This window comes from Aeromonas bestiarum (assembly GCF_000819745.1).
Lineage (GTDB): Bacteria > Pseudomonadota > Gammaproteobacteria > Enterobacterales > Aeromonadaceae > Aeromonas > Aeromonas bestiarum.
Genome location: NZ_CDDA01000032.1, coordinates 225,068 through 266,391 on the forward strand (window position 1 = coordinate 225,068; position 41,324 = coordinate 266,391).

Below are 41,324 nucleotides of genomic sequence, written 5' to 3' on the forward strand. Positions count from 1 at the left end.
GCTGGCTTTTTTATTGACCGCAATCCGGACAAGAAGGGACAGGGTCTCCCCTGCCCTCTGCTTGTCAGGCCTCGGCCTTGCCCCAGACGTCACGCAGGGCCACGGTGCGGTTGAACACCAGGTGCTCGGCGCTGGAGAGCTTGTTGTCGGCGCAGAAGTAGCCTTCACGCTCGAACTGGTAGGCAAACTCCGGCTTGGCGTTCTGCAGGGAGGCTTCCACGCGGGCGCCTTCGATGATCACCAGGGAGTCCGGGTTGAGCGCCGCCTCGAAGTCAGCCTCGGCACCCGGGTTCGGCATCTTGAACAGACGGTCATAGAGACGGATCTCGGCCGGCAGGGAGTGAGTGGCAGAGACCCAGTGGATCACGCCCTTCACCTTGCGGCCATCGGCCGGATCCTTGCCCAGGGTCTCGGGATCGTAGGAGCAGTAGATGCAAGTCACCTTGCCATCCGCATCCTTCTCGACCCGCTCGGCCTTGATCACATAGGCATTGCGCAGGCGCACTTCCTTGCCCAGCACCAGTCGCTTGAACTGCTTGTTCGCTTCTTCTTTGAAGTCCGCTTCATCGATGAAGATCTCGCGGGTAAAGTTCAACTCGCGGGTGCCCATCTCGGCGTTGTTCGGGTGCGCCGGTGCGGTCAGCACCTCATCGGCCGCCAGGTTCTCGATGACCACCTTCACCGGATGCAGCACGGCCATGGCGCGCGGTGCATTCTCGTTGAGATCGTCACGGATGCAGGCTTCCAGCATGCTCATCTCGACTATGTTGTCCTGTTTGGTCACGCCGATGCGCTTGCAGAACTCGCGGATGGAGGCAGAGGTGTAGCCACGGCGACGCAGACCGGAAACGGTCAGCATGCGCGGATCGTCCCAGCCATCCACGTGCTTCTCGGTCACCAGCAGGTTCAGCTTGCGCTTGGACATGACGGTGTATTCGAGGTTCAGACGAGAGAACTCGTACTGACGCGGGTGGCAGTCGATGGTGATGTTGTCCAGCACCCAGTCATACAGACGACGGTTGTCCTGGAATTCCAGGGTACAGATGGAGTGGGTGATCCCTTCCAGCGCGTCCGAGATGCAGTGGGTGAAGTCGTACATCGGATAGATGCACCACTTGTCACCTGTCTGATGGTGGTGGGCAAACTTGATGCGATAGATGACCGGATCGCGCATCACCATGAAGGGGGACGCCATGTCGATCTTGGCGCGCAGGCAGGCGCTGCCTTCGGCGAACTCGCCGTTCTTCATCTTGGCAAACAGCGCCAGGTTCTCTTCCACGCTGCGATCGCGGAACGGGCTGTTCTTGCCGGCTTCGGTCAGGGTGCCGCGGTATTCGCGCATCTGCTCGGCAGACAACTCGTCCACATAGGCCAGACCCTTTTCGATAAGCTCGATGGCGTAGCCGTGCAGCTTGTCGAAATAGTCGGAGGAGTAGCAGATCTCGCCGTTCCACTGGAAGCCGAGCCACTGCACGTCCTGTTTGATGGACTCCACGTATTCGATGTCTTCTTTCACCGGGTTGGTGTCATCGAAACGCAGGTTGCACTGACCCTGATAATCACGGGCGATGCCGAAGTTCAGGCAGATGGACTTGGCGTGGCCGATATGGAGATAACCGTTCGGCTCGGGCGGAAAACGGGTATGCACGCTCTTGTGCTTACCGCTGGCCAGATCTTCATCAATGATCTGACGAATAAAGTTAGTTGGGCTGTTCGCCTGACTCATGGCTCACCTCAAAAATGCGTCACTGGCGGAAGTTGTGCCGGCTGGCACCCTCATCCCCCCGCCGTCAAGCCGGTTATGATCCCTCATTACGCGCCCTGTCTCAACCTGAATTTACCCAATTCGGGGCGCGGGCAGGCCAAAACGGCACGCGCCCGCCGGCTGAATGTCATGGCGGATAAAAAAAGACCCCGCACTGGGCGGGGTTCAAGGTGATGAAAAAACAAAAACAGACAATACACACACACAACAAAGGCTCACACGCACAGTCAACCTTTCCCAAGGCCGATGCATTATCGGGCTTGGGAAAGGCGGGTCTTGCGACCCACCTTGCGTTATGGATTGAGGGCTATCAGTTCAGCTCGGTGACACGGCTGGTGCGCTTGCCATCGAAGCTGGTGGTACGCAGGTAGACCTTGCCGGTCACGCTTGGCTTGGCCGCGGCGTCGTAGGCACTCCAGCTCTTGCCGTCCAGGCTGTACTGGATGGGCAGGCCCGGCAGGTCCACGTTCGCTTCCAGCTTGCCGTCGATGACCTTGGCGCCCGGCACCGAGAGACGATACTCGACGCCCTGGACATCCAGCTTCGGCAGGATGCGCTGACCCAGCAGGTTGGCGAACTGGTTCCACTCCTTGTTCAGGGTGGCCTTGTTGACATGCTTGGTCTCACCGGAGAACTCGCGACCCTTCACATAGTTCAGCTCGAAGCCACCCTTGTGCCAGGCACGCTCGGCCATGGAGAAGATGCGCGGGTAGACCATGTACTCGTATTGAGCATCGGTACGCACGGTTTCACTCCACTGCTGACCGGAGATCCCGCGGAACTTGACCGGATCCTGGTCACCCTTGGCCACGAAGGCGTTGCCGTCGCGGTCAACCGAGGTCTCGGCGTTCTGCGGCAGGTTTTCCGGGGCGAAGGCGAACACCTTGCGGGTGTCATTGAAACGGGTTGCCCAGTAGTAGCCACGCTCGGCCGGGTGCACCTCGTTCGGGAAGTCGAAGTAGAGGTAGTCCGGGTTGGAGAGCACGACGTCATAGCCCTTGTGCGCCCACTTCATCGCCTCGTTGAAACCACCCCAGTAGAGGGTTTCCCAGAAGTTGACCACTGTCTTGTCGGTGGCAAAATCCTTGGCGCTATTGGCGTACTTGAGGCCATCTTCCCATGCCTGCAGGGTGGAGAAGCCACGGCTCTTGGCCAGCTCGCTCACTTCCTTGGCGAAATAGACAGGCAGCTCGGCCACGTCCTTGATCTTGCCATCGTCGATCATCTTCTGGCAGACCGGCGACTTGCCGAACGGCTTGTCCTGCTTGCTGGAGTCGACGTTGCCCTTCCAGGCGACCAGCTCTTCTTTCTTGGTGACGGCCGGATCCTGATAGCCACCGCCCTGCATGATGTTCTTCGCCTCGTCACCACCGTAGTGCCAGGCAGTCAGCGGCTGGCCGGCGGCCTGGTGCATCTGGGCCACTTCATCCATCACCTTGCTCACGAAGGTGGCAGCACCCGGCTGGCAAGGGTTGATGAAGGACATCTTGTCGTAGAACTGCACCGAGGTGACGTTGGAGGTATCCGCCGGGTCGGTCAGACGGAACTGGTTGGCTTCCGCTTCTTTGCCCTCGGCCATCAGACGCTGGTAGCGCGCCTCCATGGAGACCACCGCGGCACGGGCGTGAGCCGGCATGTTGATCTCGGGGATCACGGTCACGCCGCGGGCCTTGGCATAACGCACCAGGTCGATGTAGTCGGACTTGCTGTAGAAACCGGAGCCCTGGTTGTCGCTGGTCGGGCCGGAACCCAGCTGCGGCATCAGACACTTGGTCTCGGAAAGATCGTGGCAACGCTGGCTGCCCACTTCGGTCAGCTCCGGCAGCCCCGGGATCTCCAGACGCCAGCCTTCATCGTTGGTCAGTCCCAGGTGCAACTTGTTGAGCTTCATGGCCGACATCTGGTCGATCAGCTTGTGCAAGGTTTCCGGGCTTCTGAAGTGGCGGGCCACGTCGGTCTGCATGCCGCGGTATTCGAAGCGCGGCGCATCCTCGACGCTCATCTGGCTGACCAACTTGTCGTTGACACCCAGCAAGGAGATCAGGGATTGCGCGCCCCAGAAGGCGCCTTCGATGTCATGACCCTGGATCACAGTGCCCTGCTTGCCTACGGTCATGTCATAGCCTTCGGCCTGCTTGAGCTTGCTGCCGAGCTTGACGGTCACTGGATAGCCGGTGTCGGAGAGGGTAACACCCAGCTTGGTCAGTTGAGCCTTCAGGGCGTCGGCGCGATCGCTCGGCAGATCCAGCGCATTGAGCTTGATGCTGGAGAAGTCAACCTGCGGGCCCGCCTTGATGACTTGCTTGAGCGGGGTCGGCAGTATCTGGTCATCGATCTTGCTGGCCGGCAGCAGGCTGCTGGTCAGGTTGGCGGCGAAACGGGTTTCGCTGTTCATCAGGATGTTGTTGTCATCCTTGGTGCGCTTCCAGCCATCGGCTGGCATCGGCTTCTCGTAGGTGCTGGCGTCGTCGATGTTGCTCATGCTGGCCAGCACTTTCGGCTCGGCACCTTCGCTGGCGACATACCAGTTCGGCATGATGTCAGATTCGAACAGTACCCAGTATTCCACCACCAACGGCACTTCGACCGTGGCATCCTTGGCAAAGCCCTTAAACTGCTCGGTTGGCGTCAAACGATAGAGGTCGCCGGTCAGATGGGTGATGGTGAACTGGTCGTTGTCGACCCGCTGGATGCGGCGGATGGAGGAGACATAGATGCTCCAGTCCTTGGAGGTGACGTCAGCACCTGTATTGGTCAGGTGCAGCTTGGCAACGCCACAGCTCGCCCACTCGGAACCCAGCGCCTGACAGTCGAGGCCGGCGCCGGCACCGTCGTTGGTGACGACTTCGTACTTGACGACGAGGTTGCTGGCGAGGGAATCGACCACGGCTTGCTTGGCGGCATCGGCTGCCTGTACCTGGCTGACGAAAACGGTAGACATGGCAATGGCTAACAGAGAATGTTTCAAGTTCATAACTGCTGCTCTCATTTGAAGTAAAGGTTGGAATTTCTTGGCTTTTTTTATATTGGGCCCCGAGGCGGGGCCCTAGTTATGTCAACAATGGACTTAGACTTGAGGCGAGCTTGCGCTCTATTAACGCAGGGCCTTCATCTCACCGGCGATGATTTCGGCCAAGGGGCCCAGAATCACCTGCAGGTTCTGTTCACCGAGCTTGACCACACCGGCCGCGCCCAGGGCTTTCAGCTTGCGCTCATCCACTATGCTGCGGTCTTTCAGGGTCAGGCGCAGACGGGTGATGCAGGCATCTATAGTGACCAGGTTCTCTTGACCACCCAGCACTTCCAGATACTGGCGAGCCAGTTCGGTGCGGTCTGTGGTCTGAGCCTGTACCGGTACGGCTTCGTCATCTTCACGACCCGGGGTTTTCAGGTTGAACTTGACGATGACGGCACGGAATATGACGTAGTAGAGACCGAAGAACACCAGACCCTGTGCCAGCAGCATGTACCAGTGAGTCGCCAGCGGGTTGCGGCTGGAGAGCACCATATCCACCAGACCGGCACTGAAGCCGAAACCGGCAATCCACTGCATGCTGGCGGCTATGAACACGGACAGACCGGTCAGCAGGGCGTGGATGACATAGAGCACAGGTGCCACGAACATGAAGGAGAATTCGAGCGGCTCGGTCACACCGGTGAAGAAGGCGGCGAAGGCGGCGGCGATCATGATGGATGCAACCTTGTCCTTGTTCTCTTTCTTGGCGGAGTGGTAGATGGCCAGCGCGGCGCCCGGCAGACCGAACATCATGATGGGGAAGAAGCCAGCCTGGTACATACCAGTGACACCCACAACCGCTTTACCGGCGTCGATGGAGGATTGGCCACCCAGGAAGTTCGGGATGTCGTTGATGCCGGCCACGTCGAACCAGAACACTGAGTTCAGGGCGTGGTGCAGACCGACGGGGATCAGCAGACGGTTGAAGAAGGCGTAGATACCGGCACCGGTAGAGCCCAGGTTGACGATGGATTCACCAAAGCTCACCAGACCACCGTAAATGACCGGCCAGACGGCCATCAGGATGAAGGCGACGACGATCATCACCACTGAGGTCACGATCGGCACCAGACGACGGCCAGAGAAGAAGGCCAGCGCCTTGTGCAGTTCGACGCTGCTGAAGCGGTTGTAAAGCTCGGCGGCGATCACACCGGTCAAGATACCGATGAACTGGTTCTCAATCTTGCCGAATGCGGCAGGCACTTGATCCAGCGGGATCTGCTGGATTTGCGACACGGCGCCCGGGCTCAGCAAGGTGGTCACCACCAGGTAGCCGACCAGACCGGCCAGCGCGGCGGAACCGTCTTTATCCTTGGACATGCCATAGGCGACACCGACAGCAAACAGTATGGCCATCTTGTCGATAATGGCGGCACCCGCCTTGATCAGGAAGGCAGCCAGCGCGCTGTCACCACCCCAACCGTTCGGATCGATCCAGTAGCCAACCCCCATCAGGATCGCTGCGGCAGGCAATACCGCTACCGGCACCATCAGGGCACGGCCGATCTTTTGCAAATAACCGAGAATGTTCACGGTTCCTCTCCTTAGTTAATGTTTTTCTAGAAATTAAGTGCTTATCACGTTTGACGCATAAGCCATCAAGGCTTGTTTGGCAGTCTAGGGCTTTTATTTCGCTGCGCAAATTAATAAACGTATATTCGTGATCATTATCACCCAAACGAGATAAAGGTAGCGGATACATGTGGCTTAGTTCGCAATCTTTATTTACGCTATAAAACAACTTGAATCCGTCTCAGCCTATTTGCCGCCGACACCCCGGCAGCAACCCGTACAGAGGTATCTACAATGCGCCTGATCCCGTTGAAATCTGCCAGCCAAGTGGGCCTGTGGTCTGCCCGTTACATCGTTGACCGTATCAATGCGTTCAAACCCACTGCCGATCGCCCCTTCGTACTGGGCCTGCCCACCGGCGGCACCCCGCTCAACACCTACAAGCGCCTGATCGAGCTGCATAAAGCGGGCGAGGTGAGCTTCGAGCACGTGGTCAGCTTCAACATGGACGAATACGTCGGCCTGCCGGAAGATCACCCCGAGAGCTACCACAGCTTCATGCACAACAACTTCTTCTGTCACATCGACATCCGCCCCGAGAACATCAACATCCTCAACGGCAACGCCCCGGATCTGGTGGCCGAGTGCAAGCGCTACGAGGAGAAGATCAAGTCCTACGGCAAGATCAACCTCTTCATGGGCGGCGTCGGCAATGACGGCCACATAGCGTTCAACGAACCGGCCTCTTCCCTCTCCTCTCGTACCCGGGTCAAGACCCTGACCGAAGACACCCGCATCGCCAACTCCCGCTTCTTCGGCGGCGACATGGAGCAGGTGCCCAAGCTGGCGCTGACCGTGGGTGTCGGCACCCTGATGGACGCCGAAGAGATCATGATCCTGGTGACCGGTCACGGCAAGGCCCAGGCCCTGCAAGCCGCGGTGGAAGGCAGCGTCAACCACATGTGGACCATCTCCACCCTGCAACTGCATCCGAAGGGAATGATGGTGTGCGACGAGCCCTCCACCATGGAGCTCAAGGTCAAGACGGTGCGTTACTTCCAGCAGCTGGAAGCCGCCAACATCGGCCGTCTGTAAGGAGCCACCATGTACGCATTGACCAACTGCACCCTCTACACCGGCAGCTGTGTGCTGACCGGTTACGGGGTGGTGATCGAGGGCGACAAGATTATCGCCATCTCCCGCCGGGCCGAACTGCCCGCCGGCATAGAACAACATGATCTGCACGGCGCCAACCTCTGCGCCGGCTTCATCGACGTGCAGCTCAACGGCTGCGGCGGCGTCATGTTCAACGGCCACATCACCACCCAGACTCTGGCGACCATGCAGGCCGCCAACCTGAAATCCGGTACCACCAGCTTCCTGCCGACCCTGATCACCAGCCCGGATGCGGACATGAAGCAGGCCGTCGCCGTCACCCGCGATTACATGGCCGCCCACCCCAACGAGGTGCTGGGCGTGCATCTGGAGGGGCCCTACACCAACCTCAAGCGCAAGGGCATTCACCCGGCCGAGCAGATCCGCCAGCCCGCCGACGAGATGATCGACTTCTTCTGTGCCAACAGCGACGCCATCGCCAAGATCACCCTGGCGCCGGAGCGCAACAAGCCGGAGCACATACGCCAGCTGGTGGAAGCGGGCATCCTGGTCTCTGCCGGCCATACCGCCGCCAACTACGATCAGGCCATGGCCGGCTTTGACAACGGCATCCGCTTTGCCACCCACCTCTACAACGCCATGACCCCGACCGTGAACGGCCGCGAGCCGGGCGTGGTGGGCGCCATCTACGATCGCAAGGATGTCTATGCCGGCGTCATCGTCGATGGGCATCACGTGCACTGGGCCAATGTGCGGCTGGCCCACAAGATGCTGGGGGATCGGCTGGTGCTGGTCACCGACGCCACCGCCGCAGCCGGGGCGCCGGAAGGCTTTGAGAAGTTTGATTTTTGTGGCGCAACCGTCTATTTCCGCGATGGTCAGTGCGTTGACGAGAATGGTACACTCGGCGGTTCTGCCCTCACCATGATTGAAGGGGTGGAAAATCTGGTCAAACAGGTCGGATTACCGCTCGATGAAGCACTGAGAATGGCCACCCTATATCCCGCTCGCGCCATTGGATGGGACTCACGTCTCGGTAGTATCCAGGTCGGAAAAATAGCCAACCTGACTGTCTTTGATCAGGCCTTCACGGTCTGCGGGACCGTGGTTAACGGACACTACACAACACAGTGACACTATGACTGGCGGACAAATAGCAAACGTAGATCTTATCAAGCAGGTCAACAGTGCGGCCGTATATCGGCTCATCGACCTGCAAGGCCCCATCTCGCGGGTCAAAATTGCCGAGTTGAGTCAGCTGGCCCCGGCCAGCGTGACCAAAATAACCCGGCAACTGATCGAACATGGCCTGATCAAGGAGACCTCACCACAAGCCTCTACCGGCGGGCGGCGCGCCATCTCCCTGACCACCATTAAGCATCGCTTTCAGTTTGTGTCCGCCAAGCTCGGCCGCGGCTATCTGCAGCTGAGCCTGTACGATCTCGACGGCAAGGAGCTCGATCAGCACATCACCCAGGTGACCGAGATCGACCAGCAGCCCGTGGTCGACATGCTGCTGCGCGAAATTGGTGCCTTCATCGACGCCCAGCAGGAGCGCAGCCGCAACCTGATCAGCATAGCGCTGACCATGCCGGGTCTGGTCAATCCGGAATCGGGCATGGTCATCTATACCCCCAAGTACCAGATCCGCAATCTGGCGCTGGCTAAGCTGCTGGAGAACCACTTCAACCTGCCCTGCTACGTGGGCAACGACACCCGCTCCCTGGCGCTGGCCGAGCACTTCTTCGGTGAATCCCGCGACTGCATGGACTCCATCCTGGTGAGCGTGCACCAGGGGGCCGGCTCCGGCATCATCACCAAGGGCAAGGTGTTCCTCGGTCAGAACCGCAACGTCGGCGAGATCGGCCACATTCAGGTCGAACCGCTCGGCAAGCGCTGCCACTGCGGCAACTTCGGCTGCTTGGAGACCATAGCCTCCAACGAGGCCATCGTCGACAAGGTGAAAGAGCTCATCAGCCGCGGCCACCTGAGCTCGCTGCAGGAGAAGCACATCACCATCCAGGAGGTGTGCAAGGCCGCCATGGCCGGTGATGAACTGGCCCGCAGCGTGATCGAGAACGTGGGTGAGCATCTGGGACGGGCGGTGGCCATCACGGTCAACCTGTTCAACCCGCAGAAGGTGCTGATCGCCGGTGAAATCACCGCCGCCGAAGAGATCCTCTTCCCGGCCATCCGCCGCTGTGTCGAGCACCAGTCTCTGCCGAGCTTCCACCGTGGTCTGCCCATAGTGAAGGCGCGCTTCCAGAACCAGCCCACCATAGGCGGCTTCGCCCTGGTGAAGCGGGCCCTGCTGGAGGGTGATCTGTTGCAGATCATCATGGAGCAGAAGTAAGGCGCTTGCCTTGCGAGATAAAAAACGGCAGCCACTGGCTGCCGTTTTTTATTGTGTGCTGTTCGCAGGTTTAGCCTGCCCGGCACGGCTTGAACAGATCCAACGCGCCGTCATACACCTTTGTCTGCACATCCATGATCCCCAGCATTGAGTGGAACAGGTTGTCATGGGAGAAGCGCTGGCTGGCCGCCTCCTGCTGCAGGCAATCCATGTTCAGCCGCCGATCTGCCTGCAACTGGGGGGAGAGCCAGGTCAGCAGTGGCACCCGGGTCTGATCATCCGGCGCGAACTTGTAGGGGGTGCCGTGCAGGTAGAGCCCCATGGCACCGAGGGATTCGCCGTGATCGGAGAGATAGACCAGCCCCACGTTGTAGTCGTTCTGCAGCGTCTTGAGCTTGTCGATCAGCCGTGCCACTACCTTGTCGGTGTAACGTATGGTGTTGTCATAGCTGTTGACCAGCTCTTCATTGGTGCAGTTTTCGATGTCGCTGCGCGGGCAGTCCGGCACGAAGAAGCGCTCGGAGGCGGGGTAGCGCCGATAATAGGTCGGGCCGTGGCTGCCCATCAGGTGAAAAGCCACCAGCTTGTTGCCCTTCATCTGCGCTATCTGCTGATCCAGCCCCTCCAGCATCACCTCGTCGTAGCAGGAGCCTCTCTGGCAATACTGCGGGAATGCCTTGGCCTCTATGTCTATGGTGGGCACGTTCTTGCACACCCCCTTGCAGCCACCGTCGTTCTCCTTCCACAGCACGGAGATGCCGGCGTGTTGCAGCACATCCAGCATGCCATCCCGCGACTGGGCCAGGGTGTCGTCATATTCCCGGCGCGTGAGATTGGAGAACATGCAGGGCACGGAGACGGCCGTGGCGGTGCCGCAGGAGCGCACGTTGCGAAACGAGACCATGCCCGCCTCCTGAGCGGTGAAGCTGTTGGTCTGCTTCCCGTAGCCGTTGAGGGAGTAGTTCTGGCTGCGCGCCGTCTCCCCCACCACCAGAAACATCAGGGTCGGCTTGCCGCCCTGCCCCACCACTTTGGCATCGGTCCCCAGCGGCTGATAGGGGATGGGGGTGGCAAACAGGATATCCGTGGCGTAACGATAGAGACCGTGTACATAGTTGGCGGGCACTATCTCCTTGCCGAGGGACTTGTTGTTGCGCCCGACCGAGGCGTAATCCTGGTAATAGAGCGCGGCCACCCCCACCAGAAACAGCAGCGACAGGGCGATGGAACCAAGACGCAACCCCAGTCCCTTATACCAGGGGCTGGGATAGGTTATTTTCACCCACAGCAAGGCCAGCGCCGGCAGCAGTCCGGTCAGCAGGAACCAGAGCGCGACCGAGCCATTGAGGTAGGCCGTCGCCTCCCCGCTGTTGGTCTCGACTATGTTCTGCACCATGCTCACGTCGAAGATGACGCCGTACTTGAGCATGGCGTAGCTGACCACAGAGCCCATCAGGATCAGCAGCACGAAGAAGGGCTTGAGCAGATAGCGGAAGGTAAAGGGCAGAAACACCGCATTGAGCGCGGCCAGCAGCACCAGGGGGATAGAGAGGGCAAAGCCCGCCTTGACGTGCTCCAGCTGGGTGAGAATGTGGTAAAAGTGCAGGAAGATGGGCCAGTTGAACACCAGTGCAAACAGCAGCACCAGCAACAGATTCACCTTCATCACTCCCAGGGTGATGCGCATAACGATACTCCGACAAACCAGGCAGGACTGGGGCCCCTGCATGGGGGCACCCGTTGTGAGTGCTCGCTTGCCGCGCACCTCTTCCTGAGGGCAAGCACGGCAAGGGGCTGGGCGCCCGGACACGGCAGGCAGCTTAAGTCGCCAAACTTAAGGGAAAATTAAGGCGGGCAATGTCACGACCGGCGCGACCTTCAAGCGCGGAGCAACCATAAAAAACGGCAGCCGAGGCTGCCGTTTTAGCGGGGGCGAACAGAACGTCGCCACCAGAGTGTTCACGAACCGGATTACAGGGTCGCGGCGACTTCGTCGGAGATGGAGCCGTTGTGGTACACCTCCTGCACGTCGTCCAGATCTTCCAGCATGTCGATGAGGCGCATCAGCTTGGGGGCGGTTTCCGCATCCAGCTCGGCTTCGGTGGAAGGAATCATGGTCACTTCGGCGCTCTCGGCCTTGAAGCCGGCGGCCTCCAGCGCATCCAGCACGGTCCCGAAGTCGTTCGGGGTGGTGTACACCTCGATGGAACCATCTTCCTCGGTCACCACGTCATCGGCGCCCGCTTCCAGGGCCGCATCCATCAGGGCATCTTCATCGACACCGACGAAGGTCAGCAGACCTTTCTTGCTGAACAGGTAGGCGACCGAGCCGTCGGTGCCCAGGTTGCCGCCGCACTTGCTGAAGGCATGACGCACTTCCGCCACGGTACGGTTGCGGTTGTCGGTCAGGCACTCCACCATGACGGCGGAGCCAGCCGGGCCGTAGCCTTCGTAGACTATGGTCTCGAGCTGCTCGCCGTCGCCACCACCGGCCCCACGTGCGATGGCGCGGTTGATGGTGTCGCGGGTCATGTTGCCGGTCAGGGCAGCCGCCACCGCCGCACGCAGGCGTGGGTTGTTGGCGGGATCCGGATCGCCGATACGAGCCGAGGTGGTGATTTCACGGATCAGCTTGGTGAAGATCTTGCCGCGCTTGGCATCCTGAGCTGCCTTGCGGTGTTTGATGTTGGCCCACTTACTGTGACCTGCCATAGAGACTCTCCGTTATATTTTTTAGATTTCAATAACACAAAGTGACCGGGTAGGCCGCGCCGGGCGCGGCCGGGACTGTGCCGGATGCCGGCTTATTCATCACCCTTGACGGTCGTCGCAATCGCCAGTTCGCTCATCTGCGCCTGGTTGGCAAAGCTGGGGGCGTCTGTCATCAGACAGGCGGCCGCCGTGGTTTTCGGGAAGGCAATCACGTCCCGGATGTTGTCGGTACCGGTCAGCAGCATGCTGAGGCGATCCAGGCCGAAGGCCAGACCGGCGTGCGGCGGGGTACCGTACTTCAACGCATCCAGCAGGAAGCCGAACTTCAGACGCTGCTCGGCCGGGGTGATGCCGAGGATGTCGAAGACGGTGGCCTGCATCTCGCTGTTGTGGATACGCACAGAACCGCCACCCACTTCGTAGCCGTTGATGACCATGTCGTAGGCGTTGGCATAGGCGCTGAGCGGGTTGGCTTTCAGCTCGCTCGGGCCCAGGTTGCTCGGCGCTGTGAAGGGGTGGTGCATGGCCGCCAGGCCGCCTTCGCTGTCTTCCTCGAACATGGGGAAGTCGATGACCCACAGCGGCTTCCAGCTGTTTTCCATCAGACCCAGATCGCGGCCCACTTTCAGACGCAGGGCACCGATGGCATCGGCCACCACTTTCTTGCTGTCGGCGCCGAAGAAGATGATGTCGCCGTCGGCGGCGCCGGTACGGGTCAGGATCTCGCGCACTATCTCGTCAGACAGGAACTTGGCAACCGGAGACTGTACGCCTTCAATACCGTTGGCGGCGTCGTTGACCTTCATCCAGGCCAGGCCCTTGGCACCGTAGATGCCGACAAACTTGGTGTACTCGTCGATCTGCTTGCGGGACAGCTCGGCGCCGCCCGGCACTTTCAGGGCCGCCACACGGCCTTTCGGGTCGTTGGCGGGGCCGGCGAACACGGCGAACTCGACGGCGGTCAGCAGGTCAGCCACATCGACCAGCTCCATCGGCAGACGCAGGTCCGGCTTGTCGGAGCCGAAACGGCGCATGGCCTCATCGAAGGTCATCACGGGGAAGTCGCCCAGATCCACGGCCAGCACGTGTTGCCACAGGTTGCGGATCATCTCTTCCATCAGCTCGCGCACTTGCGGCGCCGTCATGAAGGAGGTCTCCACGTCGATCTGGGTGAATTCCGGCTGACGGTCGGCACGCAGGTCTTCGTCACGGAAGCACTTGACGATCTGGTAGTAGCGGTCGAAGCCGGACATCATCAGCAACTGCTTGAACAGCTGCGGGGACTGCGGCAGGGCGTAGAACTTGCCCTTGTGCACCCGGCTCGGCACCAGATAGTCACGGGCACCTTCCGGGGTGGCCTTGGTCAGCATGGGGGTTTCGATGTCGAGGAAGCCGTGCTCGTCCATGAAGCGACGCACGAAGGCGCTGGCCTTGGCACGGGTCTTCAGGTACTTGGCCATCTCGGGGCGACGCAGATCCAGATAACGGAACTTGAGGCGCTGCTCTTCGCTGTTGACCTGGTTGAAGTCCAGCGGCAGCGGCTCGGCGCGGTTGATGATGGTGAGCTCGTGGGCGAACACTTCGATGGCGCCTGTGGCCATGTCGCTGTTGCGCTGGGAGTCAGGACGAGCACGTACCACACCTGAGACCTGAATGCAGAACTCGCCGCGCAGTTCGGAGGCCAGGGCGAAGGCGTCCGGCTTGTCCGGATCGAAGAACACCTGCACGATCCCTTCCCGGTCACGCATGTCGATAAAGATGAGGCCGCCCAGGTCGCGACGACGATGGACCCAACCGCACAATGTAATGGTCTGCCCAGCATGGGCCTCATTGACCTGTCCGCAATAGATAGAGCGCATGGACTTCTTCCTTCGAAATTGTAGAGAGACGGTGAACCTGGGTCGCCGGGCACGACTGGCAAGCACCGTCTGTCTCACAGCTGGCCAGAGTCTTGTTCTTACCCGGTTTGAAATCTGTCTCATACCGTCCGATCCCCTGGATCGGACACCTGCCACCGATATCGGCTCGACCAGAGGCGGCTGGCAAGCGGCCGGGCAGTCGGTCAGAGGGCATCGGAAAGCGTCGTTGTTTGGCCAATTCATGGCCGCTACCGTCGCCACAATATGCGCACAGCGGCGTGAGTCACAACAAATTGGCAAACAAAAGGGCTGGCATTATAGAGGAAAACCCCCATTTGGGTAAAATGGCCAGCAGCCCCCTTTGCCCTGTTTTTTACATCTCAAGGCAAAAAATGGGCGCAAAACGAGATAAACCCGCAGACAGGATCCGTCATGAGCCTCTTTTTGGGCCTGCCACAATGGTCACACCCGGCCTGGCCCGGTCAATTATTGGGCGTGGGGGCCAAACCCGCCGAGCACCTCGCCCACTACGCCCGGGTGTTCAACACGGTAGAAGGCAACACCACCTTCTACGCCTCGCCGACCCCGGAAACGGTGCTACGCTGGGCCGATGCGGTGCCCACCCACTTTCGCTTCAGCTTCAAGTTTCCGAAAGAAATCAGCCATCAGAGCGATCTGGTGAGCGCCGACAAGCAGGTGAGCGACTTTATCCGCCTGCTGGAACCCTTGCATGACAAGCTGGGACTGCTCAAGCTCCAACTGCCCGCCCGCTTCGGCCCGAGCGGCCTTCCCCGTCTCGCTGAATTCTTCAACCGGCTGCCGACACAGTTTCGCTATGCCCTCGAGGTGCGCCACCCCGATTTCTTCGCCAAGGGCGAGGCGGAGCGCAGCCTGAACCGTATGCTGATGGAAAAAGGCATCAACCGCATCATGCTCGACAGCCGGCCGCTGCTCTCTGTGCCGGCCACCACGGCCGCCATGATAGATGCCCAGGGCAAGAAGCCCAGACTGCCGGTACATCTGCTGGCCACCGCCAGCGCCCCCGTGGTGCGGCTCATCGGTCTGCCGGATCCGGCCGCCAATCACCCCTTCCTGCCCAGCTGGTTGCCCCATTGGCGTCAGTGGCTGGCGGAGGGCAAGGATCTCTACCTCTTTATACATACCGCTGACAATGCCCAGTCACCCGAGCTGGCCCGCCAGATAACCCGCCTGTTGGGGCAGGAGATGGCCCCCTGGCCGGGGGAAAACGATCGCGCGCGCCAGGGCGTGCTGCGCTTTTAGTCAGCCATTTCATGGGCTATCGGGCATGCGTAAAAAAAGCCGCTTTTTTGTGGCTGGACGGGGCTCGGCGTCAAGACAAACGCCCATCAATCCTCTACACTAGCGCCCCAAGCAAAGGGCCTTCGTTGACCACTGCAATTCATTGCAACAGACAGCACGGCTCCGAATAAGGGGCCTGCCGTTGACCACTGCAATTCGTTGCAACAGACAACGCGGCTCCGGATCAAGGGCCCGGATGATGGCCCATTGCGAACAGGGCCGGCCCTAAGGATCTCACGGCCAGCCACCCCGTTCGTAAACCGGTGATAAAACAACCCAGAAGGGTGTCACCCAACGACTCAATTGAACAAACAGTCGGTTCATATACCGGCTGTCAGGTTGCGCCAGCATGCATACCAAAGACCAGATTTTTGCCGCCCCCATCGCCCGATTGGGGGACTTTTGCTTTGACGAACAGGTCGTCGACGTCTTCCCCGACATGATCCAGCGCTCGGTGCCGGGTTACAGCAACATCATCTCCGCCATCGGCATGATGGCCGCCCGCTACGCCCAGCCCGAGAGCCGGCTCTATGACCTCGGCTGTTCGCTGGGCGCCGCCACCCAGGCCATGCGTCGCCACGTGACCCAGCCGGGTTGCGCCATCACGGCGGTGGATCTCTCCCATCCGATGATAGAGCGCGCCCGCGCCCACCTCTCCGGCTTCAAATCCGAGGTGCCGGTGGCGCTGGTGGAAGCGGACATCTGCGACGTCGCTATCGAGAACGCCTCCGTGGTGGTGCTCAACTTCACCCTGCAGTTCGTGGACCCCGACAAGCGGATGACCCTGATCCAGCGCATCTTTGATGGGCTGCGCCCGGGCGGCATCCTGATCCTGAGCGAGAAGTTCCGCTTCGAGGATGCGCCGGTCAACGAGCTGCTCATCGATCTGCACCTGGATTTCAAGCGGGCCAATGGCTACAGCGAGCTGGAGATAAGCCAGAAGCGCAACGCCCTCGAGAACGTGATGCGCACCGACAGCCTGGAGATACACAGAGCCCGCCTGCGGGACGCCGGTTTCGTTCACCAGGATCTCTGGTTCCAGTGCTTCAACTTCGGTTCCATGATTGCCATCAAATCCAGCGACGCCAACTAAGCCATGATCGACTTTGCCAATTTTTATCAACTGATCGCCAAAAACCGGCTGAGCCACTGGCTGCATACCCTGCCCGCCCAGTTGCACGCCTGGCAGCATGACAACCAGCACGGCGATCTGCCGCGCTGGAATCGTGCCCTCAACAAGCTGCCCACAGTCGCGCCCGGCCCCATCGAACTGCAACATGGGGTCGAGATCGGCCATGCCGAGAGCCTGGGCGAGGGGGAGCGCAAGAAGGTCGAGAGCCTGCTGCGCCACTTCATGCCCTGGCGCAAGGGCCCGTTCACGGTGCACGGCATCCACATCGACACCGAATGGCGCTCCGACTGGAAGTGGGATCGGGTCGTGCCCCATATCAGCCCGCTGGCCGGTCGCTATGTGCTGGATGTGGGCTGCGGCAGCGGTTATCACCTCTGGCGCATGGTGGGGGAAGGCGCCAAACTCGCGGTCGGCATAGACCCGAGCCCGCTGTTTCTCTGCCAGTTCGAGGCCATCCGCCACTTTCTCGACGGCGACCAGCGCGCCCACCTGTTGCCGCTCGGCATTCAGGAGCTGCCGGAGCTGCGCGCCTTTGACACCGTCTTCTCCATGGGGGTGCTCTATCACCGCAAGTCCCCCATCGAGCACATAGAGCAGCTGCGCAACCAGCTCAAAGACGATGGCGAGCTGGTACTGGAGACCCTGGTGATCGATGGTGGCGTCAACGACGTGCTGGTGCCCACCGACCGTTACGGCAAGATGCGCAACGTCTGGTTCATCCCCTCGAGCGCGGCCCTCAAGCTCTGGGTCGAGCGCTGCGGCTTCACCGACGTGCGGATAGTAGACGAGAATATGACCAGCACCGACGAACAGCGTCGTACCGACTGGATGATAAATGAATCCCTGAGCGATTATCTGGACCCTCAAGATCCAGCGCTCACGGTGGAAGGACACCCGGCGCCGAAACGTGCCGTACTGATTGCCAGAAAGGCCAAAGACTAGCCGATGGCGCCTGTGGAAGTTACACTGACCCAATTCCAGGAAGCACAGTTAAATGAATGACATGAAAAGCAAATTAAAAGGAATGACCCTGCTCTCCCTGCTCAGTCTCGGCGGGTGTGTCAGTATGGAGAAAGCGCCCCCGGTACCTACCTTGACGCTGGCCGAGCTTCGCACCGAGATCAATCTGAGCGAGCAACGTCTGCAAACATCCATGGAACAGCAACAGAAGCAGTATGTGCAGCAACAGCACCTGCTGGTTCAGCTCAACACTGATGTCAACAACATGAAAGAGTCCGTGAAAAAAGTCGACAGCAAGCTCGAATCCTTGCCGCCCGAGCCGCCCAAGCCCATGGCGATCCCGACCGAGAAGTGCCAGGCACCAAGCCAGGGCCACACGGTCGATGGCAAACTGCTGGTCGGTGAAGCCGAGTGGATCTGGGTAGACGCCGCCAATGACGCCTTCCAGGCGCGGGTCGATACCGGTGCCACCACCTCCTCCATCAGCGCCCAGGACATCACCATCTTCGAGCGCAACGGCAAAAACTGGGTACGCTTCTTCCTGAGCCACCAGGAGATGGATGACAAGATCCAGATCGAAGCGCCGCTGGTGCGTCACGTGCGGGTGCGTCAGGCGTCCGCCGACGATCTCGATCGTCGTCCCGTGGTGCGTCTGGCTGTGCGGATCGGCGACATGACAGAAAAAGCTGAATTTACCCTGAAAGACCGCAGCGACATGACCTTCCCCGTGCTGCTGGGTCGCGAATTTTTGAAAGACATCGCCGTGGTTGATGTGGCCCGCGAATATATCCAACCAAAACCCAAGCTCAAGGATGTGAAATAATCCATGGTTTCCCGTAAGCCGTTCTATTTGCTGGTCGCCCTGCTGTACATTGTCGGCCTGGGGATGACGTTTTATCACCACATAGCGTTGGACGTGCCGCTGACGCCGGGTGAAAAACGCCAGATCTGGTCCATCGAGGCCAAGCTGGAATTTGAAGCCACCGGCGAGCCGGTGATCGCCTCCCTGGCCATTCCGGGCACTCAGCCCGGTTTCACCCTGATGAACGAGAACGCCGCGAGCCCGGGCTATGGCCTGTCGTTTGTCGAGAAGGATGGCGATGCCCGTGCCGAGTGGTCCATTCGCACCGCCTCCGGCCGTCAGGAACTCTACTATCGCGTCGACATGATGGCTGACGAGCACGCCAAACCGGCTGCGCTGGCCCAGCCCCCCGTCATCGAGAAGCAGATAGAGAGCGAGCCTTACGCCACCGCGATGAAGCAGATCTCCGAGCGGGCGCAGGAGCGCTCCGCCGACGGCTACACCCTGACCCGCGAGATCATCAAGGAGATCGAGAAGCAGGAGCAGAACGCCGAGCTGCTGAAGTCTCACAAGAGCCGCGCCAACCTGATCGCCGAACTGCTGAGCAACGCTGACGTCCCGGCCCGGGTGGTGCATGCCCTGAGCCTGGAAGACGGCCGCCGTCGCCAGGAGCTGGTGGATTACCTGCAGGTGTTCAACAGCCCGACCGACTACAAGCTGTTCAACCCGCAAACCGGTGAACAGGGTCGCCCTGCCAACCTGCTGCTGTGGGAATACAACTCGGGCGCCCTGCTGGACGTGACCGGTGGACACAACTCCAAGGTGACCTTCTCGATGATCGAGCAGGAGCAACCGGTGAACGTGGCGCTGGCGCAGAAGTTCGAAAAATCAGAGATGATGAACTTCTCCATCCACAGTCTGCCGCTGGAAGAACAGGCGCTGTTCAAGGGCTTGCTGCTGATCCCCATCGGCGTGCTGATGGTGGTGTTCCTGCGGGTCATAGTCGGTATCAAGACCTCGGGCACCTTCATGCCTGTGCTGATCGCGGTCGCCTTCATCCAGACCTCCCTCATCACGGGTCTGATCGGCTTCCTGCTGATCGTCGGCACGGGTCTCATCATCCGTTCCTACCTGTCGCGGCTCAACTTGCTGCTGGTGGCCCGAATATCGGCGATCATCATCATGGTGATCTCGATGATCGGCATCTTCTCCGCGTTCGCCTTCAAGCTGGGGCTGACCGACGGCATGAAGATCACCTTCTTCCCGATGATCATCCTCTCCTGGACCATAGAGCGGATGTCCATTCTGTGGGAGGAAGAGGGTCCGAAAGAGGTCGTCCGTCAGGGCGGTGGTTCCCTGCTGGTGGCGGTCATCGCCTACCTGGCCATGGACAACGAGCTGATCCGTCACCTGACCTTCAACTTCCTCGGCCTGCAGCTGGTGCTGATGGCGACCGTGCTGCTGCTGGGTAACTACACCGGCTACAAGCTGAGCGAGCTCAAGCGTTTCAAACCGCTGGTGAACGAGATCAAGTCTGGCGCCACCCCGGGTAAGGACAAGTAACAGATGTGGTTCTGGGAAAAATACACCAGTCCGTGGAGCCTGTCCCAGGCAGGCATCCTCGGCATGAACAAACGCAACCACTCCTACATCAGCCGCTACAACCCGCGCAGCCTCTACCCGCTGGTGGATGACAAGCTGCAGACCAAGCGCATCGCGCTGGATGCGGGGGTGACTGTGCCCGAGTTGATCGGCACCATCCGCGAACAGCATGACGTGACCCGCATCACCCAGCTGGTCAAGGATTGGCCGGGTTTCTGCATCAAGCCGGCGCGCGGTTCGGGCGGCAAGGGGATCCTGGTGATCCTGCGCCAGGAAGAGGGTCTCTTCTACAAGCCCAACGGCAGCGCCAGCAACGGTCAGGATCTGGAGCGCCATGTCTCCAACATACTGGCCGGGCTCTACTCGCTGGGCGGCAAGCCCGACGTGGCGCTGGTGGAAGGCCTCATCAACTTCGATGACGTCTTCGATGGCTACTCGTTCGAAGGGGTGCCCGATGCCCGGGTGATCATCTTCAAGGGCTTCCCTGTGATGGCCATGATGCGGCTCTCCACCGCCGCCTCCGACGGCAAGGCGAACCTGCACCAGGGCGCCGTGGGTGTGGGTCTGTGCCTGCGCACCGGTCGGGCACTGCGGGCGGTGCAGTTTGGCAATCCGCTGCGTCATCACCCGGATACCGGCCTCGATCTGTACGAACTCAAGGTGCCCCACTGGGATACCCTGCTGACCCTGGCGGCCTCCTGTTACGAGATGTCGGGCCTGGGCTACATAGGCACCGACATGGTGCTGGACAAGTTCCGCGGCCCCATGCTGCTGGAGCTCAACGCCCGGCCGGGTCTTGCCATCCAGATCGCCAACGGCCGCGGCCTGGTGCCCAATCTCAAGACCATAGAGAAGCTGGGCCAGGTCAAGATGAACGTGGAGCAGCGAGTCAACTTCGCCAAGGATCACTTCGGTATCTTCGACGAGTAGCCTGACGGCCTGACTAGCAAAAGCGCGCCTCTGGGCGCGCTTTTTTATGGCCGGCATTTGGCTGGGAGCGAGACCGGCGCAAAAAAGATATAAAAAAACCGATGCCTTGGCATCGGTTTTTCAGTATCCGGTACGCAGACCTTATTACAAGGAAGCGGCGTTCTCGGACAGATACTTGGCAACGCCATCCGGAGAGGCGGTCATGCCTTTTTTGCCTTTCTCCCACTGAGCCGGGCACACTTCGCCGTGCTCTTCGTGGAATTGCAGGGCGTCGACCATGCGCAGCATCTCGTCGATGTTGCGACCCAGCGGCAGATCGTTCACGACCTGGTGACGAACCACGCCGTGGCTGTCGATCAGGAAGGAGCCACGGAACGCCACACCGGCTTCCGGGTGCTCGACGTCATAGGCTTTGCAGATCTCGTGCTTGATGTCGGCAACCAGCGGGTACTTGACCGGACCGATGCCGCCGTCTTCGATCTTGGTGTTGCGCCAGGCGTTGTGGGAGAACTCGGAGTCGATGGAGACACCGATCACTTCCACGCCACGCTTGTTGAACTCTTCCAGGCGGTGATCGAAGGCAATCAGCTCGGACGGGCAGACGAAGGTGAAATCGAGCGGATAGAAGAACAGGACCGCTGCCTTGCCTTTGATGTGGGATGCCAGGTTGAAGGTGTCAACGATCTGGCCATTGCCCAGAACGGCAGCAGCGGTGAAATCGGGTGCGGGACGGCCTACCAATACCATATTCAATTCCTCTTTATGTGAAGTGAACAATCCTGTCAGGATTGGGCTACCTAGAGCCAAGTCCGTCTAATTCAAGCGACAAACTATAGACCCGGTGGTAGATTAGTTAAATCAAATTAAATAGATAGCATTAATCGGGTTTTCCTATGCAACGTTGGCCCAGCCTGAAACAGCTGCAATATCTGGTCGCTCTCGACGAGCACAAGAACTTCAACCGCGCCGCCAAGGCCTGTCATGTCAGCCAGTCCACCCTGAGTACCGGGATCCAGACGCTGGAAGACATGATGAACCTGCAACTGGTGGAGCGGGACCACAAGAGCTTCATTATGACCCCGGTCGGCATGGAAATCGTCGAGCGGGCTCGCAATTTGCTCTCGGATGCACGGGATCTGATGGAACTCGGCCAGCATCAGGGCGGCGTCATGCATGGTACGGTACGGCTCGGCTGCATCCCCACCATAGCCCCCTTCCTGCTCAGTAAGCTGCTGCAGGTATGTGGCAAGGCCTATCCTGAGCTGGAATTGTTGCTGCGTGAAGACACCACCACCAACCTGCTCAAGCAGCTGGAGCAGGGTCAGCTCGACTTGCTGATCCTGGCGCTGCCGGTGGAGATCGGCGGCTTCCACTGCAAGATGGTCGGCCAGGACCCCTTCCACATGGTGATGCCCGCCAGCATGGCGGCCGGTCTGCACACCCCGTTCGACTACAAGGAGCTGCCCAATCAGAGCATCTTCCTGCTGGAGCGGGAGCACTGCCTCACCGAGCATGCGGTCAGCGCCTGCCGGTTGCGGGACAAGAGCAAGATCAACCCGTTCGCCGCCACCAGCCTGCACACTCTGGTGCAGATGGTCGGCGCCGGGCTTGGCACCACCTTCCTGCCGCAGATGGCCATAGATGCCGGTATCCTCGACAACACGGATCTGGTGGCCATTCCCCTGCCGGGAGAGAAGCCGTACCGCGAGATAGGCCTGGTGTGGCGTCCCAGCACGACCCGGGTACAGACCTTCTACAAGCTGGCCGAGCTGCTCACCCCGCTGATCGAACCCAAGGCCTGAACTTAGACAGACCTCCACGAAAACGCCGGCAACTTGCCGGCGTTTTCATTGGTCAAGACTCTGACACTAGATCAGCTGCCGAACCGTCAGTTGCCGGTCGGTGGCCCGAAGATCTGGGTGTAGGAGGTCAGGGTACGCAGGCTGACGTCACCAGGCTGGCCATTCTCGTCATAGAGCGCCAGCGCGCCCGTCTGCTTGTCGTGACCCAGCAGCTGATGGGCGCTCAGGTTGCTGAGTGCATCGCTCTCCGCTTTCCACTCCCAGCGTTGTCCCAGGCTCAGGCTGCAGCTCTGCAACTGGCCCAGGTTGTTGCCATCCAGGCAATGACGGGTATCCAGCGCACTGACATAGCGGCCGTACTGGTCATAGATGAAGGACTGGGCGGCCGAGGTCTCGTCACAGGTCACGGCGCTCACGCCTTGCTGAGCATCGGCGCTCAGGCAACGGTTGTCAAAGCCGCCCAGCTGCAGGTTGACCGGGCGACCACCGGTAAACACCGGGTGGTTCCAGTCCACCTTGAAGCTGGTGGAGGCGGTCACCCGTCTGCGCTTGTCGACATCCTCGAAGCCCTGGAAGGAGACATGGGCGCCCACCACGTAATAGTGCTTGTAGATGCCGGTGTAGATGGGACGGATGTTGACCGAGGAGTCAATCTTGAACTCTGTGCTGCCCTGCTCGTTGGGCGCCGCCTTGTAGATGACGTCCAGATTCGGCACGAAGCCCTTGTAGCTCAGCGGCTGGATGCGATTGTGATCCACATCGTACCCCATGCCCCAGACGGTGGCCGTCTTGGACGAGAGCAGAGACTCCGCCGTCGCGTATTGATCCCGCACCCAGCTGAAACTCACCTTCTGGGCGCTGGGAGCCGAGCGCTCGACCCGATAGTCCTGGGTGTTGTAGGCGAGCTGGCGCTGCTGGCTGAACTTGGCCGAGGCCTCCAGCTTGGCCTTGGGCCCATCCTTGTTCACCTCGACCCCGCCGGTCACCCCCACCTCGAAACCCGAGATCTCGCGATGCTCATACTTGCTGTTGAGGTTGGTGGGCAGGCTCTTGAGCACGGCCGCCTGGGCGTTGGAAGCTTCGATGGTGAAGCGGTAGTCCTGGGCGATGGCGTCGGTGGCATAGTCCCGCGCCCAGCCGTCGAGCAGGGTGTAGCCGGCAAAGTTCTCGCTCCAGGTGAGATCTTCGTTGAGCTGGATGCCAGCACCGGCCGACTCCTCATCCAGCGAGATCCGCACTATCTTGGCATCCGGCGTGGCGGAGCCCGTGTTGCCAAATTGCAGGGAGCGCTCCAGGTTCACCCGATAGACCAGCGAGATGTTCGGCGAGTCACAGAACAGCCGATCCCCCCGATCCCAGGTGCGCGAGCGCGGGAAGGTGCACTCGGCATCGCTGATCTTGCGATTGACGTTGAGGTAGAAGGCCACGTGCGGCAAGCCGGCTTCGGCGGTGGCCGGCTGGGTCAGGGAGCGTTTGTGGCGTTTGCCCTGCCCCGCAAGACTCTCGACCCGCTCCATCACCCGATAGAAGGCCGGATCATCGACGCCCCCCAGCGGGGTAAACAGCAGCGCGCCCTTGTAAGCTGAGACCAGCACCCAGTCGGCATCGAACGAAATGCCGGCCAGCTGCTCCATGGCCTTTCTGGCCTGTTGCCGCTCGCCCTTGTCAGTAATGGCGCTGAAGTCGATGAAGACGCGCTCCCCCTGCCCCAGCACGCGCTCGCGCAGTTGATCAGGGGTCAGCCCCCTGGCGGCCTGCTGCTCATCCAGCCAGACGCCGGCGTTGAGGTAGACAAGTCCCTGCTCCGATTGCAGGCTGGCCAGCATGGCGGTGCCCTGATCGGTACGCTCGCCTATGTCTTCGGCATGCACGCTGCCTGCCAGCAAGGCCAGCGCGAGCAGACTGAGAGTGGGAGCCTGAGTGATGAATTTGCGTGGTTTTTTGTTTTTCATTGTTAGCTCCTTGTCGAATCACACCAGACTATTTCCACCATGAGGTGGAACAGCATAACCCTATTATTGATGGTTATATTTCGGTGTTATTCTGCTTGCTTGCCGCGCAATGCCAGCCATTTTTCTCGCTGTGAATTAACAGCGTATTCATGGCGGGTATTTCATATGACAAAACAAGGACTGCGGTGCAGTCTAAGGTGGAAGATTCGGCGCTCGCCGATGCTATTACACTGTTGCCGAGTACACAGTTGTCGCGCTCTGATAGCGCTGCCCATTTTAGATGCGGGTGACACCTGTCTTTAGCCTCGCGTCCCTGTTCATCGGCCTGAACGATGAAGCGGGAGCCTGATGCCTTGGGCATTCTGCCGCGAGGAAACACTCACTGCTATGGGCTCTATATCATGGGGCGGCCCTCCTCTGTCTGGTGATATTGTCAGCCAACGCCAGTCATTGACCGAATATTATTATGTGAACCAGTTGCGGGAATATACCCATATATATCTAATTTGCTGCCACCATATTGGTGACGGGGGTTGCCTGTCTAGCGGCCTGCTGTAATAGGGTTTCATCATAACGAATTAGCCTGAAATAATAACGTGACACAGATCACACGACGGCGTCAATAACGTTAATGATAAAATCATTCAAACTTGAATAGAATAATTACGTTAATATTGAAATGCTCATTCAAGATAACCGCCAAATATTATTCAAATGAATACAACCGATAATATGACGTCACTCGGCCCATGCCCTTTCCGGGCGCTCAGACGCGGTTTATTGCCAACAAGGCTATGTTCGAGCCCCAAACCCCGTTTATGATGAGCGGGTCGTCGAGTCGAAGGAGCCCCCATGCATTGCAAGTTACTGCTGCCCCTGCTGGCCCTGTTGCTGGCCGCCTGTTCCAGCACGCCCGAACCGCCGCCGCCCCGCCAGAGCAGTGCCTTCGACGGCTTCTACCAGCAATGGCGCGGCGTGCCCTATCGCATGGGCGGTGCCAGCCGGGCCGGGCTCGACTGCTCCGCCTTCACCCAGCTTGCCTACCAGCAGGTGCTCGGCTTCAACCTGCCCAGAACCACTGAATCCCAGGCCAGCCTGGGCACGCCGGTCGATCGCTACCGCTTGCAGCACGGCGATCTGGTCTTCTTCAAGACCGGCTGGCAGCAATACCATGTCGGTGTCTACACGGGGGCCGGGGAGTTCATCCACGCCTCCACCAGCAAGGGGGTGATCCGCTCGCGCCTCGACAATGTCTACTGGAACAGCCGCTACTGGCAGGCCCGTCGTCTGACGCAGTGAGCCCCGCTCACCATGAAAAATGAGAAAGGCCCGTGACGGGCCTTTCTCATTGTCTGTTTGCCGACTCAGTGCTTGCGATGCCAGCGCGGCGAGGTGGCTTTCTCGCCCCAGGGGGTGACGCAAGGCAACAAGGCCCCCTCGATCACCGTATCGCTGCTGGCCAGCGCCTCGGCAATCTTCTGATGCAGCACCCGCAGCAAGCGTCCCTCCTGTTCGGCCAGGGAGTGACCCGCGGCAAAGAACTCGCGCTGGTGTTGCAACGCCAGCTTCTGGGCAAATTCATAGGTGTTGAAGCAATCCGGCATCCGCTCGACCACATCATCAAGCCGGGCCAACAAGCTGTTCAGTTCCCTGGTCATGTCGCTCACTCCTTGTAGGTTGATGGCCAAAAACTACCCCTAATTGGATAAGCCACCAACCACCAAATCTCGAAACTGTGGTGGGTCGCACAGTTCACAGGTGAGTCATCCGCGACCCTATGCTAAGCCAGATGGCAAAACTTTACAGCCGATTAACAAGCCGCTAGATTTAGACCGACCAATCAGTCGGTCAATTAACGCGCGAGGTATGCCATGGAAGCGGTTCAGTTGCAGGAGACCACCACAGACAAGCTGTCGCTACCGGGCAAGCTGGCCCGGCTCAGGCAGGCCTGTCAGGCCAATCCCATGCCGGGTCTGAGCGAGCGCAGAGCCCATCTGAGCCAGCTCAAGCGCGCCCTGCTGGCCCACAAGCAGCCGTTGTGTGACGCCCTGGCCCGGGATTATGGCCAGCGCAGCGATTACGACAGCCTGATCGCCGACATACTCCCCAGCGTCATGCAGATCAACTACACCCAGCGCCGGATCAAGCGCTGGATGCGCCCGCACCGCCGCCACACAGGGCTGCTGCTGGCCCCGGCCAGGGTCGAGGTGTTCTATCAACCGCTCGGGGTGGTCGGCATCATAGTGCCGTGGAACTTCCCCGTGATGCTGAGCCTGGGGCCCCTCATCAGCGCCATCGCCGCCGGCAACCGGGCCATGCTAAAACTCTCCGAATTCACCCCTCACACCAACGCCGTGCTGCGCACCTTGCTGGATCAGGTGTTCGATGAGGATGAGGTCACAGTGGTCGAGGGGGATGCCCAGGTGGCAGCCGCGTTCAGCGCCCTGCCGTTCGATCATCTGCTGTTCACCGGCTCGACCGCGGTGGGCAAGCTGGTGATGGCCGCCGCAGCCCCCCAGCTCACCCCGCTCACCCTGGAGCTCGGTGGCAAGAGTCCCTGCCTCATAGCCCCCGACATGCCCATAGCGCTCGCGGTAGAGCGGATGATCTTCGGCAAGAGCCTCAACGCCGGCCAGATCTGCGTGGCCCCCGACTATGTGCTGCTGCCACGGGGCCAGGAGCAGGCCTTCATCGAGGCTTACCGCAACCACTTCGCCCGCCTCTATCCCCAGGGGCTGGGGAGCCCGGATTACGGCTCCATCATCAACGGGCGCCAGTATGAGCGGCTCACCGGCTGGCTGGCCGAGGCCGAGCAGGCAGGTGCCCAGGTGCACCCCTGCGGCAGCCCGGCCCAGGACGACGTCGCCCACCGGCTGGCGCCCCACCTGCTGACCGACGTGCCCAACCACTGCCAGCTGATGCAGCAGGAGATCTTCGGCCCCCTGTTGCCGCTGGTGCCCTACGACAGCCTGGATGAGGCGCTCGCCTACATAGCCGCCCGCCCGCGCCCCCTCGCCTTCTATCTGATGAGCCTGGATCCGGCGCTGCAGGCCAGAGTGACCCGGGAGACCCACTCTGGCGGCATGGCCATCAACGAGAGCCTGTTCCAGGTGGCGGCCGATGACGTGCCGTTTGGCGGCATCGGCGCCTCCGGCATGGGCCACTACCACGGTCACGAAGGCTTTCTCACCTTCTCCAAGGCGAAAACCGTGTTGAGCCGTGGCAGGTTCAGCACAGGCTCCCTGGTTCACCCCCCTTATCGGCGCTGGCACCAGCGGCTGATGATGGCGCTGTTTTTGCGCTGACGGGCGCCGGAGACCTGCATGCACAAACCCATGACAGACAAGCGCCGCCAGATCCTGGATGCCGCCCTCGCCCTGTGCGCCGAGGATGGGTTGCAAGGCGCCGCCACCGCCCGCATCGCCAAGGCGGCTGGGGTGGCCAACGGCACCCTGTTTCACCACTTCCCCAGCAAGGAGGTGCTGATCCAGTGCCTCTATCAGGATGTCAAACTGCGGCTCGGCGCCGCCATCACGGAGGCGGATGCCGCCCTGCCCCTGCGCGAGCAGGCCAGCCATTACTGGCAGCAGGCGATGCAGTGGATGCTGGACCATCCCAACGAGCTCAAGTTCGTGCTGGGGTTCTTCCACTCCCCCCTGCTGGCGCGCCCCCTGCGCAGCCAGATCCTGAGCGATACCCTGCGCTTTCTGCCGCGTCTGCTGAGCCTGGGCCAGGCCAGCGGTGCCCTGATGCAAGCCCCGCCGGCCCTGATGCTGGAGGTGTGCCAGAGCCAGTTTCTGGCCTGCGCCTCCCTGTTTGTCGACCAACCTGAACTGGGACGGGACGCTCACTGGCAAGCCAGTGCCTTCGCCCTGTTCTGGTCCGCTATCTCGGGAGTGAACCCTCATGCAAAACCGGACGCTTGAATCCCTGGCGGCCTTTGGCCGCCGTCTTTGGATAGCCACCCTGCTCTGGGTCATAGGGCGCACCCTGTGCCGCGCCGCCCGGGTCGATGAGGCGGTGCGACAAGAACTCGCCCCCCTGCCCGACGGCCTCACCATACGGCTGGAGGTGGCGGGCCTCAGCCAGGCGCTGATCATCCACAAGGCGGCAGGTCGCTGGCAGTGCGGCGCACCGACCCATACCAGCGGCGATCTGCACCCGCTGCGAGTGCGTTTCAAGCATCCGGGCATCGCCTTTCGCGCCCTCAGCTTTCGGCTCGGGGTCAATCAGGCATTCAGCGAAAACCGCTTGCTGGTGGAGGGGGATCTCACCGTCGCCATGCACCTGGTACGGGCGCTGGAACAGCTGCAGGCCCTGATCCTGCCCGCCTTCATCGCGCGGCCACTGCTGCGCCACTATCCTGACCCGCGCCGCAAGCTGGCGCGCGCCTGCCACATCTACCTGGGTCTGTTGACCGGCTGAACAAGAGGATGAGCACCATGAGTCGCTATTACGATTTTTTCTGCCCGGTCAAGCTGATGGCGGGCGAACAGGCACTGGAGCAGCTCGCGGGCGAGCTGGCCGGATTGGGCGCGCGCCGCCCGCTGCTGCTCACCGACAAGGGGGTCAGCGGCACCGGACTCGCCACCCTGCTGGCCAATGTGCTGGCCGAGGGGGAGCTGCCGGTCGCCGACATCTGGGACGAGATCCCGGCCGACTCCTCCACCGCCGTGGTGGAGCGGATCGCGGCCCGCTATCGGGAGCTCAAATGCGATAGCCTGGTGGCGCTTGGCGGCGGCTCCGTCATCGACACCGCCAAGGCGGTCAACATCCTCGCCTCCATGGGAGGGACGCGGCTGCTGGATTATGCCGGCGCAGGCTGCCTGACCAGACCCCTGCAGCCGCTGGCGGTGGTGCCCACCACGGCGGGCACGGGCTCCGAGGTGACGCTGGTGGCTGTGATCAAGGATGAGGCGAGCGGGCGCAAGGTGCCCTTCACCTCCCCCTTCCTGCTGCCGCAGCTGGCGGTGCTGGATCCGCGCCTCACCCAGGGCTTGCCCCTCAACATCACGGCGGCCACCGCCATGGATGCCATGACCCACGCCATCGAGGCCTTCATCGGCAACGCCAAGAACCCGGTCAGCGACGCCCTGGCCCTGATGGCGGTGGAGAAGATCGCCAGTGCCCTGCCCCAGGTGCTGAACAACCCGCAGGACAAGCGCCTGCGGCTGCAACTGGCGGAAGGATCCACCCTGGCGGGCATGGCGTTTTCCAACTCCATGGTGGGGCTGGTGCACGCCCTCGGCCACAGCCTGGGGGCCCGCTGTCACCTGCCCCACGGCCTGTGCATGAACCTCTTCCTGCCGACCGTGCTCGACTACAACCGGCCGGGCATAGATGAGGAGCTGGCTCGCCTGCTGCTGCCTCTGGTCGGCGCCGAGCGCTTCGCGGCGACCCCGGTCGCCGAGCGGGCACAGGCCAGCATCCAGGCCCTGTGCGCCTTGCGCGATACCCTGTGGCAGGCGGTGAAGCTGCCGCGCACCCTGCGCGAAGCCGGCGTCACCGACAAGGCCCTGCTGCCCGAGATCCGGGATCTCGCCATCAACGACGGCGCCTTGCTCTACAACCGCAAGGATGCCGACCGGACCCAGCTGCTCGGCCTGCTGGAGCTGGCCTGGGAATAGCCAGCTTGGCCAGGCCCCGCATGGCGGGGCCGCTTGCTACCAGCTGATGGTGGCACCGGCGCCATAGTTGTCCCTTCCCTCCGGCGTCTTCTCGCGCCAGATGGACTCCTTGTTGCGGCGAATGGCCTCTTCCCGCTCCTGGTTGCGCTCCCAGACGGGTTTCATCTCGTCCAGTGGCCGCTCATGTTTCTCCCCCTTGTGATCGATGACGGCGCAGTGCTTTTCGCCGCACTGGTAGGCATAGGGTTCAACGGTGCAGCCCGCCAGGGCCAGGCCAATGAGAGAAATACTCAGGGAGTAAGGCAAGATCATGTGACGCTCCTGTTTGCATCGGTGACGAGAGGGCGCCGAGTGTCAAACAGGAGACAAAGGGATTCAACCTTGTGAAAGCTGTTGATTGTTACAAAGGGTACATCAAGCAGTTTGTCAGCAAACTACTGATAACTATCATGTTACTGACCGCTTCACTCAGATCGGCTCTGCCGGATCCGGCGTAAAGACCCCGGTGGAGAGGTAGCGATCCCCCCGATCACAGATGATGACCACCACCACTCCCTGCTTGATCTCTGCCGCCACCCGCAGGGCACCGGCCACGGCGCCACCTGAGCTGACCCCGCAGCAGATCCCCTCCTCCCGCGCCAGCCGGCGCATCATGAGCAGCGCCTCCTGCTGGGTCACGTCCAGCACCCGATCGACCCTTTGTGGCTCGAAAATGGTGGGCAGGTAGGCCGCAGGCCAGCGGCGAATGCCAGGGATCTGGCTCCCCTCTGCCGGTTGCAGGCCTATCACCTGCACCGCCGGGTTCTGCTCCTTGAGGTAGCGGGAGACCCCCATTATGGTGCCCGTGGTGCCCATGGCCGAGACGAAGTGAGTGACAGCCCCCTCGCTCTGGCGCCAGATCTCGGGGCCGGTCGATTGATAGTGGGCATCCGGGTTGGCCGGGTTGTTGAACTGATCGAGCACCAGTCCCTCCCCGCGTGCCTCCATGGCCAGCGCCAGATCCCGCGCCTCTTCCATGCCGTTCTCCACCAGCACCAGCTCGGCGCCATAGGCCTGCATGGCATCGCGCCGCTCCTGGCTCATGGTGCGCGGCATGATGAGCCGCATCCGGTAGCCCCGCGCCGCCGCCACCATGGCCAGCGCTATGCCGGTGTTGCCGGAGGTGGCCTCGATGAGCCGGGCTCCCGGCAGCAAGCGACCGCTCGCTTCGGCGCTCTTGATGAGGTTCAGCGCCGGCCTGTCCTTGACCGAACCGGCGGGATTGTTGCCCTCCAGCTTCACCAGCAGGGTGACCTCTGGCCAGGGATTGATGCGGCGCAGCGCCAGCAGGGGGGTATTGCCAATCAGATCTTCCAGCGTGGCGAAGGCCATAATGGGATCCATCCTCTGTTAACTGTTCTATACCTTGGCTAGCGGGTATGCACCCGGTCGGGCTCGCAGTGTAAGCGAGCCCGTGCAGTTGGCAAAGGGCTGCCAACGTGGTCAGATAACCCCATTCCCCGTACCGAGGAGCAAGCATGAGCGAGATCATTCATCAGGCCAACCAGCAACAATTCATCTGTGTGGTGGACGGCAAGGAGTCCAGGCTGCGTTACCGGCGGCTCGATGCCAAGACCATAGACGCCTACAGCACCTTCGTCCCGCCGGAGCTCAGGGTACAGGGCATCGCCGATCAGCTGGCACGCACCTTCTACAGCTGGACCCAGGCGGAGGGGCTCACCATAGTGCCCAGCTGCAGCTACATAGACGTCTGGCTGCGCCGCAATGCAGGTTGACGCACAAACGCGTCAGAGTACGCAAGAGGCGCGCCTGCAAGCGCAGACCGAAATCCTGCTGCGGGCCGATGACCAGCGCATGGCCTGCCTGCAGGCAGCCCGCGAGCTGGCGCTGCCCGACTGGGCGCTGGGGGCCGGCTTTATCCGCAACCTCATCTGGGATCATCTGCACTGTAAATCAGTCCCTACCCCGCTCAACGATATCGATCTCGTCTATCTGGATCTCGCTGATCCGGCTGGATTGAAGGAGGCCGAGCACGAGGCCTGGCTGGCCGCCAGGGTGCCTGGCCAGCGCTGGGAAGTGCGCAATCAGGCCCGCATGCACCAGCGCCAGCGGGTTCCCCCCTTTGTCAGCAGTCTGGAAGCCCTCAGCCACTGGGTGGAGCTGCCCACCTGCATCGGGGTCCGCCTGCTGACAGATGATAGATTCGAGTGGCTAGCCCCTTACGGCTTTGCACCCAACTGGTCCCTGCAGGTGGATCCCAACCCGCGCTGCCGGCAGGAGAGCCGGGTTTTTACCGAGCGGGTCAAGGCCAAGGAGTGGCAACGGCTGTGGCCTGACCTGGTGGTGAACTGGCCATAACCTGATTGCAATGTTTCGGCAACCTTGGGCACACTAGGGAAAAGCTGTTTGTAACTCAATGGGTTAAATAATGCGCGACTTCTTCTCACTCGAACGCTGGCTACCGGGCCTCGCCGCCCTGCTGCAATACCAGCGGGCCTGGCTGATGCCGGATGTGCGCGCTGGACTGTCGGTGGCGGCCGTGGCGCTGCCCGTGGCCATCGCCTATGCCGAACTCGCCGGCGTGGGGCCCCTGGTCGGCCTCTACTCCTGCATACTGCCCATGCTGGTCTACGCCCTGTTTGGCACCTCCCGCCAGCTGATCGTCGGCCCGGACGCCGCCACCTGCGCCGTGATCGCCGCCGTGGTCACCCCGCTCGCCGCCGGTGATGCCACCCGCCACTGGCAGCTGGTGATGACAATGACCGCCATGACCGGCTTCTGGTGCCTCATCGCCAGCCGCTTCAAGCTGGGGGTGCTGGCGGACTTTCTCTCCCGCCCCATACTGATGGGGCTGCTCAACGGCGTGGCCATCACCATCATGGTGGGCCAGCTCTCCAAGATCTTCGGCTTCACCTTCAGCGAGCGCTACCTCATAGAGCGGATCGCGGGCGGTGCCAACTACATCACCCAGACCCATCTGCCGACCCTGGCCATGAGCCTGACCGCCTTGCTCACCCTGCTGCTGGCCAAGCGCTACAAGCCGGCCTGGCCCTCCTCCATGGTGGCCATGGTGGTGACGGCGGCCCTGGTGTGGGGACTGGATCTCGGCCAGTTCGGCATCGCTACCCTGGGGGCCATCGGCTCGGGTATGCCCGTCTTCCAGTTGCCGGAATTTCCCCCAGGTCTGATGCGCGAGCTGGTGCTGCCGGCGCTCAACCTCGCCATGGTGAGCTTCGTCTCCATGATGCTCACCGCCCGCAGCTTCGCCGCCAAGAACGGCTATGAAATCGATGCGGACAAGGAGTTTCGGGCCCTCGGCATGGCCAACCTGGCGGCGGCCGCCTCCCAGGGCTTTGCCATCAGCGGGGCGGATTCGCGCACCGCGGTCAATGACGCCAACGGCGGCAAGAGCCAGCTGGTCTCCATCATAGCGGCCGCCGCCATCGCCCTGGTCACCTTCTACCTGACGGCGCCGCTGCAATACATACCCACGGCCGCCCTCGGCGTGGTACTGGTCATGGCGTCGCTGTCGCTGACCGATTTTCGCGGCCTGTGGGCGCTGCGCCACTCGGATCGGGCCGCCTTCTGGCTGGCGCTCATCACCTTCGTCAGCGTGCTGGCCATGGGGGTCATTCCGGGGATCACCCTCGCCGTGCTGCTGGGTCTGTTCCAGTTCCTGCGCAACGTGATGCGCCCCACCGACCAGTTGCTCGGCATGGATGACGAGGGGGTGGTACGCACCCTGGGGGACAACGAGCAGGCCAAGGCCATTCCCGGCATCCTGGTCTATCGCTTCAACTCGCCGCTCACCTACTTCAACGCCCCCTACTTCAAGCGGCGGGTGCTGGCGCTGCTGGTGCAGGATCCCCACAACCCCAAATGCCTGGTGGTGGATGCGGTGGCCTGTTTCACCCATCAGGACATCAGCGTGATGAGCATGGTGGGGGAGCTGCACAAGGATCTGAAACGGCGCGGCATCCACATGGTGATGGCCGGTCGCCACGGCCAGATGAGCCAGTGGCTCAAGCAGGCGGGGATCCGGGTGGGCGACGAAGGGGTCATCCTCTGCCCCGACATGTATCAGGCGCTGCGCATGACCCGCTGCTACCGGGAGCCCGTGTTCAAGGATGACACCGTGGTGGAGAGCACCACGGACGCCATCCTCTCCCACTGGCCCCAGGATGATGCGCTGCCGGACTCGGCGAGGCTCACCCTCCCCTCTGAGCAGGAGGCGGGCGCCACCCCGGCCTGATCGGGCGCCGAACTCTCCCCGGGAGGGTCTGGCACACTCTCCGCTCAGGGCAGGATTGCACCCTGCGGACTCTTGGTGTTAAATGCCCGTCCAGATGGCGCTGACGAGGGCCATCCCCAGTATTTGGACACCCCATGCAAACTCAATCCCACGCGGGCCCGGGCACTCTCTTCTCCCTGACCTGGCCGCTGTTTATCGATCTCGCCCTGCACTTTCTGACCGGGGCCCTCAACACCTTCATGGTGGGCCACGTCTCCTATCAGGGCGTAGCGGCACTGGCGGTCGGCAACCAGGTGTTCGATCTGGCCATCACCTTGTTCAGCTTCGTCAGCATAGGCACCAGCGTGGTGATCACCCAGTATCTGGGGGCCGGCGATCGGGAGAAGGCGCGCATCGTCATCCACACCGCCATCGGCTTCAACCTGCTGGTGGGGCTGGTGGCCGCGGTCGGCGTGCTCGCCGGCGCCAGCACCATGCTCTCCCTGATGAACCTGCCTGCTCATCTGATGGGCGATGCCACCCTTTATCTGCAGATCATCGGCCTGTGCCTGCTGCCAGAGGCGGCGGCGCTCTGCCTGGCCGCCACCCTGCGTGCCCACGGCCATACCCGTCAGGCCATGTACGTGACCCTGACCGTCAACCTCATCACCTTCATCGGCAACCTGCTGCTGCTCTACGGCTGGTTCGGCCTGCCCCAGCTGGGGGTGGCCGGGGTCGCCATCAGTACGGTGGCGGGTCGCATCATCGGCGTTGTGTTGCTGGTGTGGCTGGTGGCGCGTAAAACCGGTATCAAGTTGCGTTTGCCCGAGATAGTCCGCCCCAGCAAGGTCATGCTGGACAAGGTGCTGCACATAGGCCTGCCGGCGGCGGGGGAGAACCTCTCCTGGATGCTGCAGTTCATGGTGGTCACCGCCTTCGTCGGCCTGCTCGGCGACAAGGCGCTGGCGACCCAGTCCTACTTCTTCCAGATCTGCCTGTTCATCCTGCTGTTCGGCCTCTCCATCGGTCTTGGCAACGAGATCATCATCGGCCATCTGGCGGGGGCCCGCCGCTTCGAGCAGGCCTACAACCAGCTGATGAAGAGCCTCAAGCTCGGCCTCATCGTCACGACCCTGATCGCCATCGCCGCCGCCCTCAATGGCCGCGCCATCATCAGTTTGTTCACCGACGATCCCGACATCATCACCCAGGTGGCCCAGCTGTTTCTCATCAGCCTCATCCTCGAACCCGGCCGCACCTTCAATCTGGTGGTGATCAACGCCCTGCGTGCCACCGGGGATGCCCGTTTCCCGCTCTACATGGCGCTCGTCTCCATGTGGGGGATTGCCGTTCCGCTCGCCTATTTCCTTGGTATCATGCAGGGCTATGGACTGGTCGGCATCTGGTTGGCGCTCGCCTGCGATGAGTGGGTGCGCGGTCTGGCCATGTTCTGGCGCTGGCGCAGTCGTCGCTGGCAAAACAAAATTCTTGTTGAAACATAAGCGGAATCACAATGAAGAAAATCGGACTCTTGTTGGCTGCCATCCTGCTCAGCCCGCTGGCCATGGCGCAAACCGCGCCCGCGGCTCCCAAGGCGCAAGCCGCCAAAACCTGGTATGTGGCACCCATCGCCATCGACGAGACAAGCGAGGCCCAGAAGGCGCTGACCAAAGATTTTACAGCCCAGATGATCAAGACCATCAAGATCAACGAATACCAGACCGGCAAAGCACTCGGCAAGACCCAGGATCCCAAGTGGCTGATCCGCACCAAGTTGATGCCTGCCAGCACGGAGCCGCTGGTCGGCAAGAAGCACCCGCAGGGTCTCACCTACGGCAAGGGCATCCCCACCCAGGAGATAGTCGGCGAGCTCATCATGAACGGCACCCTGGTGGCGCATGTCGGCCAGGGCTGGCGTGAACCCATACTCCCGGGCACCCCGGTGGCCGAGAAGATCACCATAGCCAACTACCAGTACGCCATCGGCAACGAGGCCAAGGCGCCGGATCTGGAAGAGCTGGCGGCGCAGATTGGCTTCGAGGTGGGCAAGGTGATTGCCAGAGACGGCAAGCCGCTGCCCGAGAAGAAAAAGAAAAAAGAGTAAACGCCACACCTGTTCTCAAGAAGGGGCCCCTGGCCCCTTTTTGCTGCCCGCTTGCCAGCCCGCCACCGTCATCAAACCGTCACAACTGTGATCGCGATTCCAGTTTGAAGCTCAGTTTCTTACTTACAAATGGCTTATCAGCTTGTGATTCAAGCAGTTAAAAATCATCCCCCAGATGCAGCAAATCATTGGTCCCGAATTCGATCGGGATCACATTTATCTGTGGGGGGAAGGGGTACTTTGGTTTTGAAGGCACAATCAAACGAAACCAAGGAGGCTTCATTACATGTTCCCAGAGTACAGAGATCTCATCTCGAAACTGAAGAGCAGTGATGTCCATTTCCAGAAGAAGTTTGACTTGCACAACGACCTGGATGCGGAGATTAGAAAGTTGGAAAAGCATCACGCCAGCGACTACAGCTCCGAGGTGAAGGATCTGAAAAAACAGAAACTTAAACTGAAAGAGGAGATATACGACATCCTCAAACAACATCCACACTAGACGCCTCGACGAATACCCGGATAAGCAACTTATCCCTCCAGCCCGGCTCAAGCCGGGCTTTTTATCGTCTCGTCACGGGGAAGCCGTCCGAAACGCTGGCAGGCCCTGACGGCGAAATTCGCTCGGGGTCTGCCCCGTATGGCGGCGAAAGGCGGTGTTGAAGGTGGACTTGCTGTTGAAACCGGCCCGGTAGCAGATGCTGGCCACCGTCTCGTCTCCCGCCTGCAGCAGCCGTTTGGCCTCCTCCACCCGATAACGGTTCAGCCAGTCGTAGAAGTTGCCCCCCGAGCAGGCGTTGATGGCGGTGGAGGCCTGATGGGTACTCAGGCCGCACTCGCCAGCCAGCTTGCCGAGGGAGAGGCCGGGATCCCGATAGGCCCCCTCCTTCAGCCGCCGCTCCAGCTCGTCAAACAGCGGCTGCTGGCTCGCGTCCTGTGCCGGGCTCATGACGCAGGCCTGACCCTCACTCCCGCCGGGTTGCGTGATCTCTGCCGAAGCCGCCTGTTGCGGCAGGCGGGCATGGGCCAGTACCTGCAACAGCAGATAGGCGGTGACGGGGGCCTGCAGATAGACGGTGGAGAGCGGCCAGCCGAGCCAGCTCAGGGCGATCCGCCCCAGCAGCAACAAGGCCACCAACAGTTGCAGTCCCTGCAACTGGCTCACCCAGGCCCGCAGCGCCGGCTTGCGGCTGACGACCCCAAGCCGCTGCTGCCGCCACCAGTAGATCAGCCCCAGCAGGGCCATGATGGCCAGATAGCGATTGCCGTAGAGGGTGATGCCGGGCCACAACCCATCCCCCTGCTTGCCGAGCAGGATCCAGCGCACCTTCTCGGCGCCAGGCAGCAACCAGTAAGGCAGCGCCAGCACGGCCACCAGCAACAGCGGCAGACTGTGCACCATGCGGTCACGCCAGCGGCCGAGTACAGGCTCCCCCTGCAGGGCCCGGATATAGCCATAGAGGCAGAACGGCAGCATCACCACCAGGGGATCCGCCAGTTTGAGCAGATGAGGCCAGCGTTCGAACAGCTGCTGCTGATGGTAGAGATACTCCAGCGCCTGCACGCTGCTCAGGGCGAGCAGGGCCAGCAGATAACCGGAGGCTGAGTCCCAGCGTCCCCGCCACTGCCAGCCGAGCGCCGCCAGCAACAACATGCCCGCCAAGCTCAGACTGAGCAAGGCCGCCACTTCTTCCCACTGCATATGCTTGCTCCCCCAGGTACGGCTCCATCGAGACGGACCTGTTTATCCTTGTTTTTATTCTGTTTTTGGAACTATGACCGGTTCCATCCAGCGGAGCGACAGCCAGCTCGCCCTGCTCTTAAATACCCTCTCCTGCGGGCAAAAAGCAACAGAACCATAACAAGCACGGACAACAGAAGGAACTCAAATGCGATCTCCCTTTCCCCTTACCCTGCTCGGCTGCCTCGTTCTGGCCGGCTGCCAGGAGAACAGCAGCGAGCCGGATCCCGCTCGCCACTATGACGTCACCCTCACCTACACGGAGCAGGGGGTGCCCCACATCAAGGCGAATGACTACGCCAGCCTCGGCTTCGGGGCAGGTTACGCCCATGCCGAGGAGAACCTCTGCACCCTGAACGAGCAGATCATGAAGCTGCGGGGGGAAAAATCCCGCTGGCTGGGGGCGGGAGAGCAGCAGCGCAACCTGCTCTCCGACGTGGGCTATCGCTCGCTGGATCTGCCCGCCCAGGCCGCCGCTCTGTATGGCAAGCTGGCGCCGGATGCCCGCGATCTCATCGAAGGCTATGTGGCGGGTTTCAACCACTCACTCGCGGGACGAGCCAGCCCGGCGGACTATCCCTCCCCCTGCCGTGGGGCCGAGTGGGTCGAGCCCATCACCCCGACCCAGCTGCTGGCCTATCACCTGGATCTCGCCCAGCTCGCCAGCGGCCGCAGCTTCATCGGCGCCATGGCGAGCGCCCAGCCCCCCGGCAGCGGGACGCAGGCGCGCGCCCTGCCTGACCCGGAAGCCGAGTGGCTGCTCACCGCCGAGGGGATCGGCAGCAACGGCTGGGCACTGGGGGCGGATCGCAGCAGCAATGCCAACAGTCTGCTGCTCGGCAACCCCCACTTCCCCTGGGATGGCGAGCTCAGGTTCTACGAACAGCACCTGCAGATCCCGGGCAAACTCAACGTGACCGGCGCCACCATGATGGGCTTTCCCGCCATCCTGATCGGCTTCAACGAACAGCTGGGCTGGACCCATACCGTCTCCCAGTCCAAGCGCTTCACCCTCTATCAGCTCACCCTGGATCCCGCCAATCCGCTGCGCTACCGCTACGGCGACCAGTGGCGGGAGATGAGCCAGAAAACCGTCACGCTGCAAGTGCGTCAGGCCGATGGCAGCCTGCAACCCTATGCCCAGACCGTCTATGCCAGCCACTTCGGCCCCGTGGTCAACCTCGCCTCCCTCTCGCCCACCCTGGGCTGGACCAGCAGCAGCGCCATCAGCTTCCGCGATGCCAACGCCGGCAACTACAAGATGCTGGAGCAGTGGCTGGCCATGGCCAGGGCCCAGAGTACCCCGGCCTTCTTCGACGCACTGGCCGAGCATCAGGGGGTGCCCTGGGTCAATATCCTGATGATCGACAAGGCGGGCCAGGCCAGCTATGTGGATGCCACCCAGGTACCCCGCCTCGGCGCCAAAGCCGAAGCCTGGTGGCGAATGGCCTCCCAGACCCCGCAGCTGACCCCCGTCTGGCTGGATGGCGAGGGCAGCGTGCTGCTGCCGGGCAATGATCCCGACTTCGAGTGGGTCGACAGCGGCCAGACCCGGGCCCCCGGCCTTGTTCCCCTGAGCCAGGCCCCCCGCCAGACCCGCAGCGACTACGTCTACAACGCCAACAGCAGCCACTGGCTGACCAACCTGGCGGCACCGCTGGAGGGTTACTCCATCCTCTACGGACCGGAGCAGACGGTGCGCAGCCCGCGCACCCGCTACAACGCCCAGCTCATCAGCACCCCGGAGACCATGGGACTGACCGGGGCCGATCGCCGCTTCACCCTGCCGGCGCTGCAACGGGTGCTGACCCACAACGGCTCCCTGTTTGCCCGCGAACTGAGGGATCCCCTGCTGGCCCGTTGCCAGGCCCATCCGCTGATCCAGCTGACGAGCGGCCCGCTGGACCTGACCCCGAGTTGCAATGCGCTCGCCAACTGGGATGGCGAGTATCAGCTGGAGAGCCGGGGCGCCCACCTGATGCGCGAATGGCTGACGGCGTTTCGCACCAGCGGCCACAGAGACATCAAGGATGCCTTGTTTGCCATCCCCTTCGATCCGGCCCAAGGCGCCACCACCCCGAGCGGGCTGGCCCCCTGGGGCGGCGCGCCGGATCAGGATCCCGCCCTGCTGGCGCTGGCCCGGGCTCAGCAACGGTTGCAGGCCGCCGGTATCGCGCCGGATGCCGAACTCGGCGCGCTGCAGTTCGTGCAAAAGGCGGCCGGGCTGACCCCCATAGCGCTGCCGGGAGGCAACTCGTTCGAGGGGCTGTTCAACATGGTGCAGACCAATCTGCCTTCGCGCAGCAGCTCTGATCTCGCCAACATAGTGACCGGCAAGAGCGTGGCGGACACCACGCTGCGCAGCCTGGATGACGACGGTGACGGCCAGCCCGAGCTGCGCTATCGCGCCAACTACGGCTCCAGCTTCGTGCTGGCCCTGCAGTTCGATGCCGCCGGCCCCAAAGCGGAGCGCTTCCTGAGCTACGGCCAGTCCCACGATCCCGAGAGCCCGCACTTCACCGATCAGACCGAGCAGTTTGCCCGCCAGCAGTGGCAGCCCATGCGCTTCACCGAGCAGGAGATAGAAGCCCATCAAGAGCGCAGTTTGCACCTCAAGGTGCTGCGTGCCACCAGCCCCTGAGCCACGCCTCTCTCCAGCCATAAAAAAAGGCTATGTCCCAATTACGTGTTGCATGGGGCGCCCCAGCGCCTCATGCAAACAATCCCTGATCCCCACTCTCTTACCGTAGCGCTCCAGCATCCTGCGCCAACCCAGGTAATTCCTCAG

At 61.5% G+C, this 41,324-nt stretch carries 34 protein-coding genes and 1 pseudogene; 22 read left to right on the forward strand and 13 right to left on the reverse strand.

The annotated features are described in order from the left end of the window. Positions 1-64: 64 nt before the first annotated feature. The 3 genes from glnS to nagE form a co-directional block, all read right to left on the reverse strand. Positions 65-1,726, reverse strand: coding sequence for a glutamine--tRNA ligase (glnS, locus tag BN1118_RS17170; protein ID WP_043138570.1), 1,662 nt, complete (start codon positions 1,724-1,726; stop codon positions 65-67). Positions 1,727-2,075: 349 nt separating this feature from the next. After that, complete coding sequence (locus BN1118_RS17175; protein ID WP_043557234.1) at positions 2,076-4,739, reverse strand: beta-N-acetylhexosaminidase; 2,664 nt, start codon at positions 4,737-4,739, stop codon at positions 2,076-2,078. Between the two features lie 120 nt (positions 4,740-4,859). Next, positions 4,860-6,314, reverse strand: coding sequence for an N-acetylglucosamine-specific PTS transporter subunit IIBC (nagE, locus tag BN1118_RS17180; RefSeq protein ID WP_042872488.1), 1,455 nt, complete (start codon positions 6,312-6,314; stop codon positions 4,860-4,862). Positions 6,315-6,587: 273 nt separating this feature from the next. On the opposite strand from nagE, the gene nagB reads away from it, so the two are divergent. Genes nagB through nagC form a run of 3 tightly spaced genes read left to right on the forward strand, consistent with a single transcriptional unit; the run spans position 6,588 to position 9,762 of the window. Beyond that, on the forward strand, positions 6,588-7,388 hold the full coding sequence (gene nagB, locus BN1118_RS17185; protein ID WP_042872490.1) for a glucosamine-6-phosphate deaminase: 801 nt from the start codon (positions 6,588-6,590) through the stop codon (positions 7,386-7,388). 9 nt (positions 7,389-7,397) lie between these two features. Further along, on the forward strand, positions 7,398-8,543 hold the full coding sequence (gene nagA, locus BN1118_RS17190; RefSeq protein ID WP_043557235.1) for an N-acetylglucosamine-6-phosphate deacetylase: 1,146 nt from the start codon (positions 7,398-7,400) through the stop codon (positions 8,541-8,543). Between the two features lie 4 nt (positions 8,544-8,547). Continuing rightward, on the forward strand, positions 8,548-9,762 hold the full coding sequence (gene nagC / locus BN1118_RS17195; RefSeq protein WP_042872493.1) for a DNA-binding transcriptional regulator NagC: 1,215 nt from the start codon (positions 8,548-8,550) through the stop codon (positions 9,760-9,762). Positions 9,763-9,832: 70 nt separating this feature from the next. Here the strand turns inward: nagC and BN1118_RS17200 are convergent, their stop codons facing one another. The 3 genes from BN1118_RS17200 to aspS form a co-directional block, all read right to left on the reverse strand. Continuing rightward, positions 9,833-11,449, reverse strand: coding sequence for a phosphoethanolamine transferase (locus tag BN1118_RS17200; RefSeq protein WP_043557236.1), 1,617 nt, complete (start codon positions 11,447-11,449; stop codon positions 9,833-9,835). Between the two features lie 284 nt (positions 11,450-11,733). Further along, positions 11,734-12,474 carry a YebC/PmpR family DNA-binding transcriptional regulator gene (locus BN1118_RS17205; RefSeq protein ID WP_043557237.1) on the reverse strand — a complete coding sequence of 247 codons (741 nt, stop codon included), beginning with the start codon at positions 12,472-12,474 and terminating at the stop codon, positions 11,734-11,736. A gap of 92 nt (positions 12,475-12,566) precedes the next feature. Continuing rightward, positions 12,567-14,333, reverse strand: a complete 1,767-nt coding sequence (gene aspS, locus BN1118_RS17210; RefSeq protein WP_043557238.1) for an aspartate--tRNA ligase — start codon at positions 14,331-14,333, stop codon at positions 12,567-12,569. Between the two features lie 432 nt (positions 14,334-14,765). On the opposite strand from aspS, the gene BN1118_RS17215 reads away from it, so the two are divergent. The 6 genes from BN1118_RS17215 (at position 14,766) to BN1118_RS17240 (ending at position 21,079) form a co-directional block, all read left to right on the forward strand. After that, on the forward strand, positions 14,766-15,614 hold the full coding sequence (locus tag BN1118_RS17215; protein WP_043557239.1) for a DUF72 domain-containing protein: 849 nt from the start codon (positions 14,766-14,768) through the stop codon (positions 15,612-15,614). A gap of 388 nt (positions 15,615-16,002) precedes the next feature. Further along, positions 16,003-16,746, forward strand: a complete 744-nt coding sequence (cmoA, locus tag BN1118_RS17220) for a carboxy-S-adenosyl-L-methionine synthase CmoA (protein ID WP_043557240.1) — start codon at positions 16,003-16,005, stop codon at positions 16,744-16,746. Positions 16,747-16,749: 3 nt separating this feature from the next. Then, the gene (gene cmoB, locus BN1118_RS17225) at positions 16,750-17,727 is read left to right on the forward strand and encodes a tRNA 5-methoxyuridine(34)/uridine 5-oxyacetic acid(34) synthase CmoB (RefSeq protein WP_043557242.1); all 978 of its coding nucleotides are present in this window, start codon (positions 16,750-16,752) and stop codon (positions 17,725-17,727) included. Between the two features lie 52 nt (positions 17,728-17,779). Continuing rightward, on the forward strand, positions 17,780-18,568 hold the full coding sequence (locus BN1118_RS17230) for an ATP-dependent zinc protease family protein (RefSeq protein ID WP_043141644.1): 789 nt from the start codon (positions 17,780-17,782) through the stop codon (positions 18,566-18,568). A gap of 3 nt (positions 18,569-18,571) precedes the next feature. Next, a complete protein-coding gene (locus BN1118_RS17235) occupies positions 18,572-20,110 on the forward strand; it encodes an inactive transglutaminase family protein (RefSeq protein ID WP_043141646.1) in 1,539 nt (512 codons plus the stop codon). A 3-nt stretch (positions 20,111-20,113) separates the two neighbouring features. After that, complete coding sequence (locus BN1118_RS17240; protein WP_043141648.1) at positions 20,114-21,079, forward strand: alpha-L-glutamate ligase-like protein; 966 nt, start codon at positions 20,114-20,116, stop codon at positions 21,077-21,079. Between the two features lie 144 nt (positions 21,080-21,223). On the opposite strand, the gene BN1118_RS17245 is transcribed toward BN1118_RS17240, so the two are convergent. Beyond that, positions 21,224-21,826, reverse strand: a complete 603-nt coding sequence (locus tag BN1118_RS17245) for a peroxiredoxin C (RefSeq protein ID WP_042872512.1) — start codon at positions 21,824-21,826, stop codon at positions 21,224-21,226. Between the two features lie 146 nt (positions 21,827-21,972). Here BN1118_RS17245 and BN1118_RS17250 point away from each other — a divergent pair, with 146 nt between their 5' ends. Beyond that, positions 21,973-22,881 (forward strand): hydrogen peroxide-inducible genes activator, encoded by a 909-nt coding sequence (locus BN1118_RS17250; protein ID WP_043141650.1) that lies wholly within the window; start codon positions 21,973-21,975, stop codon positions 22,879-22,881. A gap of 86 nt (positions 22,882-22,967) precedes the next feature. Here BN1118_RS17250 and ahh1 read toward each other — a convergent pair whose 3' ends face one another. Continuing rightward, the gene (gene ahh1 / locus BN1118_RS17255; protein ID WP_043557243.1) at positions 22,968-24,833 is read right to left on the reverse strand and encodes a hemolysin Ahh1; all 1,866 of its coding nucleotides are present in this window, start codon (positions 24,831-24,833) and stop codon (positions 22,968-22,970) included. Between the two features lie 852 nt (positions 24,834-25,685). Here ahh1 and BN1118_RS17260 point away from each other — a divergent pair. Continuing rightward, entirely contained in the window at positions 25,686-26,132 is a 447-nt protein-coding gene (locus tag BN1118_RS17260) for a C40 family peptidase (protein WP_042872518.1), read from the forward strand. A 65-nt stretch (positions 26,133-26,197) separates the two neighbouring features. On the opposite strand, the gene BN1118_RS17265 is transcribed toward BN1118_RS17260, so the two are convergent. After that, the gene (locus BN1118_RS17265; protein ID WP_042872521.1) at positions 26,198-26,491 is read right to left on the reverse strand and encodes a hypothetical protein; all 294 of its coding nucleotides are present in this window, start codon (positions 26,489-26,491) and stop codon (positions 26,198-26,200) included. A gap of 213 nt (positions 26,492-26,704) precedes the next feature. On the opposite strand from BN1118_RS17265, the gene BN1118_RS17270 reads away from it, so the two are divergent. The 4 genes from BN1118_RS17270 to BN1118_RS17285 are packed head-to-tail and all read left to right on the forward strand — an operon-like array spanning position 26,705 to position 30,460. Beyond that, complete coding sequence (locus BN1118_RS17270; RefSeq protein WP_043557245.1) at positions 26,705-28,138, forward strand: coniferyl aldehyde dehydrogenase; 1,434 nt, start codon at positions 26,705-26,707, stop codon at positions 28,136-28,138. An 18-nt stretch (positions 28,139-28,156) separates the two neighbouring features. Further along, a complete protein-coding gene (locus BN1118_RS17275; protein WP_043557247.1) occupies positions 28,157-28,759 on the forward strand; it encodes a TetR/AcrR family transcriptional regulator in 603 nt (200 codons plus the stop codon). Beyond that, positions 28,740-29,258 carry an SCP2 sterol-binding domain-containing protein gene (locus BN1118_RS17280; protein ID WP_043557249.1) on the forward strand — a complete coding sequence of 173 codons (519 nt, stop codon included), beginning with the start codon at positions 28,740-28,742 and terminating at the stop codon, positions 29,256-29,258. The genes BN1118_RS17275 and BN1118_RS17280 overlap by 20 nt, the downstream gene beginning before the upstream one ends. Before the next feature lie 17 nt (positions 29,259-29,275). Beyond that, the gene (locus tag BN1118_RS17285; RefSeq protein ID WP_043557250.1) at positions 29,276-30,460 is read left to right on the forward strand and encodes an iron-containing alcohol dehydrogenase; all 1,185 of its coding nucleotides are present in this window, start codon (positions 29,276-29,278) and stop codon (positions 30,458-30,460) included. Between the two features lie 36 nt (positions 30,461-30,496). Here BN1118_RS17285 and BN1118_RS17290 read toward each other — a convergent pair whose 3' ends face one another. Next, positions 30,497-30,772: a hypothetical protein gene (locus BN1118_RS17290; protein WP_043557251.1), complete on the reverse strand. Its 276-nt coding sequence runs from the start codon at positions 30,770-30,772 to the stop codon at positions 30,497-30,499. A gap of 156 nt (positions 30,773-30,928) precedes the next feature. Then, entirely contained in the window at positions 30,929-31,843 is a 915-nt protein-coding gene (gene cysM, locus BN1118_RS17295; RefSeq protein WP_043557252.1) for a cysteine synthase CysM, read from the reverse strand. 134 nt (positions 31,844-31,977) lie between these two features. Here cysM and BN1118_RS17300 point away from each other — a divergent pair, with 134 nt between their 5' ends. The 6 genes from BN1118_RS17300 to BN1118_RS17325 all read left to right on the forward strand — a co-directional run bounded on the left by BN1118_RS17300 (position 31,978) and on the right by BN1118_RS17325 (position 37,297). After that, positions 31,978-32,235, forward strand: a complete 258-nt coding sequence (locus BN1118_RS17300; protein ID WP_011705401.1) for a GNAT family N-acetyltransferase — start codon at positions 31,978-31,980, stop codon at positions 32,233-32,235. Continuing rightward, positions 32,225-32,818: a nucleotidyltransferase family protein gene (locus BN1118_RS17305; protein ID WP_043141020.1), complete on the forward strand. Its 594-nt coding sequence runs from the start codon at positions 32,225-32,227 to the stop codon at positions 32,816-32,818. Before BN1118_RS17300 ends, BN1118_RS17305 begins: the two co-directional genes overlap by 11 nt. A gap of 70 nt (positions 32,819-32,888) precedes the next feature. Further along, positions 32,889-34,712 (forward strand): SulP family inorganic anion transporter, encoded by a 1,824-nt coding sequence (locus tag BN1118_RS17310; RefSeq protein ID WP_043141018.1) that lies wholly within the window; start codon positions 32,889-32,891, stop codon positions 34,710-34,712. Positions 34,713-34,846: 134 nt separating this feature from the next. Next, on the forward strand, positions 34,847-36,193 hold the full coding sequence (locus BN1118_RS17315) for an MATE family efflux transporter (RefSeq protein ID WP_043557253.1): 1,347 nt from the start codon (positions 34,847-34,849) through the stop codon (positions 36,191-36,193). An 11-nt stretch (positions 36,194-36,204) separates the two neighbouring features. Beyond that, a complete protein-coding gene (locus tag BN1118_RS17320) occupies positions 36,205-36,795 on the forward strand; it encodes a hypothetical protein (RefSeq protein ID WP_043557254.1) in 591 nt (196 codons plus the stop codon). 286 nt (positions 36,796-37,081) lie between these two features. Continuing rightward, positions 37,082-37,297 (forward strand): HP1242/YdcH family protein, encoded by a 216-nt coding sequence (locus tag BN1118_RS17325; protein ID WP_005313020.1) that lies wholly within the window; start codon positions 37,082-37,084, stop codon positions 37,295-37,297. Between the two features lie 72 nt (positions 37,298-37,369). Here the strand turns inward: BN1118_RS17325 and BN1118_RS17330 are convergent, their stop codons facing one another. Next, a complete protein-coding gene (locus BN1118_RS17330; RefSeq protein ID WP_043557255.1) occupies positions 37,370-38,497 on the reverse strand; it encodes a helix-turn-helix domain-containing protein in 1,128 nt (375 codons plus the stop codon). A gap of 187 nt (positions 38,498-38,684) precedes the next feature. Between BN1118_RS17330 and BN1118_RS17335 the strand changes: the two genes are divergently transcribed. Then, on the forward strand, positions 38,685-41,177 hold the full coding sequence (locus BN1118_RS17335) for a penicillin acylase family protein (protein WP_043557256.1): 2,493 nt from the start codon (positions 38,685-38,687) through the stop codon (positions 41,175-41,177). Positions 41,178-41,207: 30 nt separating this feature from the next. On the opposite strand, the pseudogene BN1118_RS21905 reads toward BN1118_RS17335, so the two are convergent. Then, positions 41,208-41,324: pseudogene (locus BN1118_RS21905) on the reverse strand (IS1595 family transposase); the annotation flags it as partial.

Bases quoted from the DNA above. Each gene is read 5' to 3' on its own strand.
- glnS (WP_043138570.1), bottom strand. From the start codon at position 1,726: ATGAGTCAGGCGAACAGCCCAACTAACTTTATTCGTCAGATCATTGAT.
- BN1118_RS17175 (WP_043557234.1), bottom strand. From the start codon at position 4,739: ATGAACTTGAAACATTCTCTGTTAGCCATTGCCATGTCTACCGTTTTC.
- nagB (WP_042872490.1), top strand. From the start codon at position 6,588: ATGCGCCTGATCCCGTTGAAATCTGCCAGCCAAGTGGGCCTGTGGTCT.
- nagA (WP_043557235.1), top strand. From the start codon at position 7,398: ATGTACGCATTGACCAACTGCACCCTCTACACCGGCAGCTGTGTGCTG.
- nagC (WP_042872493.1), top strand. From the start codon at position 8,548: ATGACTGGCGGACAAATAGCAAACGTAGATCTTATCAAGCAGGTCAAC.
- BN1118_RS17200 (WP_043557236.1), bottom strand. From the start codon at position 11,449: ATGCGCATCACCCTGGGAGTGATGAAGGTGAATCTGTTGCTGGTGCTG.
- BN1118_RS17205 (WP_043557237.1), bottom strand. From the start codon at position 12,474: ATGGCAGGTCACAGTAAGTGGGCCAACATCAAACACCGCAAGGCAGCT.
- aspS (WP_043557238.1), bottom strand. From the start codon at position 14,333: ATGCGCTCTATCTATTGCGGACAGGTCAATGAGGCCCATGCTGGGCAG.
- BN1118_RS17215 (WP_043557239.1), top strand. From the start codon at position 14,766: ATGAGCCTCTTTTTGGGCCTGCCACAATGGTCACACCCGGCCTGGCCC.
- cmoA (WP_043557240.1), top strand. From the start codon at position 16,003: ATGCATACCAAAGACCAGATTTTTGCCGCCCCCATCGCCCGATTGGGG.
- cmoB (WP_043557242.1), top strand. From the start codon at position 16,750: ATGATCGACTTTGCCAATTTTTATCAACTGATCGCCAAAAACCGGCTG.
- BN1118_RS17230 (WP_043141644.1), top strand. From the start codon at position 17,780: ATGAATGACATGAAAAGCAAATTAAAAGGAATGACCCTGCTCTCCCTG.
- BN1118_RS17235 (WP_043141646.1), top strand. From the start codon at position 18,572: ATGGTTTCCCGTAAGCCGTTCTATTTGCTGGTCGCCCTGCTGTACATT.
- BN1118_RS17240 (WP_043141648.1), top strand. From the start codon at position 20,114: ATGTGGTTCTGGGAAAAATACACCAGTCCGTGGAGCCTGTCCCAGGCA.
- BN1118_RS17245 (WP_042872512.1), bottom strand. From the start codon at position 21,826: ATGGTATTGGTAGGCCGTCCCGCACCCGATTTCACCGCTGCTGCCGTT.
- BN1118_RS17250 (WP_043141650.1), top strand. From the start codon at position 21,973: ATGCAACGTTGGCCCAGCCTGAAACAGCTGCAATATCTGGTCGCTCTC.
- ahh1 (WP_043557243.1), bottom strand. From the start codon at position 24,833: ATGAAAAACAAAAAACCACGCAAATTCATCACTCAGGCTCCCACTCTC.
- BN1118_RS17260 (WP_042872518.1), top strand. From the start codon at position 25,686: ATGCATTGCAAGTTACTGCTGCCCCTGCTGGCCCTGTTGCTGGCCGCC.
- BN1118_RS17265 (WP_042872521.1), bottom strand. From the start codon at position 26,491: ATGACCAGGGAACTGAACAGCTTGTTGGCCCGGCTTGATGATGTGGTC.
- BN1118_RS17270 (WP_043557245.1), top strand. From the start codon at position 26,705: ATGGAAGCGGTTCAGTTGCAGGAGACCACCACAGACAAGCTGTCGCTA.
- BN1118_RS17275 (WP_043557247.1), top strand. From the start codon at position 28,157: ATGCACAAACCCATGACAGACAAGCGCCGCCAGATCCTGGATGCCGCC.
- BN1118_RS17280 (WP_043557249.1), top strand. From the start codon at position 28,740: ATGCAAAACCGGACGCTTGAATCCCTGGCGGCCTTTGGCCGCCGTCTT.
- BN1118_RS17285 (WP_043557250.1), top strand. From the start codon at position 29,276: ATGAGTCGCTATTACGATTTTTTCTGCCCGGTCAAGCTGATGGCGGGC.
- BN1118_RS17290 (WP_043557251.1), bottom strand. From the start codon at position 30,772: ATGATCTTGCCTTACTCCCTGAGTATTTCTCTCATTGGCCTGGCCCTG.
- cysM (WP_043557252.1), bottom strand. From the start codon at position 31,843: ATGGATCCCATTATGGCCTTCGCCACGCTGGAAGATCTGATTGGCAAT.
- BN1118_RS17300 (WP_011705401.1), top strand. From the start codon at position 31,978: ATGAGCGAGATCATTCATCAGGCCAACCAGCAACAATTCATCTGTGTG.
- BN1118_RS17305 (WP_043141020.1), top strand. From the start codon at position 32,225: ATGCAGGTTGACGCACAAACGCGTCAGAGTACGCAAGAGGCGCGCCTG.
- BN1118_RS17310 (WP_043141018.1), top strand. From the start codon at position 32,889: ATGCGCGACTTCTTCTCACTCGAACGCTGGCTACCGGGCCTCGCCGCC.
- BN1118_RS17315 (WP_043557253.1), top strand. From the start codon at position 34,847: ATGCAAACTCAATCCCACGCGGGCCCGGGCACTCTCTTCTCCCTGACC.
- BN1118_RS17320 (WP_043557254.1), top strand. From the start codon at position 36,205: ATGAAGAAAATCGGACTCTTGTTGGCTGCCATCCTGCTCAGCCCGCTG.
- BN1118_RS17325 (WP_005313020.1), top strand. From the start codon at position 37,082: ATGTTCCCAGAGTACAGAGATCTCATCTCGAAACTGAAGAGCAGTGAT.
- BN1118_RS17330 (WP_043557255.1), bottom strand. From the start codon at position 38,497: ATGCAGTGGGAAGAAGTGGCGGCCTTGCTCAGTCTGAGCTTGGCGGGC.
- BN1118_RS17335 (WP_043557256.1), top strand. From the start codon at position 38,685: ATGCGATCTCCCTTTCCCCTTACCCTGCTCGGCTGCCTCGTTCTGGCC.